This window comes from Streptomyces sp. GbtcB6 (assembly GCF_019091475.1).
In the GTDB taxonomy this organism is placed as follows: domain Bacteria; phylum Actinomycetota; class Actinomycetes; order Streptomycetales; family Streptomycetaceae; genus Streptomyces; species Streptomyces hyaluromycini.
In genome coordinates this window covers 468,013-525,683 of record NZ_JAGXJL010000003.1, presented here as the reverse complement: position 1 = coordinate 525,683, position 57,671 = coordinate 468,013, and the positions used below count along the sequence as shown (strand labels likewise).

Genomic DNA, 57,671 nt, shown 5'->3' with positions numbered 1-57,671 from the left:
CGCTGTGGCAGGGCGCCGTCGGCGTGCACCAGTACGTCACCGGGTCCGGTGCCTCCTACCAGGGCGAGGACATCCGGGCCGTGGGCACGTTCGGGCCGCAGGACGTGATGGGCATGGCGACGGTGGTCGCCGTGGGCATGGTGTGCGCGGTCGGTCTCTCGCTCGGGCACTCCTCCGTACGGCAGCGGGCCGGTGCCGCCGGGTGCGCGCTGGCGCTGCTGCTGCCGCTCGCACTGTCCTTCAGCCGGGGTGCGTGGATCGCGACGGCCGTGGCCTGCACGCTGCAGCTGGTGCTGGCCGGACTGCGGCGCGCGCTCAAGGTCGCCGCGGCCACGGCTGCGGCGTGCGTGGTCCTGGTGGGCGGCCTGGGGGTCGGCACCCAGATGCTGCAGGAACGGATCGACAGCATCACGCAGGTCGCCGACGCCCCCGACCAGTCCGTCGCCGACCGGTACGCGATGTGGTCGGCCTCGACCGCCATGTGGCGCGAACGTCCGGTGGCCGGCGTCGGGCTGAAGGGCTTCCCCGAGTACCGGGACGGCTACGCCTCGGTGGCGCTGTCGTCGGCCAGCGACACCGAGGGCGCGGGCTCCGCGTACCTGAGGCAGCCGCTGTTGTCACCGCACAACATGTATCTGCTGGTCCTCGGTGAGCAGGGTCTGATCGGGCTGCTCTGTCTCGTCGGAAGCTGGCTGGCCCTGCTGGTGTGCGCGCTGCGCCGCCTGCGGCGGACGCGGACCACGCCGCGACACGGCATGGACTGCGCGCTCGTCGCCTGCGGACTGCTGGTATGGCAGCTGACCGACTTCGCCTACAGCGACATCGGTGGACACTCCACGGTGGTGACCTCCGTGGTCTTCGGGCTGGTGGCGTGGTGCGCACTGGGCGGGACCGACGAGGAGGAGGCCGGGGCACCGGTCGCGATGCCGGGGACGGCGAAGGAGGCCGTCGGGCTATGGCGATGACGACTCCGCGCACCCTGCGTGCTGCCGACGCTCCCTGCGAGGGTACGGCCGGCCCCTCGGCGCCGGCCGCCGCGCGGGCCGGGGAACATACCGAACCCGCCGCGGTCACCGGGGACTTTCTCGCCAAGGCCACGCTCATCACCGCGTCACTCTCGATCCTCGGGGCACTGCTCGGACTGGTGCGCGACCAGGCGCTGGCCCGCCTGTTCGGGGCGGGCAGTGAGACAGACGCCTTCCTGATCGCGTGGACCGTGCCGGAGTTCGCCGCCACACTGCTCATCGAGGACGGACTGGCCTTCGCGCTGATCCCGGCATTCAGCATGGCGCTGGCACGGCGCACGCAAGGAGCTCCGGGGGATCCGGTCCGCAGCCTGGTCGCCACCACCCTGCCCCGCCTGTCCCTCGGCTTCGTCGCCGTGTCCGCGTTGATCGCCGGCGGAGCCCCCTACCTGGTCGAGGCGCTGGCCCCCGGCCTGCCCGACCCCCGCCTCGCCGTCGACTGCACCCGGCTGACGGCGACCTGCGCACTGACCTTCGGCCTGGCCGGGTACTGCAGCGCGGCCCTACGGGCGCACCGGCGCTTCCTGCCGCCCGCGACCATCTACGTCGTCTACAACGCCGGCATCATCGCCTCGATGCTGCTGCTCGGCCCGGGCTGGGGCGTGCGATCCGCGGCGGCCGGAGTCGCGGTGGGCGGCTGCCTGATGGCGATGGTGCAGCTTCCCTCCCTGTGGCGGCAGTTGCGCAGACGCACCCGCGCCGCCGTCGGTGCCCCGGCCGAGGTACGGCCGATGAGCCTCGCCCTCGTCGCCACGGTTCTCCTGTTCGCGCTGTGCCGTCAGTCCCAGGTCCTGATCGAACGTTTCCTCGCCTCCACGCTGCCCGCCGGGGCCATCTCGCACCTCAACTACGCGCAGAAGGTCGCCCAGATCCCCATGACGCTGTCCCTGATGCTGTGCACCGTCACCTTCCCGCTGGTGGCGCGGGCCATCGCCGACGGCGCCCTCGAACGGGCCCGGGACCGGGTGGAGCGGGACCTCGCCCTGGCCTCCTGCCTGGTACTCCTCGGCACGGCCGGAGTGATCGCCTGTGCCCCACAGATCATCCAACTCCTTTTCCAGCGGGGCGCGTTCACCGCGCATGACACGGCCGCTACGGCGGGCGTGCTGCGGGTGTACGCCCTCGGTCTGCTCGGCCAGACCCTGGTGGGAGTCCTGATCCGCTCCTATTTCTCGACCGGACGGGCCACCTGGTACCCGTTCTTCACCATGGCCGCGGGCGTCGTCACCACCACCTGGATCGGTGTGGGGACCGTGGGCTCCTGGGGCGTGTCGGGGATCGCCGCCGCCAACGCGGCCGGCATCACCGTCACGGCAGCGCTGCTGCTCGTCGGTTTCGCGGGTGAGCCGAACGCCTCAGCCGAGGTCCGAAACGCCGGGCCCTCCTGCGGTGCGGAGGACTCCGGAAGCGGTGAGCGGCCCCACGCCCCCGGCACGGTCGCGGTCCCGGCACCGGCCGCGGCACCCGGAGGAGGAGTCATGCCGCACACCGGCGCCCGCGGAGTCCCGATCCGTGTCCGGCAGGTACTGGCCGAGCTGAGCAGGCCCGCCCTGGCGGCCGCGGTCGCGACGCTGGCGGGAACGCTCGCCGCGCGCGGGCCGGGCTCCCCTGTGGCGGGTCTCGCGGCCGGGAGCCTGACCGTGACCGCCGTCTTCGTTCTGCTCGGCCGGGCCCTGGGCGCTCAGGGCTGCACGGCCGTGCTCCAGTCCGCACACACCGTCACACGAAGGCTGACTCATGGCCGCTCCAACTGACTCCGCCGGCATCAGCAGTCGACCGGCGGTGCGCGCCGGCACGGTGCCGTGGGTGGCGATGTACCACTCCGTCGGCGACTGCTCGGACGACCCGTACCGCATCACCGTCACCCCCGGGCGGCTGGAGCAGCAGCTGGCCTGGCTGCACCGGCGCGGACTGCGCGGCGTGACGCTGCGCGAGCTGTTCTCCGCCCGTGCCCGAGGCGAGGGGCGCGGCCTGGTCGCTCTCACTTTCGACGACGGATACGCCGACTTCCTCACCCACGCCCTTCCGGTGCTGCACCGTTGGAACTGCGGTGCCACCCTCTTCGTGCTGCCCGGGCGGTTCGGCGGCGTCAACTCCTGGGATCCGCTCGGCCCGCGCAAGGCGCTGCTCACCGCGGAAGGCGTCCGGCACGCGGCCGCCGCGGGGGTGGAGATCGGCTCGCACGGGCTGACACACGTCGATCTCACCCGGGTCGACGACATCACCCTCGGAGCCGAGGCCGCCCACAGCAGGGAGCTGCTGGAGGAGCTGACCGGCGCCCCGGTCGACGGCTTCTGCTACCCGTACGGCACGGTCGACCGGCGCGTGGTCTCCGCCGTACGCGACGCGGGCTACGCCTACGCCTGCGCCATCGATCCCGGTCCGCTGTCCGGCCGGCACGCCCTGCCCCGCCTGCACGTCGGCCAGAACGACACCTCCTGGCGGCTCCACCTCAAGTACCGGCTCCACCGGCTGCGTCGGCGTCCGGTGGGGGGTGTCTGACATGAGGGTGCTGCACATCATCACCGGCCTCGGCATCGGCGGCGCCGAACAGCAACTCCGCCTGCTGCTGCGGCATCTTCCCGTGGAGGGCGAAGTGGTGGCCCTCACCAATCCGGGTGCCGTCGCCACCGGGCTGGTCTCCGACGGTATCCGCGTGCACCACCTCGGCATGCGCGGCAACCGCGACCTCTCCGCGCTTCCGCGGCTGGTCCGCCTGATCCGCGCGGGCGGCTACGACCTGGTGCACACCCATCTGTACCGCGCCTGCGTCTACGGCCGGCCGGCCGCCCGGCTCGCCGGTGTCAGAGCCGTCGTGGCGACGGAACACTCCCTCGGCGACTCCCAGATGGAGGGCCGAAGGCTGACCGCGGGCGTCCGAGCGCTGTACCTGGCCGCCGAGCGGCTCGGCTCCACCACGGTCGCCGTCTCTCCCACGGTCGCCGACCGTCTCAGGCGCTGGGGAGTGCCCGCCCCACGCATCGAGGTCGTCCCGAACGGCATCGACCTGGCCCGCTTCCGCTTCGACCCGGTACGACGTCACCGCGCCCGCCGGTATCTGGGACTGCCGGATGAGGCGTACGTCGTCGGCTGTATCGGCCGACTCGCCGAGGGCAAGCACTTCGACGTCCTGGTCCGGGCGATCTCCCGGCTTCCCGACGATCACTGGCTGTTGCTGGTCGGTGGCGGTCCGCAGGAGAGCGTCCTGCACCGCACGGCCCACGAGGCCGGCGTGGCCGGCCGCGTCGTGTTCGCCGGCGAGCGCCCCTACCTGTCCGACGATTCCAGCGGCCTCGACCTGCCCGCCCTCACCTGCGCGATGGACCTGCTCGCGTCGCCGTCGCCGGAGGAGTCCTTCGGGCTGGCTGTCGTGGAAGCCCTGGCGTCCGGACTGCCCGTGCTCTACGCCTCCTGCCCGGCGATCGAGGACCTGCCCCCGCAGGCCGCCCCCGACGCCCGGCGCGTGCGCGGCGGACCCGAGGCGTACGCACGTGCCGTCGCCGAGGTCCGCGCAGCCGGCCCCGGCCCTCGAACGGCCCCGGACGCCGCCCGCCGCTACAGCATCGCCCGCAATGCCGCCCGGCTCATGGACGTGTACGCGGCGGCGGTGTCCAGTTCGTCGTCCCCCTCACCTCAGGGAGTCACTTCGCCATGACCGACAACCTCACGCGGCGCCGATGGCTGGGCCACTCGGCCCGTCGGGCCCTCCTGTCCTGGTCGATGCTCGCGGGCTGCACCCTCGTGGGCGGTGCGCTGGGCGGTGGCTACGCCGTGTACCGGGGCCCCGTGTACACGGCCACCAGCTACGTGGTCGTCGTCCCGACCGACCGCTCCGACCCGGGCACCGCGCTCGGCTTCGCCCAGGCATACGGCCGAGCCGCCACCCAGCTCGCGGTCCTCCTGGACGCCCAGGCAGAGGCGCGCGTGCCGGTCCGGACACTGCAGCGGAGTGTGCGGACGGCGGCCTCTCCGGACGCGCCGGTGGTCGCGGTCTCGGCGACCTCTTCGCGGCCCCGCCTCGCCTCCGGCATGGCCAACGGGGTCACCCGTGCGCTGGTCCGGCACGCGAACGGCACCAAGGACAGCACCCACATCCAGCTCCTCGAATTCTCCCCGGCGGTGCGGCCGACTCTGCCGACGTCCGCGTCGCCGGTGGTGACCGGTGCCGTCGGCGCGAGCGCGGGCGGGCTGCTCGGCGGCCTGTTCCTGCTCGCGCGGCCCCGGAGGTCCAAGGAGGATGCCGTGCCCACGGCGCTCGTTCCGGGGCCGGCCGTCGCCGCCGACGCCCACTGACACCGCTTGGGTCGATCGTGTATGCGACCGACACGCGCCGGGTTGGCACCAACCCGGATTCCTCGCAAAGGAGGTAACTGTGCAGGATCGGTTCCCACGCAGCACACACCGCCGGCATCCGGAGCGCGAACGGAGCACCCGGTGAGGCCCGCGTTCTCCACCGAACTCGTGACCGAAGGGTCCGCCTTCGCCGAACTGGCGACGGACTGGGAACGGCTGTACGCGCGGTGCGGTACGGCGACCCCGTTCCAGAGCCACGCCTGGCTGCACTCGTGGTGGCTGTCCTACGGCCGGGAAGGCCGGCTCCGGTTGCTCCTGGTACGGGAGGGCGGCGACCTGGTCGCCGCCGCTCCCCTGATGCTCCGGCGCCGCCCGCTGCCGGTGCTGATCCCGCTGGGCGGCAGCATCTCCGACCACTCGGACGTACTGATCGACGACGAGCGCGCCGACCGTGCGACCGCCGCCCTCGCGGACGGCCTGTCGGCCGCCGCCCGCACCGCGCTGATCGACTTCCGCGAAGTACGCCCAGGCAGCGCTGTCGAGCAGGTGTACGACCGTTGGGGCGGCCCCAGGCTGCGAATGCAGGATTCCCTGTGCCTGGAACTGCCCGCCCTGCCCATGGACGAACTGCTCTCCCGGCTGCCCTCGGGCAGGGCCCAGCGGGTCCGGGCCAAGCTCCGCAGGCTCCAGGCGCTCGGCGTGGAGCGGAACGTCGTACGGCCGGACGAGGTGGACGCGGCGCTGCGCAGACTGCTGGAGCTGCACCGGCTCCAGTGGCAGGAACGAAAGGTGACGCCGGAGCATCTGCGCAGCCGGTTCTGCGAACACCTGGTGCGGTCGGTGGGGCCGATGGTGCGCTCGGGAAGCGCGATGGTCACCGAGTTCCGGATCGACGACGACGTGGTGGCCGTGGATCTGACCCTGCTGTCGCGGCGGCTCGCCGGTGCCTATCTGTACGGCGCCCATCCGCGCCTGCGGGAACGCAAGGCGGACGTGGCGGTCATGCTGCTCGATGCGTGCACCCGGCACATGCGTGCGGACGGGCCGGCCACGCTGAGCCTCCTGCGTGGCGACGAGCCGTACAAGCACCACTGGCGGCCACGGGCGGTCCCCAACCATCGGCTGCTTCTGGCCCGGCGGCCCACCGCTCCGCTGATGTCGGCGGTCGCCTGGGACGTGGTCGCGCGCCGGCGCGGCAAGGAGGTGCTGCGCCGCCTGGCCGCGCGTGCCGGTGACGGCGGACCGGCTCCGGCGCCCGCCGCCGACGCGGACCGTCACCGGGCGCACAACCACGACTCGGGGCGCAGCCACGGCAGCACGCCGAGCGAGTGCCGGAGCCAGTCGCCGAGGGCCGACGGCGGGCAACCAATCGCGGCCGGCTGCGGGGCGGATGCCGTGGATGCGGCCGACGCGATGGGCCGACTCGCCGAAGAGAAGAGGAACGACCGGTAGACCAGAGACGAGAGGGAATGGGAGGTGCACTCCCAGACACCGTGAGGGCAGTAGTCGGTCAGCGTGTTGTACAGCGGCTTGTGCTGGTCCATCCACTCGAGCATGCGCCGCATGTACACGGGGTTATCGCCGTTTCGGAAGAGACCCCACTCGGGATAGGAAATGGGCTTGCCGTGAGCTTTCGCGAAATCCACCTGCGCCTGCAGTCCGTAGGGCTCCTTCACCTGCTCGTCGAAAGAAAGACCGCGCGGCTGGTCGTACGCGTCCATTCCGATGATGTCGACCGTGTCGTCCCCCGGATAACACCGGGTCCAGGCGACGGCGTCCAGACCGCGGCTCGGTGCGAAGTCGAACCGGAACCTCTGGCCCGGCACCGAACGCATGACGGTGACGATTCTTTTCCAGTACTTTTTCCAGGCCTCCGGATCCGGCCCGCAGCGGTGGGTGTACGTCGTGCCGTTCATCTCCCACCCCAGCACCAGGACCGTGTCCGGCACCTTCGCGGCGACCAGCCGCTCGGCGAGGACACGGAAGTGCTGATCGAACTCTCCGGCCGCGCCCTGCCGCAACAGCGCCCGGACGGTGGTGTCGGAGAGGCCCTCCTCGTTGCGTTCCTGCAGGGGCACGTTGAGGACGAGCATCCGGTCGTCCTTCTCCCTGCGCCAACGCGCCCACGTGTCGAGGAAGCGGGGATCGCCCTCGATGTCCTGCCAGTGGTCGCCCGGCAGATACGTGTGGCCGACGCGCACGTCTGCACCGCCCAGCCAGCGGCTGAAGGACTCGATGCGAGCCATCCCCAGAGAACCGGAACCGAGGAAGGCACCGTACGCGGGAGTCTCCTCCCGGGGCGTCGGCATCGTCGCGGTGGTCGGCTTCGTCGCGGTGGCGGGCCTGGACGGGACCGGCTTCTGCGGCTCGGGGACGGACGGGACCGGCGTGGTCGCGGGCACGGCCGGCGCCACCGATGCGGACGGCGCGGACGGCGCGGACGGTGCGGTCACCGCGGGCGGCGTCGTGACCGGGGTCGGAACGGGGCTGCCGGCCGGGCGCACCGTCCCCGCCGCGAGGCCGGTGCCGGACGCCAGCGCGACCGAGGCGACGACTGTCGCGGCCACGACTGCCAGCCGCCCCGTCCGGACCCGGCTCTGCTGTGGGGCCATTCCTGTTCCTCTCCACTGCCGCATTGTCTGCGCCTTGTCCATCCGCATTGCTGACGCCCTGTCATATGAAGTCAGTCACATGAAATGAAAAAACGCCACCGCCCCATGGCTTTCGAGTGCCTTGCTCGCCCGAACGGGTCAACCGACGCGAAGGAACAAAGCCCGTGTCATTTCTCGACATCCGCGTCCCCGCAGTTGTGCTGCGCGTGGACCGGAATCCCTTTCACCACGGAACGCTGGGGGCCGTGCGCTCACTCGGCAGAGCCGGTGTGGAGGTACATGTGGTCGCCGATTCCGCAGGAAGTCCCGTATCCCGATCGCGTTTCGTGCACCGGATGCATCCTCCGCCACCGTTCGGGGCCTCCCCCCGCGAGATCGCCGACGTGCTGCGTCGGGTGGCCGCCCGGATCGCGCATCCCGCCGTTCTGATCCCCATGGACGACGCGAGCGCGATCGCCGTGGGTCGCATGGGCGAGGCGCTGGCGCCCTTCTATCTGCTGCCGGCCGCTTCCGGTGTGCTGCCCGAACGCCTCGCCGACAAGGCGGAACTGGCCGCCCTGTGTGCGTCCGTGGGCGTTCCGCATCCGGTGACCCTGGTCCCGGACAGCCCGGCCCAGGCCGTCGGCGCCGTCCTTCGACTGGGTCTGCCGGCGGTCGCGAAATGGAGCCGGCCCTGGCTGCTGCCGGCCGGCGGCGGACTGCGCAGCACGACGGTGGTGACATCCACTCAGCAGGCGCGGGAGCTGTATGCACGCGCCGATGAGGCGGGCAGCCCGCTCCTGCTGCAGCAGCGTCTGCCACCGGGGCCGGGCCGCGACTGGTTCTTCCACGGGTACGCCGACCGCTTCGGCATCGTCCGCGCGGGCGGAGTCGGATGCAAACAGCAGGCCTGGCCGCGCGGGGCCGGGCTGACCGCGGTCGGTTACTGGGCCCCCAACGCGGAGGTACGGGCGCTGGCCGAGCGGTTCACTTCCGAACTGGGCTACCGCGGCGTCCTCGACATGGACTTCCGGCAGTGCGGCGCGACGGGACGCTACCACCTGCTGGACTTCAACCCACGTCCCGGTGCCCAGTTCCGGCTGTTCTCCGACACCGCCGGCCTGGACGTCGTACGAGCCCTGCACCTCGACCTGACACACCGTCCGCTGCCGGAGGGCGCACCGAGGGCGGGGCGGGTCTTCATGGTGGAGAACTACGCGCCGCTCGCCGCGCTGCAGCCGGCCCCGGGTGGGCGTGAACTGGCCTGGCACGCCCGGGACGACTCCGCACCCGGCCGCGCGATGTGGGCGCTGTGGTGCCGTCATGTGCCACGCAGACTGCATCAGCGACTGGGCGCTGCCGCGTCGGCGCCCGCTCCGGTGCGCCTGATCCCTCAGAGAGCCACATCGACTTCGACCGACGACGAGAAAGCGAGCAGCTCCTGATGTACGACCTTCTGGTGGTGGGCGCCGGCCCGTACGGCCTGTCCATCGCGTCCCACGCGGCGGCCGCCGGGCTGAACCTGCGCGTGCTGGGACGGCCGATGGCCTCCTGGCGGGACCACATGCCACCCGGTATGTTCCTGAAGTCCGAGCCGTGGGCCTCCAACCTCACGGATCCCGAGGGCCGCTGGCGGCTAGACGCGTACTGCGCCACACAGGGGATGACGGCCCGTCACGCCGAGCCGATCCCGGTGGCGACGTTCGCCGCATACGGTCTGTGGTTCGCGTCCAACGCCGTCCCCCCGGTGGACGAGCGCATGGTGAGCCGGGTGGCGACCCATCCGGCCGGGTTCGAGGCGGTCACCGAGGACGGAGAGGTGCTGCACGCGAGGACGGTGGCGCTGGCGGTCGGTGTCATGCCCTTCACACAGATGCCGGCTCCGCTGCGCCGTCTGCATCCCTCGCTCGTCTCGCACAGCAGCCATCACAGTGACCTCGAACAATTCCGTGGCAGGGACGTCACGGTGATCGGCGGCGGCCAGGCGGCCCTGGAGACCGCGGCGCTGCTCGCCCAACAGGGAACTCGGGTAAGGGTGATGGTCCGGGCCGACCGACTGCACTGGAACGATGTGCCACCTGCCTGGCAGCGTCCCTGGTGGCAGTCGGCCCGCTTGCCGCACAGCGGCCTGGGCTGCGGCTGGCGCAACTGGTTCTACGCCGAGCGCCCGGGCCTCTTCCGACACCTCCCCGAGTCGGTCCGCACCCGCGTCGCGGCCACCGCGCTGGGCCCGGCGGGAGCCTGGTGGGTGCGGGACCGGGTGGAGTCGGCGGTGGAGGTGCTGCTCGACCGGGACATCACCGCGGCTCGCGCGGTGCCGGGCGGGGTGCGGCTGGACACGGTCAGCCTGACCGGGGGGCCGCTGACACTGGAGACCGAACACGTCATCGCCGCAACGGGGTTCCGGGCGACCCTGGACCGGCTCGGCCTGCTCTCCGACGAGCTGCGCGGCGGCCTCGCGACGGCGGCCGACGGCTCCCCAGTCGCCGGGCGGGACCTGGAGTCCTCGCACCCGGGGCTTTTCCTGGCAGGCCTGCTGACCGCTTCATCGTTCGGCCCCGCCATGCGTTTCGTCCACGGAGCCACGTTCACGGCCACGGCACTGGTACGAGGGGTGCGCCGCCGCCTGCGCGGCACACCGCTCAGCGACGCGTCGCCCGTGCGGGTGGGATGGAGCACCGCGGAAGCACCGTCGCGGGCCCGCTGCTGACGGTAGGCCTCGGGGGTCGGACGTGCCAGGTCCGGCCCCCTGCCGCAAAGTACTACCGACGGGACGCGGCCCGGCCCCGTCGATAGAAGATGACCCCGCTCGCCATCAGGAACGCGGCAACGCCCGAGGCAGCCGTGGTCTCGCTGCCGACCCCGGTCTCTGCGAGGGACGGCGGCTGCTCGGGGCGTGCTGCGGGCGGCGCCGTCGACGGCCCGGAGGACGGGGTGTGCACGTGCGGAGCCGGCTTGGGCGGTGTCGCCACCCGGGGCGGCGAGGACGGCAGCGGTGCGGGGGGAGTCGTGGGCGGAGTTTCGTCGTCACCGTAGCCGCCGGTGACGTCGTCGCCCCGGCCGCTGTCGACACCGTGCCCGGTGATCCAGTCGGAGCCGCTCACATCGCCGAGTCCGGTGATCCAGTCGGAGCCGCCGGAGTCACCGTGTCCGGCGATCCCCCCGGAGCCGCCCGAATCACCGTGTCCGGCGATCCCCCCGGAGCCGCCCGAATCACCCTGCCCGACCACGCGGCCGGAGCCGCTGTCGTCGCCGTAACCGTCGACGTCGCGCTGACCACCGGTGCGACCGTGGTCACTCGTCCTGCCGGCGTCACCGCCTTCGGCTCCCCGGTCGGCACCCCGGTCGGCACCCTGCGCCCCGTAGGCCGGCACGTCGTCGGTCTTCGCTGGAGCGTCCACCGGGACGTCGGCGGCGCTGTGGCCGGACAGGGTGCCGAGTGTCTCGGCCGTGGCCGCGTCGGTCCGCGAGTCCGCGAGCGCCGGGATGCCCCACAGCGACAGGAGGGTCGTCGCGCAACCGGCCACGATCATTCCCTTGCTCAGGTTCTGTCGCATTCTGGTCGTCTTTCTGGTCGAAGAAGAAGCTGGAAGAGGAAATCGGGCGGCTGCGGCAGGTGAGTGGTCAGTTCTTCTTCCGCCGTCCGCTGTGGCGCCGGGAAGCAGCCTCACGTCTGCCGTAGTTTCGCTGCCATCCGATTTTCTGACTGGTCCAGTGATGGGACCCGGTGAAATGCCAATAGCGACATTCCGAGCAGAGGTAGATGCGGTCCGGGATTCTCTCCAGCAGCGGCTGCTTGATCAGCCAGCATCTCGCCTCGGATTCGGTGCGGAACGACGCTTTCCCCGTCTCCGGACAGCGCGGCATGATGATCGAATTACCCATGTCCCCTCCGAGGCGTGGACCGGCTCACACCCTCTTCAGCAGAAGGATGAACCCGATGGTGCCTCAGCGGGAAAACCCGTATCAAGCGGTAACCCCTCTTTCGGCCGAGCCGCGGCCGGTTTTCATCCGCATGGCGCCATAGGACGATTGAGGTTAATTGCGATTGACGGTCGGCGCTTTGATGTGAAAAAAGGTCAGCGGCCGCCGTGCGCGGCCGCTGACCCCATTGGTACATCTCTGCGAACAGCCCAGGCCCTCTTCCCCCACCAGCCGCCGGACCGTCAGCCGATCATTTTCCCGGCGCGATCGCGGTGCAGAAATTGCCGATGTTCTGGGTAAGGTCTCCGCCGACAGTGATCGGCGCGTTGATGGTGACAAGAGAGGACTGGAACGCCTGGTCACAGTCCAGAAGCTGGGCGTTCTTGACGGTGGTGCGGGGCGGCTCGTCGCCGCAGTCCGCCGCCTGGGCGGTACCGGCCGCCGCAAGGCCGACGCCACCGAGAACACTGGTCACCAGCATGACCTTCTTGAACCTGCGCACGTAAACCTCCGTGTATTGACTCTCGACCGCCGCGACGGCGGGATACGACTGACACGGCAAGGGGACGCCGAGTTCTCACTACCTCGACATCCCCTTGTTCCGCGTATGGGACCCGACTGCCGCCGGCGTCCCGAGATCAGTGCCCCAGGTTGACGTTCGAGCAGAAGTTGCCGATGTTCTGGTGCACGTCGCCGACGGTCGCACCGTTGGCAGGGGCGAAGGCGGCGCCCGCGTCGAAGTCCTGGTGGCAGCGCGCGACCTGCAGGTTGTCGACGAAGACCTCCGGACCGTCATTGGCGCTGGCGATACCACTGCCGGCGATGCCGATGCCGCTGACCATGAGTGCTACGGCAGCGGCCTTCTTGAGCTTCTGCATGATGTCTCCGATTTCTTCACACACACGACCCTCGTTACGGACCGTGCCTGACTCGTGACAGACGATAACACGCACTTCGCCTAACACCACATTCCAGACACACCCGATTGAGTGTCTTCAATGGATACATGAGTCCTATAACGGATATAACTCATCGGATAGGCAGGTCACGGAGGCGGTCACCGCGCGGGCCAGGAGCAGGCACGGTCGCCCCGTTTCACCGAGCTCCCGTTCGGCCCACAGCGCACCGGAGACCCGACACCCTCGGAACACAACGAGAAGCCGGCCTCGCGCAACAGCACGAGACCGGCTCCCCGTAGCGCCCTCGAATCAGTCGACGTCGACGACGTGGGCGTTGCTGTTCACGCAGGCGTTGCCGATGTTCTGGTTCAGGTCGCCGGTGGTCGCACCGTTGACAGGAGCGAAGGCAACGCCGCCATCGAACGACTGCCGGCAGTCCGCAAGCTGCAGGTTGTTGATGGCGACGCCATCGGGGCGCGGGTCGTTGCAGTGCGCCGCGCCGGCGTTGGCGACCCCTCCACCGACAAGCCCGATGCCGCCGGCCATGAGTGCTACGGCAGCGACCTTCTTGAGCTTCTGCATGATGTCTCCGCTTTCTTCACGCACACGATCCTCCTTACGGACCGTGCCCGACTCGCCACAGACGGTAACACGCGCTTCGCTTAACGCTGCATTCAAGACACACCCGATCGAGTGCATCTAATAGCGCCATAAAGCCCATAAATTATCAAAGTCACCGGGCCGGCAGACCACAGAGCCGGCCCACCACCCGGACCAGAAGCAGGCACGGCCGGCCCGTTCACCGACCCCGCCATTCGGCGCACCAGGCCACACACGACAAAGAGCCTCCGACGGGCACTTGAACGAGGGCCTCACGCACCCCACCCTCACCCACCGGAGGCACTCCCCGGCAGCGCACCGGAGACCCGACGCCCTCGGCACGCAACGAGAAGCCGGCCTCGCGCAACAGCACGAGACCGGCTCTCCGTAGCGCCCTTGAATCAGTGCTGGCCGAGGACGGCGAGGTTATTGCAGTTGTTGACGACGCTCTGGTTCAGGTCGCCGGTGGTCGCACCGTTGACAGGGGCGAAGGCGGCGCCCGCGTCGAAGTCCTGGTGGCATTGCGCAACCTGCAGGTTGCGGATGGCAACCTCCGGACCGTCATTGGCGCTGGCGATACCGCCACCGGCAACGCCGATGCCGCTGACCATGAGCGCTACGGCAGCGGCCTTCTTGAGCTTCTGCATGATGTCTCCGCTTTCTTCACGCACACGGCCCCTTACGGACCGTGCCTGACTCGTCACAGACGATAACACGCGCCTCACTTAACTCCATATTCCAGACACACCACATCGAGCACCTCGAATGGATCGATAAATCCCATAACGGATATAAATCATCGGGCGGGCAGGCCGCAAAGCCGGTCACCGCAACCCGACACCTCGGCACACAGCGAGGAGCCGACCTCGCGCAGCAGCACGAGACCGGCTCTCCACAGCGCCCTTGAAATCAGTGCCCCAGGTTGACGTTCGAGCAGAAGTTGCCGATGTTCTGGTTCAGGTCGCCGGTGACCGCACCGTTGACAGGGGCGAAGGCGGCGCCCGCGTCGAAGTCCTGGTGGCATTGCGCAACCTGCAGGTTGCGGATGGCAACCTCCGGACCGTCATTGGCGCTGGCGATACCGCCACCGGCAACGCCGATGCCGCTGACCATGAGCGCTACGGCAGCGGCCTTCTTGAGCTTCTGCATGATGTCTCCGCTTTCTTCACGCACACGATCCCTTACGGACCGTGCCTGACTCGTCACAGACGATAACACGCGCCTCACTTAACTCCATATTCCAGACACACCACATCGAGCACCTCGAATGGATCGATAAATCCCATAACGGATATAAATCATCGGGCGGGCAGGCCGCAAAGCCGGTCACCGCAACCCGACACCTCGGCACACAGCGAGGAGCCGACCTCGCGCAGCAGCACGAGACCGGCTCTCCACAGCGCCCTTGAAATCAGTGCCCCAGGTTGACGTTCGAGCAGAAGTTGCCGATGTTCTGGTTCAGGTCGCCGGTGACCGCGCCATTGGCAGGAGCGAAGGCGGCGCCGCCGTCGAACGACTGCTGGCAGTCCGCGAGCTGCAGGTTGTTGACGGCGAAGCCGCCAGGGTACGGGTCGCTGTAGTGCCCCTCACCGGCGCTGGCGACCCCTCCCCCGACAAGCCCGATGCCGCCGACCATGACCGCCACGGCAGCGGCCTTCTTGAGCTTCTGCATGATGTCTCCGATTTCTTCACGCACACGACCCTCTTCACGGACCGTGCCCGACTCGTCACAGACGATAACATGCACCTCACTTATCTCCACATTCCAGACACGGCCAACCGAGTGCAACTAATCGAACTATTAACTTTTTTCGGACAACCGACTGCCTTCGGGGGTGCACACCAAGGTGCTCACACCGCCGGTCCGCAGCGTGGCGCAGACCTGCGGAACCTTGGGCACGGTGAGGTTGACGGTCCGTTGGACGCCGGCCTGGACGGTCTCCTGAAGACTCGCGAGCTCGGCGCCGCCCGCCGCGATGCTCACGTCGACGGTCTGCGTCCGACCGCAGAAAAGGGTGAGGCTGACCCCGCTGGTCGTCGAGGAGCTGATCTTCTGGATGGCGACGGCGCAGGGAAAGTCCCCCGACGCGGCCCGCGCGTGCGCGGCAGTGAAGAGCGGTGCGGAAACCACCAGCACGGTGGCCGCGGAGCGGAGCATACGGCGGGGCAATGGTCCTCCCGGGAGTTCGCCGGGCCCGCCGCCGACGGCGATCGAGCCCTTGACCACGGCGCCTGAATGTCCTTCATGCGCCTTTCGGGGAGACATGACCACGAGCAGATCCAGCCCGCAAGGCGAGCACGGCCGATCGAGTGAGTGACCGCGGGGAATCCGGACGGCGCAACGGCAAATGCCGCGTCAGCCGCGATACAGCGCCTCGATCTCGTCGGCATAGCGGGCCGTCACCGCGCGCCGTTTGAGCTTGAGCGACGGGGTGAGCAGCCCGTTGTCCTCGCTGAACTCACCCTCGACCAGGGCGAAGGAACGGATCGACTCGGCGCGGGAGACGGCCTCGTTGGTGTAGTCGACCGCCTTCTGCACCTCGGCACGCATCCGCTCGTCGCGCACCAGCTCGGACAGCGGGGTGTCCGGGGGCAGCTTCCGTACGGACAGCCAGTGCGCGACCGCCTCGGGGTCCAGGGTGATCAGGGCGGCGACGAACGGCCGGTTGTCGCCGACGACCAGGCACTGGCCGACCGGCGACCGGCTGCGCAGCCGGTCCTCCAGGACGGCCGGGGAGACGTTCTTGCCGCCGGAGGTGACCAGGATGTCCTTCTTGCGGCCGGTGATGGTGAGATAGCCGTCCGCGTCGAGCGCGCCCAGGTCGCCGGTCTCGAACCAGCCGTCGTCCGGCAGCACTTCGGCGGTCGCGGCCGGGTTGTTCCAGTACGACCCGAACACCACCGGCCCCTTGACCAGCACCTCGCCGTCGTCGGCGATCCGGACCGCCGTCCCCGGAATGGGCTGCCCGACCGTGCCGGGGCGGGGCGCCAGCGGCGGCACGATGGTGGCGGCCGCGCTGGTCTCGGTCAGGCCGTAGCCCTCGTAGACGACGATCCCGGCCGCGTGGAAGAACAGGTTGAGGTCGCGGTCGAGCGGGGAGCCGCCGCTGATGGCGTACCGCATCCGGCCGCCGAGTTCCCTGCGGATACGGCGGTATACCAGTAGGTCGTACAACGCCCAGGCGGCGTACAGGCCCGGCCCGGGTCCCTTCCCCGTGCCGAGGAACTTGCTGAGATACGCCTCGGCGAACCGCACCCCAATCCGCTCGGCGCGGTCGAAGGAGGCGGCGCGCCCGATCCTCTCGGCCGTCGCCCGTCCGGTGTCGTGGATCTTCTCGAAGAGGTACGGCACCCCGACCAGGAACGTCGGCCGGAACTCCCGTAGCGCGGGCCGGAGTTCGTCCGGCTTCACGCTCGGGAAGTGGCCCATCTCGATCCGGCCCAGCAGACAGGCGATCTGGAGCGTACGGCCCAGGATGTGGGCGAGCGGCAGGAACAGCAGGGTCGAGGCGTTCTGACCGGTGACCGCCCGGAAGACGGGGTGCAGCAGCTCGACCGTGTTGGCGGCCTCGGCGTGCAGGTTGGCGTGGGTGAGGACACAGCCCTTGGGACGGCCGGTGGTGCCGGAGGTGTAGCAGACCGTGGCGGTGGTGTCGGGGGTGAGGGTGCCACGGCGCTTGGTGACCTCCTCGTCCGGGACGTCCTGGCCGAGGGTGGTGAGGTCGGTGAGTGCGCCTGCGTCCAGCTCCCAGACGCGTGGGGGTTCGGGGTGGCCGGCGGTGCCCGTGGCGACGGTCGCCGTGTTCTCCGGGGTCTCGGTGACGACGTGCCGGGCGCCGGAGTCCCTGACGATCCACTCCACCTGGTCGGCGGAGGAGGTGGGGTAGACCGGGACGGTCACACCGCCGGCCGCCCAGACGGCGAAGTCGAGGACCGTCCACTCGTAGCGGGTGCGGGACATCACGGCGACGCGGTCGCCTGCGGCGAGGCCGGCGCCGATCAACCCCTTGGCGACGGAGGTCACTTGGGCGGCGAACGCGGCCGCCGTGACGGTGCCCTCGCGGCGGCGGATCGCCGTGGCGTGGGGTTCCTCTGCCGCGTTCGTGTAGGGGAGGTCGGCGAGGGAGCCGGTGGTGAGCGGGGCGGCGAGTGGCGGCCGGTGCGCCTCCCGTACGACACCGTTCGCGTCCTTGATGACCTCGACCTTGCCCCGGTCGGCCAGATCGGTCCGCCGGCGTGCTCGTTTGAGGTCGCTGCGTACGCTCATGGGGCGTCAACTTACTCAGAAGTAAGGGTGGGTCAATGGGTCTCGCCGTAAGGGGTGCGGTTGTGTGCCAGGTACGGGTGCGTTGTGGCTGGTCGCGCAGTTCCCCGCGCCCCTGAAGGGGCGCGTCAGCCCTCGGTGTTGGAATGGACTGCCTCTCGAATGGCTGTCGCGAGGTCGGAGACGTCCTTGTCCTCAGTCGTCCTTGCCAACGTCGCAGCGCGGGCCTGGAGCTTGCCGAGGTCCGGACTTCCCGGGATGTTGTAGTCCCCGCCCGCCAGTGCGTCCGCGAAGTACGCCGCCACCGCCGTTACTTGGAAGCGCGGCGATGCCGTCCACACGGAGCTGTGCAGGGCGTCGGTCTCCATCGAGCCCGTGTTCTCGTGCGGGGAGCGGGTGTTGGGGTCGAGCCAGCGGACCGTGGCGGTGGCGAGGTGGCCGTCCGTGCCGGGGTTGGTGCGGACGGCGTAGAGGGCGGTGACCGTGTGGCCGGGGCCGATCTCGCCGCCGTCGACGCGGTCGTTGCGGAAGTCCTTGTCGGCGACCTTGCGGTCCCGGTAGCCGATCAGGCGGAACTCGGCGACCGTGTGCGGGTCGAAGGCCACCTGGGCCTTGGCGTCGCGGGCCACCAGGTCGATGTTCTGCGGGAGTTGGCGGCAGAAGACGTCGGCGGCGGTCGCGGTGTCGGAGACGTACACCGTGTGGCCGTCGCCCTTGTCCGCGAGGCGTTCCATGAGGGCGTCGCCGTAGTCGCTGCCCACTCCCACGCCGAACAGGGTGATGCCGTACTCGCGGCGGTCGCCGTCGATGCGCTTGAGGATGGCGTTCGGGTCGGTCTCGCCGTCGTTGGCGAGGCCGTCGGAGATGAGGACGACGCGGTTGGTGGCGTTCTTGCGCAGGCCCTCGACGGCGGTGGCGTAGCCGGTCTCGACGCCCTCGCCGAGGTTGGTGGAGGAGAGGGCGGCGAGGCCGTCGACCGCGTCGTGGATCTCGGCGCGGTGGCCGCCGAGGCGGGTCATCGGCAGGACCGTCTCGGCGTGTTCGCTGAAGGTGACGAGCGCGACCGAGTCGTCGTCGCGCAGCCGGTCGGTCATCGTGTCCAGGGACTTCTTGGCGAGGTCGAGGCGGCCCGGCTGGTCCATGGAGCCGGAGACGTCGACGACGAAGGTGAGGGCGGCCGGGGGGCGTTCGTCGGGGTCGTCGGCGGCTGGGCGGGTGGCGAGGCCCACGCGGACGAGGGACCAGTTCGGCTTGCTGGTGCGGGCGCCGTCGACGGTGACCGTGAAGCCGTTGTGCTAGGGGGTTCGGTAGTCCTGGCGGAAGCTGTTGACGAATTCCTCGGGCCGGATGGTCGAGGGATCGGGGCGGCCGCCGTCGGCGAGGGTGCGGCGGGCGTAGCCGTAGGAGGCGGTGTCGACGTCGAGGGCGAAGGTGGAGAGGTGGTCGGAGGGCGCGGCGGTCTCGTCGCCCTGGGCCTGGGAGGGGGCGGGAGCCCTGGTGGCGCTCGTGTAGTTCGGGCCGTTCACGTGGTTCTCGTCCGCGCTGCAGCCCGTCAGCAGCAGGGCGCCCGCGGTGGTGAGGGCGAGCAGCGCCCCGTACGTCTGCCGTCGTGTCCGGTGTCGGTCCATCGCGTGTGCCCCCTGTGCCGGTCGGAGTCGACTTCCTGACTTGTCGTCGACTCTGACGGCGCAGGGGGCCGGAACGTGCGCCCCGATGCGTTGCGGATGGATCTCGAAGAGGCCACGGACCAGGGGTGCCGAGGCCGGAGGGAGATCGTCCGGTGACCTAGGAGACCACGTCCTTGCGGGCGAAACCGCGGAAGGCCAGGGCGAACAGCACCAGGGCGTACGTTATCGAGACCGCGGTGCCCTGGATCATGCCGGACCACTCCAGGTTCGGTTGTACGGCGTCCGCCCAGGCGAACTGCCAGTGCGCGGGCAGGAAGTCGCGCCAGTGGCCGAGGGCGGTGACCGCGTCCAGGACGTTGCCGACGATGGTCAGGCCGACCGCGCCGCCGACCGCGCCGAGCGGGGCGTCGGTCTTCGTTGACAGCCAGAACGCCAGGCCCGCGGTGACCAACTGGGACAGGAAGACGTACGCGACGACGACCACGAGGCGCTGGGTGGCGGTGGCGGTGTCGAGTGCGCCGCCGGTCGGGATCTGGAGCGGACCCCAGCCGTAGGCGGCCGTGCCGACGGCCAGGGCGACCAGCGGCAGCAGGATCATCGCGGCCAGGCTGAGGCCGAGCGCGACGACCAGCTTGGACCACAGCAGGCGGGCCCTCGGCACGGGTGCGGCGAGCAGATAGCGCAGGGAGGACCAGCTGGCCTCCGAGGCGACCGTGTCCCCGCAGAACAGGGCGACCGGGATGACCAGCAGGAAGCCCGCCGACACGAACAGGTTGACCGCGGCGAAGTTGGCGCCGGACGCGGTGGCCGTGTCCAGGAGGGTGACCTGGCCGTTTCGCTCGCCCGGATCGCCGCCGATCGCGAACGCGATCAGCAGCACGAAGGGCAGTACGGCGAGGATGCCGCCCATCACCAGCGTGCGGCGCCGCTTGAGCTGGCGGACCAGCTCGACGCGGAGCGGCAGGGTGCGGCCCGCCCGGTAGCCGGAGGCCACCGCGGCTTTCTCGGTGAGCGTGCTCATGCGGAACCTCCGATCAGGGTCAGGAAGGCGTCTTCCAGACGGCGGTGCGGGCCGACCGACGCCACCGGAACGTCGAGCCGGACGAGTTCGGCGACCAGGCCCGGGGCGCCGGCGCCGGGCTCCAGGCGGACGAGCAGGCCGTCGTCCGTACTGGTCACGGATGCCACGCCGGGCAGCGCGGCCACCTTCTCCACGACCGGCTCCTCCACGGGGGTGCCGGTGCCGACGAGAAGGGTGTCGCCGGAGCCGACGATCTCGGCGACCGGACCGGCCTGGACGAGCCGGCCCCGGTCCATCACCACGAGGTGGGTGCAGGACTGCTCGACCTCGGCCAGGAGATGGCTGGAGACGATCACCGTGCGGCCGGCGGCCGCGTAGCGGATCATCACCTCGCGCATCTCGCGGATCTGCGGCGGGTCGAGGCCGTTGGTGGGTTCGTCGAGGATGAGCAGGTCCGGCAGGCCGAGCATGGCCTGGGCGATGGCGAGGCGCTGGCGCATGCCCTGCGAGTACGTGCGGACCGCGCGGGCCAGCGCGTCGCCGAGGCCGGCGATCTCCAGGGCCTCGTCGAGGTGGGCGTCCTCGGGCGGGCGGCCGGTGGCCTGCCAGTACAGCTCCAGGTTCTCCCGGCCGGACAGGTGCGGCAGGAAGCCGGCGCCCTCCACGAAGGCGCCGACCCGGGAGAGGACGGGCGCGCCCGGGCGGATGGCGTGGCCGAAGACCCGGACCTCGCCGCCGTCCGGCTTGATCAGGCCCATCAGCATGCGCAGGGTCGTGGTCTTGCCCGCGCCGTTGGGGCCGAGGAGGCCGAGGACCTGGCCCCTCTCCACACGGAAGGACAGCTCCCGGACCGCGTACCGGTCCGCGGAGCCCGCGTAGCGCTTGCTCAGGTCCGTTATCTGGAGCGGGACTTCGGCGAGCGCGGAGGCAGGGGCCGGGGTGGCGGTACGGCGGCGGCCGGTGAGCAGCAGGGCCAGGGCGGCCACCGCGCCGGCCAGCGGCAGCCACCACACCCAGGCGGGCAGCGGCGCGGCGGCCGTGTCCACCCGGGGTGCCGTCGGCACGCTCAGGGCGCCCTTGAGGGAGACGGTGTAGGTGGCCGGTGCGGTCGGGGAGGCGTAGCCGAGGTCGGTGGAGGCGAGGACCAGGCGCAGTCGGTGGCCCTTCTGCACCTCGTGGTCGATGGCCGGGAGGGTGAGGGTGACGTCCTTGCCGGCCTTGGCGCCCTCGACACGGATCGGGGCGACCAGCTGGGAGGGCAGCACCTGCTGGGTGCCGTCCGGGCCGACGTCGTACACCTTGCCGAAGAGCACGGCGTCGTCGCTGGTGGAGGTGATGTGGACGGTGGCCGTGGGGGTGCCGGTGATCTGGACGGTGTCGGTGACGGGCGCCGAGTCGAAGCGGGCGTACTGGCCCGGGAAGTCGAGGGAGATGCCGACGCCGAGGGAGGAGAGCTGGGCGAGGCCGCCGGCGCCGCCGAGGCCGGGCAGCGCGGAGACACCGGGCGGGCTGGCGCCGGCCGGGTTGTCGACGCGCTGGGTGCCGCCTCGCAGGGCGATGTTCTTCCGGTCGCTCTCCAGACCGGGGTAGCTGTCGGCGGTCGCGCCGCGCAGCTGGGCGGCGCCGTCGGTGGAGTCGACGCCTCCGGTGCGGGTGATCCGGAAGGCCGGGCCGGTGTCGGTGGCCTTGTCGCCCTTCAGGTACCGGTCGAACCACGACGTCACCCGGCCCTCGACACGGCTGGTCTCCAGGTCGCCGCCGTCGTGGCCGCCGGCGATCCAGTCGACGTCGACGGGGGCGCCGTTGGCCTTGATCGCCTTCGCCGCCGCGTCCGACTGGGAGAGCGTGAAGAGGGAGTCGGTCTGGCCCTGGAAGAGCAGGGTCGGCACCTTGATGCGGTCGCCGACCGCCGACGGTGACCGCTCCTCCAGGAGCTTGACCGCGGCCGCGTCCGGCTTGCCCGACTCGGCGACCCGGTTGTACATCGCGCACAGCTCGGGCTGGAAGTTGGCGCAGCCGCCGCCGGTGTTGACGAAGATCCCGGCCCAGAGCTTCTTGAAGACGCCGTCCGGGAACAGGGCGTCCGCGAGGTTCCAGTACGTGATGGAGGGGGCGATGGCGTCGACCCGGGGGTCGTAGGCGGCGGTGAGGAGGGAGATCGCGCCGCCGTAGGAGCCGCCCGCCATGCCGACGCGCGGGTCGCCGGCCTTGTCGAGCTGGACCTGGGGCTGCTTCGCGAGCCAGTCGATGAGCCGGGAGACGTCGGCGACCTCGTCCTTCGGGTCGTTGAGACCGATCTTCCCGGTGGATCTGCCGAAGCCGCGGGCGGACCAGGTGAGGACCGCGTAGCCGCCGCGGGCGAGGTCCTCGGCCTCGGCGCGCATGTCGTCCTTGCTGCCGCCGAAGCCGTGGGCGAGGAGGACCGCGGGGCGTCGGCCGGTGCCGGCCGTGGTGAAGAACGAGGTGTCGAGACGCACCCCGTCCACTGCCATGACCTTGTCGGTCTGCCGCACCGGGGGCGGGGCGTCGGAGGCGACGGCCGTCCACGTGCCGGCGCCGACGAGCACGACGACGGCGGCCGCGGCGGCCAGAAGCCGCCGCGGCCGCCGAAGCAGGGCTCGTAGGCCGGGGGGTCGAAGATCCATGCTTCAACGGTACGGGGCGGGACCGACATCCGATGCCGACGGTGGGGTGAACCCCCGGCCATCCCCGAGGAGTACGGGCACGTCGCCGTGTACTTCGGCCGCGGTACACCGGGTTGACGCCAGGTACGAGGCGCGGGGGGTTTGCGCAGTTCCCCGCGCCCCTGGGTCGGCTGCCCTCCCCGGCACCCACAACCCGCTGCCGCTCCACCGAACACCGCCGCCCCACCCCGATCCCGCTCCACCGATCCCGCCGTAACGGCGGACTCCGGCGGTGCCGGACCGAACGGTGAATCCCTGCGGGACGGTGGGGGCTGGGCGCGCAGTTCCCCGCGCCCCTGGGGTTGGCTGCCCTCCCCGGCGCCCACAAGCCACCGCCGCTCCCCCCGATCCCGCCGCAACGGCGATCAGCCACAGCGGCGGACTCCGGCGGTGCCGGACCGGACGGTGGATCCCTGCGGGCCGGTGGGGGCTGAGCGCGCAGTTCCCCGCGCCCCTGAGGTCGGCTGCCCTCCCCGGCACCCACAAGCCACCGCCGCTCCACCCCGTCCCACCGCTCCCCCGATCCCGCCGCAACGGCGATCAGCCACAGCGGCGGACTCCGGCGGTGCCGGACCGGACGGTGGATCCCTGCGGGCCGGTGGGGGCTGGGCGCGCAGTTCCCCGCGCCCCTGGGGTTGGCTGCCCTCCCCGGCACCCACAAGCCACCGCCGCTCCACCGAACACCGCCGTCCCACCCCGTCCCGCCGCTGCCCGGTGGCGGGGGGGGCTCAGGCTTGGGCGTCCTCCGGGATGGAGACCACCCAGTGGGTGTCCTTGCGGGGGCGGAGGTAGAAGGCCCAGTAGAGGGTGGCCACCGCTGTGATGCCGCCGGTCCAGAGGAGGTAGGTCGTCTCCTGCTGGGTGAGGATGTAGGCGAGGACGGCGATGAGGACGATCGGCATCGCCGGCCAGAGCGGCATCCGCCAGGCGGGGGTGTGCTTGTGGTGGCCTCGGCGGGAGAGGAGGGCGGCGATGGCGACGAGGAGGTACATGCCCGTCACCGAGACACCTGTGACGCCGTAGAGGGTGTCGAGGTTGACGAAGCAGAGCAGGGCGCCGGGGACGCCGACCGCGAGGGTGGCGACCCAGGGGGAGCCGAAGCGGCCCAGGCGGGAGAGGGCGCTGTTGACCGGGGCCGGCCACGCCTTGTCGCGGGCCGAGGCGAACAGCACGCGGGAGTTCTGGATGACCATGACGATGCCCGCGTTGATGATCGCGAGGGCCACGCAGAGGCTGACGAAGGTGCCGACCGCGGAGTTGGACCAGGCGGTGACCATGGCGCTGATGTCGCCGCCGGTGAGGGCCTTGAGGTCGGTCGCGCCCATGGTGATCGCGGCCACCGGGACCAGGATGATCACCGTGGAGATCGCGAGGGTGGCGAGGACCGTGCGGGCGACGTTGCGGCGCGGGTTCTCCAGTTCCTCGGAGAGGTAGACCGCCGTCGAGAAGCCCTGGGTGACGAAGAGGGCGATGGCCAGGCCGGAGACGACGAGCATGGCGGTGACCGTGGTGGTGTGGCCCCCCGTGTCCGCCACCTGCATGGAGGTCAGGCTGCCGACCCCACGGTGGCTGTGGGAGAAGCCCAGCACGGCCACCACACCCGCCGCGATGACCTCCAGGACCAGGAAGATGCCGGTGATCCAGGCGTTCGCCCGCAGGTCGAGGAGGCCCGCGAGGGTGGCGAGGAGCATCACGCCGGCGCCGGTCATGGCCGGGTCCAGGTGGACGATCGGGGACAGGTAGTCGGCCGTGCCCATCGCGATCACCGGGGGCACGATCATCACGACCAGGAGCGAGAGGACGAAGACCAGCCAGCCGGCGAGGCGGCCCGCCATCGTCGAGACCATGGCGTACTCGCCGCCCGCGCTGGGGATGAGCGTGCCCAGCTCCGAGTAACAGAAGGCCACGGCGATACAGAGGAGGGAGCCGATGGCGATCGTGAGGGCGGTGGCGGTCCCGAGGGAGCCGAACAGGTCGGGGACGACCACGAAGAGCGTGGAGGCCGGTGTGACGCAGGAGAGGGTGAGGAGGGTGCCGCCTACCACTCCGATGGAGCGCTTGAGCGTCTTGGGGCTGTCGGACGCCTCTGTGACGGCGTTCTCGACAGGGCGGAGCGTGTCGGTCATGCGGCGGTTCCGATCGACTCGTGCGGATGCCTCCGGCGGTTGGGCCGTGCTGCATGGAACCCCGACGAAAACCGTTGCGTCAATGGCCGTTTACCTTCGGATTCCGCACCCTTAAAGCGACGGCCATCACATCGCTTTCGTAGGGTCGAGCGACCAAGCGAGGCAATCATCAAGCCCCTGCTTCACATGACCTTGCTTTTGAAGGTCATGAACGCAAAGAACTTAAGTCACCCGTTTCATCCCGTCCAAACGAGAACCGCAGCTCGGCTTACAAAAAAAGTTGAGGCCGTCCGGTATCCGGACGGCCTCAGCGGGGTCAAACGGTCACGCTCGGTGGATCAGTGGTTGCGGGGGAAGCCCAGGTCGACGCCCGCGGGGGCCTCGGACGGGTCGGGCCAGCGGGTGGTGACGACCTTGCCGCGGGTGTAGAAGTGCGTGCCGTCGTTGCCGTAGATGTGGTGGTCGCCGAAGAGCGAGTCCTTCCAGCCACCGAAGGAGTGGTAGCCGACGGGGACCGGGATCGGGACGTTCACGCCGACCATGCCGGCCTCGATCTCCAGCTGGAAGCGGCGGGCCGCGCCGCCGTCCCGGGTGAAGATCGCGGTGCCGTTGCCGAAGGGGGAGGCGTTGATCAGCGCCACACCCTCCTCGTACGTCTCCACACGCAGGACGCACAGGACCGGGCCGAAGATCTCGTCCTGGTAGGCCTTCGCGGACGTGGGCACCTTGTCGAGGAGCGAGATGCCGATCCAGTGACCGTCCTCGAAGCCCTCGACCGTGTAGCCGGTGCCGTCGAGCACGACCTCGCAGCCCTCGGCGGCGGCACCGGTGACGTAGGAGGCGACCTTGTCGCGGTGGACGGCCGTGATCAGCGGGCCCATCTCGGAGGCCGGGTCGTTGCCGGGGCCGATCTTGATCTTCTCGGCGCGCTCGCGGATCTTCTCCACCAGCTCGTCGCCGATCGCGCCCACCGCCACGACCGCGGAGATGGCCATGCAGCGCTCGCCGGCCGAGCCGTAGGCGGCGGAGACGGCCGCGTCGGCCGCGGCGTCCAGGTCGGCGTCGGGGAGGACCAGCATGTGGTTCTTGGCACCGCCCAGCGCCTGCACCCGCTTGTGGTTGGCGGCGGCGGTGGTGTGGATGTAGCGGGCGATCGGGGTCGAGCCGACGAAGGAGACCGCCTTGACGTCCGGGTGGTCCAGGAGCCGGTCCACGGCCACCTTGTCACCGTGCACGACGTTGAAGACGCCGTCGGGCAGCCCGGCCTCGGCCAGCAGCTCGGCGATCTTGACCGACGCGGACGGGTCCTTCTCGGACGGCTTCAGGATGAAGGTGTTGCCGGTCGCGATGGCGATCGGGAACATCCACATCGGGACCATCGCCGGGAAGTTGAACGGCGTGATACCCGCGACGACACCGAGCGGCTGCCGGATCGAGGAGACGTCCACACGGCTGGCGACCTGCGTCGACAGCTCGCCCTTCAGCTGCACGTTGATACCGCACGCCAGGTCCACGATCTCCAGACCGCGCGCGACCTCGCCCAGGGCGTCGGAGTGCACCTTGCCGTGCTCGGCGGTGATCAGCTCCGCGATCGCGTCCCGGTTCGCGTCCAGCAGGGCGCGGAAACGGAACAGGATCTCCGTCCGCTTGGCCAGCGAGGACTGGCCCCAGGACAGGTACGCGTCCTTCGCGGCGGCGACCGCCGCGTCGACCTCGTCGACCGACGCGAACGCGACCTTCGTGGTGACCGCGCCGGTGGCCGGGTCGGTGACCGGCCCGTAGTTGCCCGACGTGCCTTCGACGGTCTTGCCGCCGATCCAGTGGTTGACGATCTTCGTCATGACCGGTTACTCCTTCACAGATGGCGGCGCCGGGTGGAGACGTGCCGTTCGTAGAGCTCACGTGCCTTGACCGCGGAGGATCGGGTCGCGGTCGCGGCCACAGGTACATCCCACCAGGCCTGCGCGGGAGGCGGGCCCGACACAGTGTCGGCCGTTTCGGTCTCCACGTAGACACATGTGGGAGTGTCGGCGGCCCGCGCCTCGGCGAGCGCCGTGCGCAGGTCCCGCACAGTCTTCGCGCGCAGCACCCGCATCCCGAGGCTGGCGGCGTTGGCGGCGAGGTCGACGGGCAGCGGGGCACCCGTGAAGGTGCCGTCGTCCGAAGGGAAGCGGTACGCGGTGCCGAACCGCTCGCCGCCCACCGACTCGGAGAGGCCGCCGATGGAGGCGTAGCCGTGGTTCTGCACCAGCAGCACCTTGATGGCTATCCCCTCCTGGACGGCGGTGACGATCTCGGTCGGCATCATCAGATACGTGCCGTCGCCGACCAGCGCCCACACGTTCCGCTCCGGCGCCGCGAGTTTCACCCCGATGGCGGCCGGTATCTCGTAGCCCATGCACGAGTAGCCGTACTCCAGGTGGTACTGGTCGTGCGAGCGCACCCGCCACATCCGGTGCAGGTCGCCGGGGAGCGAGCCGGCCGCGTTGATTACTACGTCCGTCTCGTCGACCAGCGCGTCGAGGGCGCCGAGGACCTGCGGCTGGGTCGGCCGGACGTCGGGCTCCTCGGCCTCGTAGCAGGCGTCGACGCGCTGCTCCCAGCGCTCCTTGTCCTCGGTGTACTCGGTGACGTACGAGTCGGCGGTGCGGTGTCCGTCCAGCGCCCGGCGCAGTTCCGCGAGGGCGCCGCGGGCGTCGGCGACCAGGGGCAGACCGGCGAGCTTGTGGCCGTCGTAAGGGGCGATGTTGAGGTTGACGAAGCGGACGTCCGGGTTCTCGAAGAGGGTGCCGGAGGCCGTGGTGAAGTCGGTGTAGCGGGTGCCGACGCCGATCACCAGGTCGGCGGTGCGGGCGAGCTCGTCGGCGGTGGCGGTGCCGGTGTGGCCGACGCCGCCGACGTCCTGCGGGTGGTCCCAGCGGAGGGAGCCCTTGCCCGCCTGGGTCGAGGCGACCGGGATGCGGGTGGCCTCGGCGAACTCGGCGAGGACGGCCTCGGCGCGGCTGTGGTGGACCCCGCCGCCGGCGATGACGAGGGGCCTGCGGGCATTCCTGATCGCCCGTGCCGCGGCGGCGAGTTCGACGGGGTCGGCGCCGGGCCGTCGTACGGTCCACACCCGCTCGGCGAAGAACTCCTCCGGCCAGTCGTACGCCTCGGCCTGCACGTCCTGCGGGAGGGCGAGGGTGACGGCGCCGGTCTCGACGGGGTCGGTGAGCACCCGCATGGCGGCCAGGGCGGAGGGGATCAGCTGCTCGGGGCGGTTGATCCGGTCGAAGAACCTCGACACCGGGCGCAGGCAGTCGTTGACGGACACGTCGGCCGCGTGCGGGACCTCGAGCTGCTGGAGGACCGGGTCGGCGGGGCGGGTGGCGAAGACGTCGCCGGGCAGGAGCAGGACCGGGAGGTGGTTGACGGTGGCGAGGGCGGCGCCGGTGACGAGGTTGGTGGCGCCGGGGCCGATGGAGGTGGTGACCGCGTGCGTGGCGAGACGGTTCGATTGACGCGCGTAGCCCACGGCCGCGTGCACCATGGCCTGCTCGTTGCGGCCCTGGTGGTAGGGCATGTCGTCCGCGTACTCGACGAGCGCCTGGCCGAGGCCGGCCACGTTGCCGTGGCCGAAGATGCCCCAGGTGGCGCCGATCAGCCGGCGGCGCTCGCCGTCCCGCTCGGTGAACTGGGCGGCGAGGAAGCGGACAAGCGCTTGCGCGACGGTCAACCGAATCGTCATCGGTAACCCTCCGTATGGTCCGGGTGGAAGCAGATCCGCCACTCCCGCGTCGCACCCGGCCCCGCCATGACGTTCAGGTAGTACATGTCGTGCCCGGGCTGCGCGATCGACGGGCCGTGCCATCCGTCGGGGACCAGCACGACGTCGCCGGAGCGGACCTCGGCGAGGACGTCCGTACCGCCCTCACGGGAGGGGAATACGCGCTGATACCCGAAACCGTTCGGTCCGTCGATCTCGAAGTAGTAGACCTCCTCCAGCTCCGACTCCTCGCCGGGCCGGTACTCGTCGTGCTTGTGGGCCGGGTACGAGGACCAGTTGCCGCCGGGGGTGATGACTTCCACGGCGATGAGCTTGTCGCAGTCGAAGGAGTCCGCGGAGGCGAAGTTGCGCACCTGGCGGGCGCTGGTGCCGCTGCCGCGGTCTTCGACGGGGACCTCCGGCGCGGGGCCGTAGCGGGCGGGGAGTTGTCGCTCGCACTTCGCTCCTGCCAGGGCGAAGCGGCCTCCCGCGCCGGAGGCGATCTGGACCTGGGCGTCCCGGGGCACGTACACGAAGTCCGAGACTCCGCTGAACACGCTCTCCCGGCCCAGGATCTGGAACTCGTTTCCCTCTGTTTGCACCGTACAACCGCCCTGCAGCGGAAGCACGATCCATTCGCTGTCCCCGGTGGTGAACAAGTGGGTACCACCAGGCGGCAGTTCGACGATCCGGAGGCTGCTGTGCGCCCAACCGGCCCGCTTGGGGTCGATGTCGAGCACGTACTGGGCGTTCGCGGTCGAACCCTTGCTCAGGTGCAGCTCGTTCGTCGTCATCAGGGCCTCACAGCAGTCCTACGGCGGTGTCCACGGCGGCGGCCACGTCACCGTCCGCCGGGTACAGCAGCGAGCGGCCGACCACCAGGCCGCGCACGGTGGGGAGTTGCAGGGCGCTGCGCCACTTCTCGTAGGCGCCGTCCTGGTCGTCGCCCACTTCGCCGCCGAGCAGCACGGCGGGCAGCGTGGACGTCTCCATGACCTGGGCCATGTCGTCGGGGTTGTCGGTGACCGGCACCTTCAGCCAGGTGTAGGCCGAACTCCCGCCGAGGCCCGAGGCGATGGCGATGGACCTGGTGACCGCCTCGGGGGACAGGTCGTTCTTGACCTTGCCCTCCGGCGTACGGCGGCTGATGAACGGCTCGACGAAGACCGGCAGCCGGCGCGCGGCCATGTCGTCGATGGCGCGGGCGGTGGACTCCAGGGTGGTCAGCGAGCCCGGGTCGTCGTAGTCGATGCGCAGCAGCAGCTTGCCGGCGTCGAACCCGAGACGCTGTATGTCCTCGGCACGGTGGCCGGTGAAGCGGTCGTCGAGCTCGAAGGAGGCGCCCTGCAGTCCGCCCCGGTTCATCGAGCCCATGACGACCTTGCCGTCGAGCGCGCCGAGGAGGAGCAGGTCGTCCAGGATGTCGGCGGTGGCGAGGACGCCGTCGACGCCGGGCCGGGACAGTGCCAGGCAGAGCCGCTCCAGCAGCTCCGCCCGGTTGGCCATGGCGAGCTTGTCGCCGCCCACGCCGAGCGCACCGCGGGCCGGGTGGTCGGCGGCGACGATCATCAGCTTGCCGTCCTCGTTGAGGAGCGGACGGCGGGCTCTTCTCGTGGCCGCCTCGGCGATCGCCTCGGGGTGGTGCGTGCGGGTGTGGACGAGGGCGGAGATGTCCACGGACGTCTGCCTGGCGGGGGCGCCGGAGCCGCCCTCGTGATGTGCGCCCGCGACGCGGCCGGCCCTCACAGCACCGCTCCGGCGGCGAGCGCGGCGTCGATCTCTTCCGTCGTCGGCATCGCCGAGGAGCACTCCAGGCGGGAGGCGACGATGGCACCGGCCGCGTTGGCGTGCCGCATGATCTTCTCCAGGTCCCAGCCTTCGAGGAGGCCGTGGCAGAGGGAACCGCCGAAGGCGTCACCGGCGCCGAGACCGTTCAGGACGTTGACGGGCAGCGGCGGGACCTCGGCGGAGTCGCCGTCGCGGCTGACCGCGAGGACGCCCTTGGGTCCCTGCTTGACGACAGCGATCTCGACACCGGCGTCGAGGAGGGCCTGGGCGGCGGCCTGCGGCTCCCGTACGCCGGTCGCGACCTCCACCTCGTCGAGGTTGCCGACGGCGACGGTGGTGTGCCTGAGCGCCTCGGCGTAGAAGGGGCGGGCCGACTCCGGGTCCTTCCAGAACATCGGCCGCCAGTCGAGGTCGAAGACGGTGGTCCCGGCCTTGGCCCGGTGGGCGAGGGCCGCGAGGGTCGCCGTACGGCTGGGCTCCTCGCTCAGGCCGGTGCCGGTGATCCAGAAGATCCGGGTGTCACGGACGGCGTCGAGGTCCAGCTCGTGGGCGTCGATCTCCAGGTCCGGGGCCTTGGGCTGCCGGTAGAAGTACAGCGGGAAGTCGTCCGGCGGGAAGATCTCGCAGAACGTGACGGGGGTGTTCAGGCCGGGGACCGAGGTGACCCAGCGGTCGTCCACGCCGAAGCCCTGGAGGGCCTCGTGCAGGTAGGCGCCGAAGGCGTCCTCGCCGGTGCGGGTGATGACGGCGGTGTTCCGGCCGAGGCGGGCGGCCGCCACGGCCACGTTCGTCGCCGACCCGCCGAGGAACTTGCCGAAGGACGACACCTGGGCGAGCGGGACACCGGTCTGGAGCGGATAGAGGTCCACCCCGATCCGCCCCATGGTGATCAGGTCGTACGCCATCGACTTCCCTTCGTCACGTCTCTCCCGTGGTTTGTAGTCCGGGACAGGAGGTCGTGTCAATGGTTTGTCCGGACATTCGGACGAGAGAGTGGGGTCCAGGGCGCCTATGGGGGTGGTGGGATCGGGGGGTGCGCGGGTGCGGGCCACGTGTGGCTGGTCGCGCAGTTCCTCGCGCCCCTTTCGGGGCGCTTCCCCTTCCGCCTGCTGGAATGAGACAGCACGATGAGGCGATGGGCAGGTGGGAGATCGTCGCCGGAAGACCGCACCCGGCATTGCGGCCGGGAATCCTGAGCTACCGGGGGATCCGGATCGCGCTCGACCGGCCCCGGCGGCGCCTGGAGACGCCCATCGGGGCCGCCACCCTTCTCCTGGGGTTCGGGGAGCCGATACGGATCCTGCGGGACGGGCGGCCGCCCGCCACCCTCGTCTGCGTCTGCAACGGGCTCACCACCACTCCCGCCATCGGTGAGCACGGTGGCCGGATCTCGGGGATCGAGGTGCTGCTGATGCCCTGGGCTGCCTTCTCCCTCTTCGGTACTCCGCAGTACGAGTTGGCCAACAGGTCGGTGAATCCCGACGAGTTGCCGCACACGCTGGGCCACGGGGTGGGGGAACTCGCCGCCGCGCTCGGCGCCCTGCCGCGCTGGGCGGATCGATTCCGGCTGCTGGACGACGTGTTGCTGCGGTGGAGCCGGGCCGGTGTTCCGGGGTCACCCCAGGTGGAGCGCGCGTGGGCGCTGCTGCGGCGCGACTGGGGCGCCGTACCCGTGCCCCGGCTGGCCGACGAAGTGGGCTGGAGCGTACGGCACTTGGAGAACCGCTTCCGGGAGCGGATCGGGCTCGGGCCGAAGGCGGCCGCGCGGGTGCTGCGGTTGCAGCGGGCGCGGCGGATGCTGGCCGCGGGACGGGGGCAGGCGGAGACGGCGGCGGTGTGCGGGTTCTACGACCAGGCGCATCTCAGCGGGGAGTTCAAGGCGATGACCGGTTGCACGCCCGGGGAGTTCGCGGCGGCGCGGGCGGCCGCCGCCTCGGCGTCGGTGGACCGGATGTCGGGGCAGGCGACGAGCCTGGTGCTGGGGCCCGGCGAAGGGAGTGCGGTTTTCTCCAAGACCCGCGCGGGCCGAAGTGGGCACGCTGATCACCAGAGCCTTTGAGTGGGGGGAAGCCGACGGGCCGGACCTGGCGCAGCGGGTCCGGCCCGTCCTGCTTGCCCCCCGGTCGCGCATCGCCGTTCGCACGGATGTCAACACGCCCCGCTGACGAGCCGGTGTGCATCTGTGCCCCGACTGTGTCACAAAAACCCCACTTGTGTCACACATGTCGCGCATACGCGGGTTCTCGGTCACACCAGGTCGACAGCCGCTTGCCCGTAGTCACTCTCCGTCGTTCACCGGGCACAGGCTTTGTGATCGCCAGCGCAGCGCCCGGCTCCCCCGACGACCGCCTCCGGTCGCCCCCGCGGTGCGCGCAGGGAGGTGCATCTCATGACCGACCGACGGCTCTGGTCATACAAGGAGATCGCGGCGCACATCCGGGTGCAGCCGGACACCGTCCGCTCCTACCGCAAGCACGGACTGCTTCCCCCGCCGGACCATGTCGAGGGCGGCAAGCCCTACTGGTACGCCGACACGGTCCGTGCCTGGGTCGCCTCCCGGCCGGGCAACCGGGGGCGCAGAGACCTCTGAGTCCTGTCGCGGGATGCCCCGCCCGCCGAGGGCGGGGCGCGCACGCGTCAGGCCCACGGTTCGATGACGGTCACCCCCGCCGCCGGTGCCCCGCCCATCGCCGCCAGGGCTGCCGGGGCCGCGTCCAGGGTGATCGTCGAGGTGACCAGGAGGTCGGGGCGGAGGGTGCCCGCGCGGACCAGTTCGAGCATGGCGGGGTAGGTGTGGGCCGCCATGCCGTGGCTGCCGAGGAGTTCCAGCTCCAGGGCGATCGCGCGGGCCAGTGGCACGGGGGTGTTGCCGTCCGGGGACGGCAGCAGGCCCACCTGGACGTGCCGGCCGCGGCGGCGCAGGGAGTTGACCGAGGCGGCCGAGGTGGCGGGGGAGCCGAGGGCGTCCAGGGAGAGGTGGGCGCCGCCGGAGGTCAGATCGCGGACCGCCGCTGCCGGGTCGTCGGTGTCCGTGGCGTCCACGCCGTGGGCCGCGCCGAACTTGCGCGCCAGGTCCAGGGCTTGGGGCGACACGTCGACCGCCACCACCCGCGCTCCCGACGCCGCCGCGATCATCACCGCCGACAGGCCCACGCCTCCGCAGCCGTACACCGACACCCACTCCCCCGCCCTGACCCTGCCCTGCTGCACCACCGCGCGGAACGCGGTGGCGAAGCGGCAGCCGAGGGAGGCCGCCGTCGCGTACGACATGTCGTCCGGGATCGCCACCAGGTTCACGTCGGCGTGGTCCAGCGCCACGTACTGGGCGAAGGAGCCCCAGTGTGTGAAGCCGGGCTGGGTCTGGCGTTCGCAGACCTGCTGGTCGCCGGCCGCGCAGGACGGGCAGCCGCCGCAGGCGCAGACGAAGGGGACGGTGACCCGGTCGCCGGGGTGCCAGGCGGTCACCCCGGCGCCGGCCGACTCCACGACACCGGCCAGCTCGTGGCCGGGGACGTGCGGGAGCGTGATGTCCGGGTCATGGCCCCTCCAGCCGTGCCAGTCGCTTCGGCAGAGGCCGGTGGCTTCTACGCGGACGACCACTCCGTGCGGGGCCGGGCGGGGGTCGGGGACGTCCCGGACCTCGGCGGGGGTGGCGTAGTGGTCGAAGACGACGGCTCGCATCGCGGGTGCTCCTTTCGGGGGCTGCGCGCAGGCTAAGCGCCGTGGGGGTCCGGTTGCAGCGCCAGTTCCGGCTCGTCGTGGCTGGTCGCGCCGTTCCCCGCGCCCCTTTGGGGCGCGTCCGGCTGGGGCGCGTCCGGCTCGGGTGCCGCTTGCTCGCCCTCGCTCAGGCCGAAGCGGTCGTGGAAGCGGCGCAGCGGGCCCGGTGCCCACCAGGTCGCCCTGCCCGTCAGGCGCATGATGGCCGGGACCAGGAGGCTGCGGACGACCATCGCGTCCATCAGGACCGCCAGGGCGATACCGAGGCCGAGCATCTTGGTGTTGGTGACCCGGGACGTGCCGATCGCCACCATCACCACCGCCAGGATGATCGCCGCCGCGGTGATCAGGCCCCCGGTGCGCTGCAGGCCGAGGCGGACCGCCCGCTCGTGGTCGCCCGTCCTGTCGTACTCCTCCTTGATGCGCGAGAGCAGGAACACCCCGTAGTCCATCGAGAGGCCGAAGGCCACGCAGAACATCAGGACCGGGAGTGTGGTCTCGATCGAACCGGAGCTGGTGAAGCCCAGCAGGTTCGAGAGGTGGCCGTCCTGGAAGACCCAGACCACCGCGCCGAACATCGCCGTGAGGCTGAGCGCGTTGAGCAGGACCGCCTGGACCGGTATCAGGACGCTGCCCGTCAGGAGGAAGACCAGCAGCAGGGTGACGATCGCGATGATCGCCGCCGCCCAGGGCAGGCGTTCCGCGATGGCGTGCTTGGAGTCGACCAGGACCGCCGCCGTGCCCGTCACCTTCGTGTCGAAGGGGGTGTTCAGTGCGCGCAGTTCGCCCACCAGGCGCTGGGCGCCGACGTCCACCGACTCGCCCTTCGGCTGGACCGTGAAGTACGCCGCGTCGCCCTTGACCAGGGGGCCGGCCACCCCGGCCACCTCCGGCAGGGCCGCCACCCGCTCCTTGTACGCGGTGTACTGCGCCCGGGTCGCCCCGCCCTCGGCCAGGACTTCGAGGTCGCCGCCGGGGTTGCCCGGGAAGCCGTCCCGGATGTGCTGCTGGACGACGTGGGACTCGGCGCCGGCGGGGAGCTGGCGGTCGTCCGCGGTGCCGAACTTCACGCCCAGGAACGGCAGTCCGAGGACGATCAGGAAGGCCGTGGTGGCGACGGCGAAGAGCGGGGCCCTGCGCATCACCAGGGTCGCGGCGCGGGCCCAGGCCGTGCCCTCCGCGCCGGACGGCCTGGACTGCCTGCCCCTGCGGAACACCCGGCGCAGGTCCAGCGAGTTGACCCGGTTGCCCAGCAGGACCAGCGCCGCCGGCAGCAGGATCAGGGCGGCCGCCGCGGCCAGCAGGACCACCGCTATGCCGGCGTAGGCGAACGAGCGGAGGAAGTACTGCGGGAAGACGAGCATCGCCGCCAGGGAGACGGCCACCGTCAGGGCCGAGAACAGCACCGTGCGGCCGGCGGTGCGCAGCGTCGTGGCCACCGCGGTCAGCGGGTCGGCGCCGGTGGCCAGCTCCTCGCGGAAGCGGCGGACGATGAAGAGCGCGTAGTCGATGGCCAGGCCGAGGCCGAGGGCCGTGGTGAGGTTCATCGCGAAGACCGAGACGTCCGTGAAGGACGTGATGCCGCGCAGCACCGCGTTCGTGCCGAGGATGGCGACGATGCCGATGCCCAGCGGGAGCAGGGCCGCGATCGCGCTGCCGAACACCATCACCAGCAGGACCAGCGTGATGGGCAGGGCGATCAGCTCGGCGCGGGCCAGGTCCTCCTTGATGATCGTCTGCATGTCGCTGCGGACCGCCACCATGCCGCCGACCTTGACGGTCACCGGTCCGTGCGTGCCCCGGTAGTGCGGGGCGATGCGGTCCAGGGTGTCGGCCGCCGTCTTCTCGTCACCCGTGATGCGGGCCGCGATCAGGGCCTCGTGGCCGTCCTCGGCGCGCAGGGACGGCGACTTGGCCTGCCAGTACGAGCCGACCCCTGTGACGCCCTTCTCGCCGGACAGGCGGGTGACGAGGGTCTTCGCCTCCGCCGCCACCGCCGGGGTGTCCACCGAGCCGCCCCGCGCGTCCACCAGGAGGAGCAGGTTCGGCTGGGAGTCCGGGAACTCGCGCTCCAGCGCCTTCGTCGCGTACGTCGACTCGGCTGCCGGGTCCTCCCAGCCGCCGCTGCCCAGCCGGTCGGCGACCCCGCTGCCGGCCAGCACGGCGAGCGCGGTGATCACCAGGGCGAGCAGCAGGGAGAGCCGGGGCCGGGCGGTCACGAACCGGGTCCAGCCCCCTGGGCGGGCCCCGCCTCCGGCCTGCGACGGCTTGTTGACTTCGGTCATCCTGCGGTGTCCCCTTCAGCGTGACCACTGCCTGCCGGTGCGCATCCGCTTCGTGCGCAGGGCAGCATGGGTCGGCCATTGCCACTTAGACTGGCAAACACGAGAGATCGCTCGCGTTCCATCAGAATGCGAGCGACCGCTCGCGTTTGTCAATCGCGTTCGAAGAGCTGGGGATAACGCGTGTCCGACAAGCCCGAGAGGCCAGAGCAGCCCGAGCAGCCCGAGGACACGGCCACGGGCAAGGAGCAGCCGCGCCGGCGGCAGGCTCGCGGCGAGCGGCGCATCCAGCAGCTGCTCGAAGCCGCCGCCTCGGTCTTCTGCACCACGGGCTACACGGCCGCCAGCACCAACGCCATCGCCCGCGAGGCGGGCGTCTCCCCCGGCACGCTGTACCAGTTCTTCCCGAACAAGGAGGCGATCGCGATCGAGCTGGGCGACCGGCTCATGCACGATCTGCGGGAAACCTACGGCGAGGCGCTCGCGCCGGTCGCCCCCGCCACCTCGCTGGCGGACGCGGTCGCCGCCGTCGTGGACCGCCTCACCGCGTTCAACACCGAGCACCCCGTGTTCTTCGCGCTGATGCACGGCCCCGACATGCCCGGCGGCATCACCGAGGCCCACGACGCCCTGCACACCAACCTGCTCGGCCGCGTCGAGACCCTGCTCGCCTCGCTCCTCCCGCCGGGCACCGACAAGGCCGACGTCACACGGACGGCACACGTCAGCCTCGGCATCTACAAGGCGGGACTGGAGCTGGTGCTCAGCCACGAGGGCACCGAGCGCCAGGCATACATCCAGGAGATCAAGAACGCACTCACCCGCTACCTGGAGCCCCTGGTGTGCGACCGCTTCGGCCAACCCGCCGGCTGACCGACGACCACTCCCCCGAGCTCCCCGGACTGCGATATACGGCACATCTGCCTAAGGTGCGGATAAATCATCCCGATCCCGAGCCGACGAGCGCCACCCGCACCCGCAGGCGCACAAGGGGAGCCGCCGTGACCCACTCTCCGCCGCCCCGCCGGCCGCAGGCCCGTATCCCCGGTCCGCTACAGCCGCCACCGCCGTACCCCCGTATCCGCACCGGCCTGTGGAAGCGCTGCCTCGGCGGTGGGCTCGCCCTGTGGGGGCTGACCGCGGCGGTCACCTACGCGACGAAGAACACCACCCTGCTGCCGACGCTGATCCTGCTCGGCAGCTTTCTCGTGCCGGTCGCCTTCGTGCTGTGGGCCTACGAGCGGCACGGCCGTGACCTCGGGGTCAGCGCGATCCTCGGCTGCTTCCTGACCGGCGGCACGCTCGGCGTGCTGGGCGCCTCGGTGATGGAGTCCTACCTCGTCCGCCCCTCCTGGGGGATGTTCGTCGCCGTCGGTCTGATCGAGGAGACCGCGAAGCTCGGCGCGCTGGTGTTCGCGCTGCGCCGGATGCCCGGGATCCGGGGCATGCGGGCCGGGCTGGTGCTCGGCGCCGCGGTCGGCTTCGGTTTCGCGGCCCTGGAGAGCGCCGGGTACGCGTTCGACGCGGCCGTCTCCACCGAGGGCATCGACCTGCGCGCGCTGATCGAGACGGAGATCCTGCGCGGCGTACTGGCCCCCTTCGGACACGGCCTGTGGACGGCCGTCGCCGGTGGCGTCCTGCTCTCCTTCCGCCGCCCGAACGGCCGCTTCCGCCTCACCACCCAGGTTCTCGCCGCCTGCCTCGGGGTCACCCTGCTGCACGCCCTGTGGGACTCCACGCACGGCATCGCGATCTGGCTGGTGGCACGCCTGGCGGGTACCGGGCTGGACCGGCAGCTGTTCGCCGAGGGGTACATCCCGCGCCCCGGCGCGGCACAGGAGCACCTCTTCACGGTGTTCTCGGTCGGCCTGCTGGTACTGGTGTCGCTGCTCGGCGTCGCCTGGGTGCAGTCGCTGGCGCGCCGGGGCCCCTCTTGGAGAAATACCCCCTAGGGGTATAGTGTGACGAAAGTGGGGTTCCCTCGTGGGCCCCATCGGCCCCACACACCTCGACGAGGAGAACGACATGACCGCCCAGACCGACACCCCGGGCTCCGTGACCGCCGTCTACAAGGTGACCGGCATGAGCTGCGGACACTGTGAGGGTTCCGTCTCCGCCGAGCTCTCCGGGCTCCCCGGCGTCAGCTCGGTGCAGGCCGTCGCGGCCAGCGGCGAGGTCACGGTCGTCTCCGCGGCCCCGCTCGACGAGGAGGCGGTCCGCGCCGCCGTCGACGAGGCGGGCTTCGAGCTCGCCGGCCGCGCCTGACGCCTCAGAAGCAGGCAGGAACAAGCGAGAACCAGCGCCACGAGCCGTACGTACGACGGAAACGTATCTCTCCGCCGGGCCGTGCCGACCAGCTGATACTGGCTCCGTACGGTCCGGTCCGTTGTCTGGAGTCCGGACATGACCAGCACCACCACCGCACAGACACCGATAGCCCCGCCGCGCCCGGCCGGTGATTCCGAGGTCGAGCTGCTCATCGGGGGCATGACCTGCGCCTCCTGCGCCGCCCGGGTCGAGAAGAAGCTCAACCGGATGGACGGCGTCACCGCCACCGTGAACTACGCGACCGAGAAGGCGAAGGTCACATACCCCCAGGGGGTTCAGGTCGCCGACCTGATCGCCACGGTCGTGAAGACCGGGTACACGGCCGAGGAGCCCGCACCCCCGGAACCGGAGCCGGAACAAGAGGCCGGGGCCGCGCGGGATCCCGAGCTCGCCGCCCTCCGCCACCGCCTCCTGGTCTCCGTCCTGCTGGCCGCACCGGTCGTGCTGCTCGCGATGGTTCCGGCACTGCAGTTCGACAACTGGCAGTGGCTGTCGCTGACGCTCGCCGCTCCGGTGGTCGTCTGGGGCGGCTCGCAGTTCCACCGGGCCGCCTGGACCAACGCCCGGCACGGCGCCGCCACCATGGACACCCTGGTCTCGGTCGGCACGCTGGCCGCGTTCGGCTGGTCGCTGTGGGCGCTGTTCTTCGGCGACGCGGGCATGCCGGGGATGCACGACGAGTTCCGGTTCACCGTCTCCCGCATGGACAGCGCGTCCACGATCTACCTGGAGGTCGCCTCCGGGGTCGTCGCGCTGATCCTGCTCGGCCGCTACCTGGAGGCACGTTCCAAGCGGCGCGCGGGCGCGGCCCTGCGGGCGCTGCTGGAGCTGGGCGCCAGGGACGTGGCGGTGCTGCGGGGCGGCCGTGAGGTGCGGGTTCCGGTGGCGTCGCTGGCGGTCGGTGACCGGTTCGTCGTACGGCCCGGGGAGAAGGTCGCCACCGACGGGACCGTGGTCGAAGGGGCGTCCGCGGTGGACGCGTCGATGCTGACCGGCGAGTCCGTGCCGGTGGACGTGACCGTCGGCGACGCCGTCACGGGCGCGACCGTGAACGCGGGCGGACGGCTGGTCGTCGAGGCGACCCGGGTCGGCGCCGACACCCAGCTCGCGCGGATGGCGAAGCTGGTGGAGGACGCGCAGAACGGCAAGGCCGAGGTGCAGCGCCTCGCCGACCGGATCTCCGCCGTCTTCGTCCCGGCCGTCATCGTCATCGCGCTCGCCACCTTCGGGGTCTGGCTCGGCGTCACCGGGGACCCGGCCGCCGCGTTCACGGCCGCCGTCGCCGTCCTGATCATCGCCTGCCCGTGCGCCCTGGGCCTGGCCACGCCGACCGCGCTGATGGTCGGCACCGGGCGTGGCGCCCAGCTGGGCATCCTCATCAAGGGTCCCGAGGTGCTGGAGTCCACGCGCCGGGTCGACACCGTCGTCCTCGACAAGACCGGGACGGTGACCACCGGGCGGATGCGCCTCCAGGAGGTGTACGTCGCCGAGGGCACCGACGAGGACGAGATGCTGCGGCTCGCGGGCGCCCTCGAACACGCCTCCGAGCATCCGGTCGCCAGGGCGATCGCCACGGCGGCGCGGGAGCGGGTCGGGACGCTGCCCGCGGTCGAGCACTTCGAGAACGTCCCCGGGCGGGGCGTGCGCGGGCGCGTGGACGGCCGCCAGGTGGCCGTGGGACGCCTCTTCGACGCGGTGCCGGAGGAGTTGGCCTTGGCGCGCTCGCGGGCCGAGCAGGAGGGGCGTACGGCCGTCCTGGCCGGGTGGGACGGGCAGGCCCGGGGCGTCCTCGCCGTCGCCGACGCGGTCAAGGACACCAGCGCCGAGGCGGTCCGCGAGCTGCGCGCGCTCGGGCTGACGCCGGTGCTGCTGACCGGGGACAACCGGGCGGTGGCCGAATCGGTCGCCCGGGCGGTCGGCATCACCGAGGTCGTCGCCGAGGTGCTGCCCGAGGACAAGGTGGACGTCGTACGACGGCTGCAGCGCGAGGGGCGGACGGTCGCCATGGTCGGCGACGGTGTCAACGACGCGGCCGCGCTGGCCACCGCGGACCTGGGCCTTGCGATGGGCACGGGGACGGACGCGGCGATCGAGGCCGGCGATCTGACCCTGGTGCGCGGGGACCTGCGGGTGGCGGCGGACGCGATCCGGCTGTCCCGGCGGACCCTCGCCACCATCAAGGGCAACCTCGTGTGGGCCTTCGGCTACAACGTGGCCGCGCTCCCGCTGGCCGCCGCCGGACTCCTGAACCCGATGATCGCGGGCGCCGCGATGGCCTTCTCCTCGGTGTTCGTGGTGACCAACAGTCTGCGGCTGCGCACCTTCCGCTGAAAGTTACCGGCGGTTCGGCACAGTGGATGTAGGAGTCCCCCTAGAGTCCAACGCGCACCTCACATAAGCTCTTCACAAGGCTCGCGCATCATCCTTACGCTTGAGCTCCGATCACCGTATCGGGGCTCTTGCGCATCTATCGGACGGATGCAAGAGACGCAGATCACAGTGGTGTGAACGTAACCATCGAAGGGCTTCGACGGTCTAAGTTGGCGATGTCAGAGAGGCGTCTTGGGGGGCGCTGACCTGGCATCTGGGGATGTCTTGGGGGACTTCCTCAGAGATGCGTTGCCGGGGCACGTACGACGGGAAGCTTTGAGCGGCCCTCCCGTGCCGTACGGGTCCCGGCAGATCGCACCGCATCACTGGATCAAGTACGGCGAGTTCTGCTCGTTGTGCTCAACGCAGCGATTCAGGCGCTGCCGTACCGAGCGCCCGGCCGGATCCCGTGGGGGGAATCCGCACCGGGACACGGGAAGGCGCCCTGGTCGCCGGCCCGTGGGGGGACCGGCGCTCCAGGGCGCCTTCTGCTGTGCTTTTCAGGGCTCGGTTCGCCTCCGGGGCGCCACAGCCGGTGTCGAGAGGACGACCGTGCTCGACCCTTCGGGCCTCCGCGCGCTCGTCCTCTCGACACCGACGCGCCCCTTCGGCTCACTCGCCACAAGCCTGCCGCAGTGGCCGGGGAAGTCGGCGGCGTCGGAAAGTCAGCGCTCTTCGACCGGCACGAAGTCGCGCTCGACGACGCCCGTGTAGATCTGGCGCGGGCGGCCGATGCGGGAACCCGGCTCCTTGATCATTTCCTGCCACTGGGCGATCCAGCCGGGCAGCCGGCCGAGGGCGAACAGGACCGTGAACATCTCGGTCGGGAAGCCCATGGCGCGGTAGATCAGGCCGGTGTAGAAGTCGACGTTCGGGTAGAGGTTGCGCGAGACGAAGTAGTCGTCGGAGAGCGCGTGCTCCTCCAGCTTCAGCGCGATGTCCAGCAGCTCGTCGGACTTGCCGAGGGCCGAGAGCACGTCGTGCGCGGCAGACTTGATGATCTTCGCGCGCGGGTCGAAGGACTTGTACACCCGGTGGCCGAAGCCCATCAGGCGGACGCCGTCCTCCTTGTTCTTCACCTTGCGGATGAAGGAGTCGACGTCACCGCCGTTGGCCTGGATGCCCTCCAGCATCTCCAGGACGGACTGGTTGGCGCCGCCGTGCAGCGGGCCCCAGAGGGCGGAGATGCCCGCGGAGATCGACGCGAACATGTTCGCCTGCGACGAGCCGACCAGGCGGACCGTCGAGGTCGAACAGTTCTGCTCGTGGTCCGCGTGCAGGATCAGCAGCTTGTCCAGGGCCGCGACGACGACCGGGTCGAGCTCGTAGTCCTGCGCCGGCACCGAGAACGTCATGCGCAGGAAGTTCTCCACGTAGGAGAGGTCGTTGCGCGGGTATACGAACGGGTGGCCGACCGACTTCTTGTACGCGTACGCGGCGATGGTCGGAAGCTTGGCGAGCAGCCGGATGGTGGAGAGGTCGCGCTGCTTCGCGTCGAACGGGTTGTGGCTGTCCTGGTAGAAGGTGGACAGCGCGGAGACGACCGACGACAGCATCGCCATCGGGTGGGCGTCACGCGGGAAGCCCCGGTAGAAGTTCTTGACGTCCTCGTGCAGCAGCGTGTGCCGCGTGATCTCGTTCTTGAACGTGGTGAGCTCGTCCACGGTCGGCAGCTCACCGTTGATCAGCAGGTAGGCCACCTCCAGGAAGGTGGAGCGCTCCGCCAGCTGCTCGATCGGGTAACCGCGGTAGCGGAGGATGCCCGCCTCGCCGTCGAGGTAGGTGATGGCGGATTTGTACGCAGCGGTGTTGCCGTAGCCGCTGTCCAAAGTCACGAGACCGGTCTGGGTGCGGAGCTTCCCGATGTCGAAGCCCTTGTCGCCGACGGTGCTGTCGACCACCGGGTAGGTGTACTCGCCGTCGCCGTACCGCAGTACTACAGAGTTGTCGCTCACGTCTTCCCTCACCGACGTAGTGCCTCATCTTCGAGGTGCCCTGACTGTCTCTACCATCCCCCATTTGGCTCAGGAGAGTGCACTCGGGGTCGACCATTGGGCCCATCGGCGGCACTCAGTGCCGCCAACCTGCTCATCCTGCCCCCTTGTTTCCCAATCGGAAAGGGCTCTGTGACCTTCACGACTCATTTGATCGATCATTTTTCGAAAGATCGCCCCGGCCGAGCCGGAAGTCCAGTGCCGTACAGCGCCGGCCTGCCGAGACCGTGCGCACCGCCTGGCCGATCGCCTTGCGCGAACCGACGAGGACGACCAGCTTCCGGGCCCGGGTGACCGCCGTGTAGAGCAGGTTCCGCTGGAGCATCATCCACGCTCCGGTGGTGACCGGGATCACCACGGCGGGATATTCACTCCCCTGTGAACGGTGGATGGTCACCGCGTAGGCATGGGCCAGTTCGTCCAGTTCGTCGAATTCGTACGGCACCTCCTCGTCCTCGTCCGTCAGCACGGTGAGGCGCTGGTCGACCGGGTCGAGCGCGGTGACCACGCCCACGGTGCCGTTGAAGACGCCGTTCTCGCCCTTCTCGTAGTTGTTGCGGATCTGGGTGACCTTGTCGCCGACCCGGAACACCCGTCCGCCGAACCGCTTCTCGGGCAGGTCGGGGCGGGCCGGGGTGATGGCCTGCTGCAGCAGGCCGTTGAGCACACCGGCGCCGGCGGGTCCCCGGTGCATCGGCGCCAGCACCTGCACGTCGCGCCGCGGGTCCAGCCCGAACTTGGCCGGAACGCGCCGGGCGGCGACGTCCACGGCGAGTCTGCCCGCCTCCTCCGTCTCGTCCTCCACGAAGAGGAAGAAGTCCTTCATGCCGTCGGTGACGGGCTGCTGCCCGGCGTTGATCCGGTGCGCGTTGGTCACCACCCCCGACTGCTGGGCCTGCCGGAAGACCTGGGTGAGCCGGACGGCGGGGACGGGACTGCCGTCGGCGAGCAGGTCCCGGAGCACCTCCCCCGCCCCGACGCTGGGCAGTTGGTCCACATCCCCCACGAAGAGCAGATGCGCACCGGGCGGCACGGCTTTCACCAGCTTGTTGGCGAGGAGGAGATCGAGCATCGACGCCTCGTCGACCACCACCAGGTCGGCGTCGAGCGGGCGGTCCCGGTCGTAGGCGGCGTCCCCGCCCGGCTTCAGCTCCAGCAGACGGTGCACGGTCGAGGCCTCCGCGCCGGTCAGCTCGGCGAGCCGCTTGGCCGCACGGCCGGTGGGGGCGGCGAGCACCACCTTCGCCCGCTTCGCCCGCGCCAGCTCCACGATGGACCTGACGGTGAACGACTTTCCGCAGCCGGGCCCGCCGGTCAGCACGGCCACCTTCTCGGTCAGCGCCAGCTTGACGGCGGCCTCCTGCTCGGGGGCGAGGTCGGCGCCGGTGCGGTCCTTCAGCCAGACGAGCGCCTTGTCCCAGGCGACGTCCCGGAACGACGGCATCCGGTCGTCACCGGTGCGCAGCAGCCGCAACAGCTGGGAGGCGAGGGCGACTTCGGCGCGATGGAAGGGGACGAGGTAGACGGCGGTGACCGGTTCGGCATCCGGGGCGGGACCAGGCAGCTTCTCCCGTACGACCCCCGGGTCCTCCCCGTCCTCGGGCGGCGCCGCCAACTCGGCGAGGCAGTCGATGACAAGGCCGGTGTCCACCTGGAGCAGTTTCACCGCGTCCGCGATGAGCCGCTCCTCCGGGAGATAGCAGTGGCCCTGGTCGGCGGACTGGGAGAGGGCGTACTGCAGCCCCGCCTTCACCCGCTCGGGACTGTCATGGGGAATCCCGACGGACTGGGCGATCTTGTCGGCGGTCAGGAACCCGATGCCCCAGACGTCGGCCGCGAGCCGGTACGGCTGGTTCTTCACGACGGAGATCGACGCGTCCCCGTACTTTTTGTAGATCCGCACGGCGATCGACGTGGACACCTCGACGGTCTGGAGGAAGAGCATGACCTCCTTGATCGCCTTCTGCTCCTCCCAGGCGTCGGCGATCTTCTTCGTCCGCTTCGGCCCGAGCCCCGGCACCTCGATCAGCCGCTTCGGCTCCTCCTCGATGATCCGGAGGGTGTCCACCCCGAAGTGCTGGGTGATCCGGTCGGCGAACACCGGCCCGATGCCCTTGACGAGGCCCGAGCCGAGATAACGCCGTATCCCCTGCACAGTGGCCGGCAGCACGGTCGTGTAGTTCTCGACGGTGAACTGCTTGCCGTACTGGGGATGCGACCCCCAGCGCCCCTCCAACCGCAGCGACTCCCCCACCTGGGCGCCGAGCAGCGCACCGACGACCGTGAGCAGATCGCCGGCGCCTCTGCCGGTGTCGACCCGCGCAACCGTGTAGCCGTTCTCCTCGTTGGCGTACGTGATGCGTTCGAGCACGCCTTCGACGGTGGCGAGTCGCTGTTCGCCGGTGGAGGTCCCCGTCTGCTGAGCCATGAACCGAAGGTACCGGTGGGGTCTGACAGCGATCACGCCCCTGTGGACGAACCTGCTGACGAACCTGCTACCGACAAGGAGTCCCGATGCCCGTACCCGCCGACCCGACGGTCCTCCACCCGATGCCCGGACAGCCCCGGGTGGTCCAGCTCAGACCGCTGGTGAAGTCCCCGCTGATCGAGGTCGGGGAGTACTCCTACTACGACGACCCCGACGACCCGACCGCGTTCGAGACGCGCAACGTGCTCTACCACTACGGGCCGGAGAAGCTGGTCATCGGCAGGTTCTGCGCGCTGGGCACGGGTGTGCGATTCATCATGAACGGCGCCAACCACCGCATGGACGGCCCCTCGACGTTCCCCTTCCCCACCATGGGCGGCTCCTGGGCCGACCACTTCGACCTGCTCACCGGCCTGCCCGGCCGAGGGGACACCATCGTCGGCAACGACGTCTGGTTCGGCCACGGTACGACGGTCATGCCGGGCGTACGGATCGGTCACGGCGCGATCATCGCCACGGGTGCGGTGGTCGCCGGTGACGTGCCCGACTACGGCATCGTCGGCGGCAACCCGGCCCGCCTCATCCGCACCCGCTACGACGAGCAGGACATCGCCCGCCTGTTGGCGGTGGCCTGGTGGGACTGGCCCGCCGCCCACATCACCGAGCACGTACGGACGATCATGTCCGGCACGATCGCCGAACTGGAGGCCGCCGCGCCGAAGGAGAGGTGACCGGGGCGGCTCGGGCGGGGGTTTTGGAGTCGCGGACGGAGGTGCGGGTGGGGACCGACAGTCAGCGGGGAAGCTGTGGATTCCAGAGCGCCGCACATCACGATGCCGAGAGGTGCTTCATGCGATGGTTCCGATCCGGTGAGACGGCTGTTCGACGTGACGTGTTCCGCCGGAAGGTGTGGAGCGCCCACGCGCTCCATGTCGTCGACGACAGCGCCGAGGCGCTTGTCGTGGGGTGCCCGCCCGGGGCGGACGTGCTGGCTCCGACGACCTGGATCGAGTGGCTGCTGACCGGAGACGAGGAAGTCAGGATCAGGGCCCTGCCGGCCCTGGCCGACGGCAACTGGCAGCTCGGCCGCTGGTCGTGGCGCGACACGGCACATCTGCAGTGGGTCCCGCCGGACACCTGGTTCAGTGTGAACGCGTTCTACGACGTCTCGGCCGGTCACCGGCTGACGAACTGGTACGTCAACTTCCAGCGGCCGATGCGCCGCACGGACCTGGGCTTCGACACCTTCGACCTGCTCCTGGACCTGGTGGTGGCGCCCGACCTGTCGCGGTGGGACTGGAAGGACGAGGGCGAGTACGCCCACGGCCGCCGGCTCGGGGTGGTGAGCGAGGCGGATCACCGGGCGGTCGAGCAGGCGCGCGCTCAGGCGGTGGCCATGATCGAGGAGCGCGGCGGACCGTTCGCGACGGAGGCGAACCGGCGGGCCTGGCGGCCCGAGCCCGACCGGCCGGCTCCGTCCTTGCCCGACGACGTCCTGACTTTCGGCCTCGACCAGACCCTATGATCACTCCGCCCCGGCGTCCGCTGCAGCGGCGCGCACCTCCGAGACAGGCCGAAGACGATGACGACTGCCGCCCGCACGGCTCCCCGGCTCCTTGCCCGTTCCGCGCAGGCGGTGATCGCGGTGGCGGCCGTGGCGGACGTGTTCCGCACGGTGGCGCTCCGGGACCACTACCTGCACCCCACGGACGCGTCCCTGAACAGGTCCGGGTTCATCTCCATGGTCTTCGTGTACCTGATGACCCTCGCGACCGTGCTGTTCCTCGTGTGGCTCGCCCGGTCCCGGCGCAACGCCCAGGAGTTGTCCCCCGGGGCCGCCCTCCCGAGTCCGGGCTGGACGGTCGGCGCGTGGTTCATACCGGTGGTCAACCTCGTCGCCCCTCGCCGGCTCGTCCTCGACATCGGGCGCGCCGGCTCCGCGTCGTGGGAGAAGCGGGACACGACGCTGGTGAATCTGTGGTGGGCCGCCTGGGTCGCACACGCGCTGGGTCTCACGGCGGCAAGCATGGCGGCCCCCGGCTCGCTGGCCTTCCTCGTGGTGACGGAGGCACTCATGATTGCGGCGGCCGTGCTGGTGGGGCTGGTCATCGAGCGGGTCACCGCGCGGTAGGGCGCCGCCCGGGCAAGCCGGCAGCCGTGATCCCCTCGACGAAGGCGGCGAAGGCTCCCGCCGGGAAGGTGAGGGTGCGAGCGGCGGGGGCTTTGGAGTCGCGGATGGAGGTGTGGGTGGGGGTGGTGGCTATCTCGACGCATTCGTTGCCGTCGCCGCCGCCGGAGTATGACGACTTCCGCCAGTTGTCGGGAGTGGTCATCGCTGCCTCACAGCTCCTTGGCCAACCTGTTGATGAAGTCACGCGAGCGCCCGGGGTCGAGTGACACGGCCTCCAGTTTATGGAAGCGCGTTCGGAAGGCGCTCAGTTGAGCCTCGGAGTCGATGAAGACGGTGCCGTGAGGAGCGTCACGAACGACCGTGTCCAGCTTTGAGACGGAACCACCGACGTAGGTCATCGCGCTACCAGCCTGGGAGAAGCCGTCCAGGTCGAGGGGGATCACTCTCACCGAGATGTGATCCACATCCGAGAGTTCCAGGATACGGTCGAGTTGGGCTCGTGACACCGCGCGATCGCCGACCCTGATACGTAGGGCTGCTTCGTGGATCACGACCTGAAGGGGGATGGGTGCGGGGACCTCGATGATCACACGACGCGCCATGCGGTGGCGCACACGCAACTCAAGTTCGTCTTCGGCGAGTTCCGGGATTCGGTCGGAGAACACGGCGCGGGCGTAGCCCTCCGTCTGCAATAGACCCGGCACATAGGTGATGGCCACGTGCCGCTGAAACCGGGAGTGGTGGTCCAGCTCAGCCAGATCGAGGAATGACGTGGGCAGCAACCCCCGATACTCCTCCCACCAACCCCGTGTCCGATCGGTCGCCATCGCAACCAGTGCGTCGATGAACCCCTCGTCCGTGCAGGCGTAATGGGACGCGAGGCGACGCAGTCGCTGCTCGCTCACGCCGGACAGGCCCGCCTCGATCTGGCTGATCTGGACGTTGCTCACGCCGAGCAGCTTGGCTGCCTCGCGGGCCGTGAGGCCGGCCGCGTCGCGAAGCCTGCGCAGCTCCGCCGCAAGGCGCAACTGCCGGGCCGTTGGTTCGCGCCTGGTACCCATCGACCGCTCCTTGTTCCAACGCGCCTGTCCACGCGACTCGTTCGGGGGTCAGATTACGCGACCGGCTTGCCCTGCCGAAACTTTCAGGTCTACCGTCGGTGACGCAACGCTCACGCAGCGGAAGTGCACCGCCCCGCCCTGCCACGGCGGCCGCGGCAACGCCACCGCGCGTGAAACTCCCCCACAACCACCGGAGTTGATGACGCATGTCCGAAGCCTGGGAGTACACGCTCACCATCCCCAACGACCTCCGTGCCGTCACCGTGAGCCGACACGCGCTCAGACTCATCCTCACCGCGCACGGACTCGTCCCCTTCCTCGATGTCGCCGAGCTGCTCGCGACCGAGCTGGTCTCCAACGCCGTACGGCATACGAAGGGCCCCGCCGCCCTGCGCATCCGCTGGTCGCCGCCCGGGACGCTGCGGATCGGGGCGTGGGACGCGGACCCGGAACCGCCCGAGCCGCCCGTGCCGTTGGAGCGGATCGCGGAGGCGGAGGAGGGGCGGGGGCTGGCGCTGGTGCGGGCTTGTTCGGATCTGTGGGGCTGGCAGCCGCTGTCGAGGTTCGGCAACCGGGGGAAGTACGTGTGGTGCGAGTTGACCGCGGCGTAGGTCACGCGAATCTCCGGCGCGGCCCAGTCCACTTTGTTGTGACTGGCCATGTCCCGACCGCACGGGCGTCCGTTGTGATGGGGCTGATTCCTTCACCGAGAGGCCCGTAATGACCATGCCGCCGCGCACCCGTTCCTTCGTCCAGGTCGACGTGTTCTCGACGAGCCCCTATCGCGGCAACCCGGTCGCGGTCGTCCTCGACGGGGCGGACCTGACGGACGAGGCGATGCAGCTCGTGGCGCGGTGGACGAACCTGTCCGAGACCACGTTCGTGGTGGCCCCCACCGTCCCGGAGGCGGACTACCGGCTGCGGATCTTCACGCCCGACGGCGAGCTGCCGTTCGCCGGGCACCCCACCCTCGGCTCCGCACACGCCTGGCTGGACGGCGGCGGTGTGCCGCGCCACGCCGACCGTATCGTGCAGGAGTGCGGCGCCGGCCTGGTCACCGTGCGCCGCGGTGACGGCGTGCTGTCCTTCGCCGCCCCGCCCCTGGTCCGCGACGGCGCGCTCGACGACGCGTACCTGGAGCGGATCGTGGCCGCGTTCGGCATCGGCCGTGACCGGGTCCTCGCCCACCAGTGGGTCGACAACGGGCCGGGCTGGGCCGTGCTCCGGCTGGCCACGGCCGAGGAGGTGCTCGCCCTCGAACCCGACCTCTCCCGCATCCCGGACGCGATGGTCGGCGCGATCGGCGCCTACCCCGACGGTTCCCCGTACGACTTCGAGATGCGCACCTTCGCGCCTCGCGTCGGAGTGCCCGAGGATCCCGCCTGCGGCAGCATGAACGCCGGCGTCGGGCAGTGGCTCACCGCCACCGGCGCGGCACCCGGCGCCTACCGGGTCTCCCAGGGCTCGCGGGTGGGACGGGCCGCGGCCATCGAGGTCTCCGCCGACCCGGACGGCACGGTCTGGGTGAGCGGCGCCACGACCGTCTGCATCCGCGGCACCATCACCGTGTGAGCACGAAATTGCGCGAATCCACGCCCTAGCACAATCCTGCACCCCGTTCGCGGCGCAATATGCTGCCAATATTGCCGGGATTCGCTCACTTCCGCATATCCGTCGGTCACGCTTGACGGCGTCACACCGACGGACCACGGAAGGGCAGGCAACCATGCCGGGCAGCAGCACAGTCACCGTCCACGCCGATCGAGAGGTCCTTCCCCACCGGGCCGTGGCCCCGCCCATCTACCAGACGGCGGCCTTCTCGGCCCCGGACGGCGAGACGTTCGCGCGGGGCGCCGTCGAACCGCGGGGCAAGGACTTCTACACCCGCTTCGGCAACCCGAACCACGCCCAGGTCGCGGCCGTCGTCGCGGAACTGGAGGGCACCGAGGCGGCCATGGTCACCGCGTCCGGGATGGCCGCGCTGACCACGGCCGTGCTGGCCCTGGTGTCCGCCGGTGACCACGTCATCGGGCAGCGGTCCACCTACGGCGGTACGGCGTCGGTCCTGCTGAACCTGCTGCCCCGGTTCGGCGTGGCGACCACCTTGGTGGACCAGACCGACCCGGAGGCGTTCGCGCGGGCGCTGACCCCGCGGACCCGCCTGATCCTGGTGGAGACCCCGAGCAACCCGCTGCTCCAGATCACCGACCTGCGCGCCGTCGCGGACCTGGCCCGCGCGCACGACGTCCTGACCATGGCCGACAACACCTTCGCCACCCCGCTGAACCAGCGCCCGGCGGACTTCGGCATCGATCTGGTCTGGCACAGCGCGACCAAGTACCTCAACGGCCACACCGACGTGTCCGCCGGAGTGCTGGCCGGTCCGGCGGAACTCCTGGACAAGGTCTGGGACACCGGTCTGCTCACCGGTGCCGTGCTCGGCCCGTTCGACGCGTGGCTGCTGCTGCGCGGTATGCGTACCCTGCCGCTGCGCGTACCCCGGCACAACGCCAACGGTCAGGCGCTCGCGGAGGCGCTGGCCGCCCACCCCGCCGTGAGCCGGGTGCACTATCCCGGCCTGGCCTCCCATCCGCAGCACAAGCTGGCCGCCGACCAGATGAGCGGGTTCGGCGGAGTGCTGAGCGTCGAGTTCACCGACGGCTACGAGGCGGCCGACGCGTTCCTCGGGCGACTGCGCTACGCCCGCCGGTCGGCCAGCCTCGGCGGCGTGGAGTCGCTGGCCGTGCACCCGGCGTCCATGTGGCGGGGCATGCTCGACGACGACCAGATCGCCGCCTCGGTTCCGCCGGGCCTGGTCCGGCTGGCCGCGGGCACGGAGGACACGGCCGACCTGGTCGCCGACGTGGTCGCGGCGGCCGACGCGAGCGTGAGTGACTGAACTGCCCGTACCTCAGGGGGCGGAGAGCGTCTTCATGGTGACGTAGCTGCTGACCGTGGCGACGCCGGGCAGGTCGGCCAGCCGGTTGGCGTGGAAGTCCTCGTAGGCCGGCAGGTCGGCGACCTCGACCTGGAGCAGGTAGTCGTAGTTGCCGGTGACGTGGTGGACGTGGACCACCTCGGACAGCTGGACGACCGCGCGTTCGAACGCGGCCACGTCACCGCGGTTGTGCCGCATCAGCCGGACGCCCGCGAACACGCGCAGGCTGCGGCCGACGGCCGCGGGGTCGATCTCCGCCCGGTAGCCGCGGATCACCCCGGTCTCCTCCAGCCGGTGCACGCGCCGCAGGCAGGGCGAGGGCGACAGGCCGACCCGCGCGGCGAGCTCGGCGTTGCTGATCCGCCCGTGCTTCTCGAGCACGGCGAGGATGGACCGATCCACATCATCCATGGGGGCAGATTATTGCCCGCCAGCCTCGTCTACCACCATCCGATGCCCCGCTGCGGCGCAATTTCCTGCCGCCGTTGCCGGAATCGGCTTACACCGACGCGCCGCCCGGGAAGACTTGTCCGCGTCATCAATGCGGACAAACAACCACTTTTCGCTGAGTCTCGCTGAGTTACGTAGAGGAGTTTTCTGATGAGGATCCTGCTTACCGGCGGCACCGTGGTCAGCATGGACCCGGCCGTCGGCGACCTCGAACACGGTGACGTGCTGATCGAGGACGGTGTGATCGTCGAGGTGGCCGAGGCGATCGACGCCCCGGACGCCGAGGTGATCGACGCGACCGACCGGATCGTCATGCCCGGCTTCGTCGACACCCACCGCCACACCTGGCAGACCGCGTTCCGCGGTATCGGCGCGGACTGGACGTTCCCCGAGTGGGCGCAGGCGATGCACCGGACGCTGAAGCCCCGGTACCGGCCCGAGGACGTCTACCTGGGCACCCTGCTCGGCCGCCTGGAGGCCCTGCACTCCGGTGTGACCACGATGCTCGACTGGTTCCACTGCGCGCAGAGCCCCGAGCACGCGGACGCGGGTGTCGCGGCGCTGCGGGACGCGCCCGGGCGGTCCGTCTTCTGCCACGGCGCGGGGTGGGGCACCGCCGACCCGGTCGAGGCCGAGATCCGCCGGGTACGGTCCGCGCTGCCCGGCGACCACGGCCTGGTCACCATGTCGTTCGGGCTGCGCGGTGCGGAGGACACCTCCTTCGACACCGTCGCCGAGGAGCTGAAGCTCGCGGCCGAGCTCGGCCTGCGGAGCAGCCTGCACGTGGAGTCCGAAGGGATCCGGCGCCCGGTCGCCGACCTGCACGAGCACGGCCTGCTGCGGGACACCACGACGTTCGTGCACGCCAACGGGATCGGCGACGACGAGCTGCGGATGCTCGCCGACGCCGGCGCCTCGGTGTCCATCAGCCCGGACGTCGAGCTGAAGATGGGGTTCGGCCGGCCGATGACCGGCCGGATGCTGGCCGCCGGCCTGCGCCCGACCCTCTCCATCGACGACGTCCCCTCGGTCGGCGGCGACATGTTCTCCACCATGCGCACCACCTATGTGGTGCAGCGCGGCCTGGACGGCAGCCTCGACTCCCGTGACCTGCTGGAGTTCGCCACCGTCGACGGCGCCCACGCCCTGGGCCTCGCTGCCCGCACGGGCAGCCTCACGCCCGGCAAGGACGCCGACGTGATCCTGCTGCGCACCGACGACATCACCGTCTTCCCGGTCACCGACCCCGCCGGCACCGTCGTCGCCGCCGGTCACCCCGGCCTGGTCGACACGGTCCTCGTCGCGGGCCGCGTCGTGAAGCGGGACGGCGTACTGGTCGACGTGGACCTGCGCGCACTGCGAACCCGTCTGCTGGAGTCCCGCGACCGGGTCGCGGCGGCCGCCGGGGTCCCGCTGGACGGCACCTGGCGCCCGCAGCCGAAGACGGCGTGACCGCACGCGCCGAAGCTGGAGCAGCCGGCCGGGACGGGTACCGCTCCACCGGCGAGGACGCCCCGCAGGAACCCCCGGTGACCGTCGCCACCAGCCCCCCTCCCGCACACCGGCACCGGATGCAACCGGAACGTCCAGAGCTGCCGTCAGGACCCTCAACTGGACGTTTCTATAAGGGCAGTTGGTGTGCGCTTTACTTGCGACACACTTCCTCCACAAGGTGGGACGGACCAAGGGGTGTGACGCATGGCCGGGTGGAGACCAGTCCTGGCTGCCGCGGCGGGGACGCTGCTGCTGGCGGGGTGTACGAGCGAGTCGCACAGCGGGGACGGGGCGGCGGGGAAGGCGAGTCCCAGCGGCTCCTTGTCGGCGTCACCGTCAGCCTCCGCTTCCGTCGCCGACGAGCCCTACACGCTCTCGGAGGAACAGGCCCCGAAGACCCGCGCCGATGCCGTCGCGTTCGTCCGGGAACTCGACGTCCGGCCCGACTACTTCGGCGTCGGCTACCGCAAACGCGAGCCCTACGAGAGTGATCCGGCCACCTGGGCCGTACTCCAGGACGACTGCCTGTGGCAGCGGGTGGCGCTGCCGAAGACCGTGCTGGCCAGCCTCACGCGAACGTTCGAGTTACCGGAGAAGGCAGGCAAGGGGGCGGTGTACGTGTCGTTGACCGTCACCGTGCACACGGACACCGTGGCGGCGCGGCGCGACATGGCCAGGTCGATGGAGTCGGCGCTGCGCTGCCCGGAGCAGCGGTTGAACGCCACGGACGTGGTGCGCGGCCTGTACTCCCAGGTCGAGGCCGCCGACGAGGGGCGCGCCCCGATCTCCGACGACGACCTGACGGAGGTCGGGGAGTGGATCGTCGACGGTGCGAGCGAGGCGCACACCTTCGACTGGTACAAGTACCGGCTCGGCCCGGTCACCGTGGCCGCGACGGCACGGCACGGCGCGGGGCGCAGTGACGACGAGGACTCCGCCGTCTCTTCCGACCTGATGAGCGGTGTCATCCTCGTCGCCAACGAGATCGATCAGACCGGCGCAGGCGATACCGCGAGTGGTACGCCCGCCGAGGCCCAGGGGGCCGGGCGATGAGCGAGAGTCCGCGGTCCTCCGACCCGTCCCGGATCGCGGAGTTCCGGCTGCTGCGGCGGCTCGGGGCCGGCGGCATGGGCGTCGTCTATCTCGGGCGCACCGACGCGGGCGCGCTCGCGGCGATCAAGGTGATCCGCGGGGAGGGCGCCGGTGACGACGGCTTCCGTGCCCGCTTCGCGCGGGAGGCGGAGCTGGCGCGACGGGTGGACAGCCCGTGGGTGGTACCCGTCCTGGACGCCGACGCCGAGGCGCGCGAGCCGTGGCTGGCCACCGCGTTCGTCCCCGGGCCCTCCATCGCCGAGGCGGTCGGCGCGCACGGCCCGCTGCCGTCGGGTGCCGTACGGGTCCTCGGCAGGTCGTTGGCCGAGGCGCTGGACGCCGTGCACACGGCCGGACTTGTGCACCGGGACGTCAAGCCGGGGAACGTACTGCTCGCCCTGGACGGGCCGCGTCTGATCGACTTCGGCATCGCGCGGGCGGCGGACGACACGGCGCTCACCGCGTCCGGGGTCGTCGTCGGCACGCCCGGGTTCCTCGCCCCGGAGCAGGCCGAGGGGCGGCCCGCGACGGCCGCGAGCGATGTCTTCGCGCTGGGCTGCGTCCTGGCGTACGCGTCGGGCGGCATCCCGCCCTTCGGCACCGGGACCCCGGACGCCCTGCTGTACCGCACCGTCCACGACGAGCCCGAACTCCGTGGCATGGAAGGGGAGTTGCTGGCTCTGGTGGAGCGCTGTCTGGCCAAGGAGCCCGACGTACGCCCCACCGTCGAGGAGATACGTGGTCTGCTCACCGAGGACGCCCCGGACTCCTCGGGCGACTGGCTTCCCGCCCCCGTCGCCCGGCTGGTCGCCACGAGGGCCGCCGAGAGCCTCGCCCTGCCCGGCATCGAGCCCACCGTGGTGGACGGAGCGGACGACGGCACGACGGACGGCGAAGCCCCGTCGGACGCCCCGGACACCCCCGTCCGGCACCCCGGACGGCGCCGTCTGCTGCTCCTCGGCGGTGCGCTGCTGCTCGCGGGCGGCGGCACCGGCGCGGCGGTGTGGGCGTCCGGGGACGAGAAGAAACCGTCCGCGAGCACCGGGCGCCCGGTGTACGTCCTCGGCGTGCACGCGGACAGCAGCGCGGCCGGCACCGCCCTCAGCCGGGCCTGCGAACGCGCGGCCCGGCTCGCCGTCGCCCAGCACAACGCCACGCCCAAACGCTCCTACGACCTGAAGGTGAAGGACCTCGCCGACCGGGGCGACGTGGACACCGCCCGCGAGGTCGCCCGCACGTTCACCGCCGACCGGGACGTCGTCGCCGTACTGGGACCGGTCGGCGAGACCTCGATGCGCGCGGCGTCGGCCGTCTACGGCGAGGCGGAACTGACCCATGTGTCCAGCACCACCGGCCGGCAGGACTACTTCCTGACGTCGCCGAGGACCTCGTTCCAGACCGGCGCCCCCCATCTCGCACTCGGCAGCTGGATCGCGCTCGACGCGCTGATCACCGGCCAGGTGGCGCCGGCCGGCATCGTGATCGACCGGGCCGGGGGCGCGGTCGTCCAGGACCAGGGCACCTCGCTGATCTCCGGCTGGCGCGACACCCTCGGTGCGCAGGTCGTACCGAAGGTCGTCGCGGAGGGGACGGACGACGGCCCGAAGGCGGTCCGTGACGTGCTCGCCGCCGATGTCGGCGCCGTCGCGTACCTGGGCCCCCTGGACAACACCGTCCGCGCGGCCCAGGTCCTGGCCGCGGCCGGTTTCACCGGACCGTGCTGGATGCAGCACCAGCTGTACGGCTCGGACTTCCCGAGCCGGGCGGGTGCCGCGGGCGAGGGCTGGTACGTGGTCACGTCGGCCGTGGACCCCTCCGTACTGACGACGAAGCGGGCCAAGGACTTCACCGCGGCATGGCGGAAGCGGTACGGCTCCACTCCGGAGCCGTACGCCACCGAGGCGTACGACAGTGTGCGGATGCTGCTCGCCGAGTTCGCGCACACGGTTCCGGCCGGGGCGCGCCGGCGGCCCGTGCGGGCCGATCTCGCGGTGCGGCTGGCGAAGGCGAAGTACACCGGCGTCGCCAGGACGTACGCCTTCGGCGAGTACCACCAGTACGACGCCAGCACGGACGCCTGGAAGAACGAGACCTTCGTCCACGTGGTCCGCGACGGGCGGTTCCAGCAGCTGGGCGCGTTGGGCGAGTTGACGCCCGCGACCAAGAGTCAGAGCTGAGGTACCGGGGAACGGAGGGCGGTTGGCGTGGTGGAACGGCTGCTGCCCTCCGATCCGTCGCTGATCGGGGGCCACCGGCTGGCCGGACGGCTCGGCGCGGGCGGCATGGGCGTCGTCTATCTGGCGCGCTCGCCGCTCGGCGTCTGGTGCGCGCTGAAGGTGATCCGCGCCGAGTACGCCGACGACCACGGCTTCCGCGCCCGTTTCCGCCGCGAGGCCGAGCTCGCCTCGCGCCTCACCAGCCGGTGGACCGTGCCGGTCGTCGCGGCCGACGCCGAGGCCCGCTCTCCGTGGCTGGCCACGGCCTACGTGCCCGGCCCGTCCCTCGCCGAGGCCCTCGCGCTGCACGGGCCGTGGCCCGAGGCGCAGTTGCGCGGTCTGGGATCCGCGCTGGCCGAGGCGCTGGACGGCGTGCACGCGGCCGGACTGGTCCATCGGGACGTCAAGCCCGCGAACGTGCTGCTGGCCGTGGACGGGCCGCGGCTGATCGACTTCGGGATCGCGCGGGCCGTCGGCGCGACCGCGCTCACCACCGACGGCTCCGTCGTCGGTTCCCCCGGCTACCTCTCCCCCGAGCAGGCCCGCGGCCGCACCGTGGGCCCGTCCAGCGACGTCTTCTCA

At 70.9% G+C, this 57,671-nt stretch carries 48 protein-coding genes and 2 pseudogenes (2 of these 50 only partly in view); 24 read left to right on the top strand and 26 right to left on the bottom strand.

All coding sequences use genetic code 11. From position 1 onward, the window contains the following. The 6 genes and pseudogenes from KVT45_RS07805 to KVT45_RS07780 all read left to right on the top strand — a co-directional run. Positions 1-965: the 3' portion of an O-antigen ligase gene (locus KVT45_RS07805; protein WP_217545749.1), read on the top strand. Its footprint begins 397 nt before the window's first position; the window shows 965 of its 1,362 coding nt (coding positions 398-1,362); the start codon falls outside the window, past its left edge; its stop codon occupies positions 963-965. Further along, a complete protein-coding gene (locus KVT45_RS07800; RefSeq protein ID WP_217545748.1) occupies positions 956-2,779 on the top strand; it encodes a lipid II flippase MurJ in 1,824 nt (607 codons plus the stop codon). The genes KVT45_RS07805 and KVT45_RS07800 overlap by 10 nt, the downstream gene beginning before the upstream one ends. Next, positions 2,763-3,527, top strand: coding sequence for a polysaccharide deacetylase family protein (locus KVT45_RS07795; protein WP_217545747.1), 765 nt, complete (start codon positions 2,763-2,765; stop codon positions 3,525-3,527). The genes KVT45_RS07800 and KVT45_RS07795 overlap by 17 nt, the downstream gene beginning before the upstream one ends. Position 3,528: 1 nt before the next feature. Continuing rightward, complete coding sequence (locus tag KVT45_RS07790; RefSeq protein WP_217545746.1) at positions 3,529-4,680, top strand: glycosyltransferase; 1,152 nt, start codon at positions 3,529-3,531, stop codon at positions 4,678-4,680. Beyond that, a complete protein-coding gene (locus tag KVT45_RS07785; protein WP_089105298.1) occupies positions 4,677-5,318 on the top strand; it encodes a lipopolysaccharide biosynthesis protein in 642 nt (213 codons plus the stop codon). Before KVT45_RS07790 ends, KVT45_RS07785 begins: the two co-directional genes overlap by 4 nt. Before the next feature lie 141 nt (positions 5,319-5,459). Beyond that, positions 5,460-6,551, top strand: a pseudogene (locus KVT45_RS07780) (GNAT family N-acetyltransferase); the annotation flags it as partial. A gap of 41 nt (positions 6,552-6,592) precedes the next feature. On the opposite strand, the gene KVT45_RS56160 reads toward KVT45_RS07780, so the two are convergent. Next, entirely contained in the window at positions 6,593-7,930 is a 1,338-nt protein-coding gene (locus KVT45_RS56160) for a glycoside hydrolase family 26 protein (protein ID WP_254646402.1), read from the bottom strand. A gap of 164 nt (positions 7,931-8,094) precedes the next feature. Between KVT45_RS56160 and KVT45_RS07775 the strand changes: the two genes are divergently transcribed. Both KVT45_RS07775 and KVT45_RS07770 read left to right on the top strand, forming a co-directional pair. Continuing rightward, on the top strand, positions 8,095-9,354 hold the full coding sequence (locus KVT45_RS07775; RefSeq protein ID WP_217545744.1) for an ATP-grasp domain-containing protein: 1,260 nt from the start codon (positions 8,095-8,097) through the stop codon (positions 9,352-9,354). Then, positions 9,354-10,619 carry an NAD(P)-binding domain-containing protein gene (locus tag KVT45_RS07770; RefSeq protein ID WP_217545743.1) on the top strand — a complete coding sequence of 422 codons (1,266 nt, stop codon included), beginning with the start codon at positions 9,354-9,356 and terminating at the stop codon, positions 10,617-10,619. Before KVT45_RS07775 ends, KVT45_RS07770 begins: the two co-directional genes overlap by 1 nt. 52 nt (positions 10,620-10,671) lie before the next feature. Here KVT45_RS07770 and KVT45_RS07765 read toward each other — a convergent pair whose 3' ends face one another. The 18 genes and pseudogenes from KVT45_RS07765 to iolC all read right to left on the bottom strand — a co-directional run bounded on the left by KVT45_RS07765 (position 10,672) and on the right by iolC (position 31,493). After that, positions 10,672-11,466, bottom strand: a complete 795-nt coding sequence (locus KVT45_RS07765) for a hypothetical protein (RefSeq protein WP_217545742.1) — start codon at positions 11,464-11,466, stop codon at positions 10,672-10,674. Between the two features lie 617 nt (positions 11,467-12,083). Then, complete coding sequence (locus KVT45_RS07760) at positions 12,084-12,335, bottom strand: hypothetical protein (protein ID WP_217545741.1); 252 nt, start codon at positions 12,333-12,335, stop codon at positions 12,084-12,086. Between the two features lie 136 nt (positions 12,336-12,471). Further along, positions 12,472-12,711, bottom strand: coding sequence for a hypothetical protein (locus KVT45_RS07755; protein WP_254646401.1), 240 nt, complete (start codon positions 12,709-12,711; stop codon positions 12,472-12,474). A 330-nt stretch (positions 12,712-13,041) separates the two neighbouring features. Next, a complete protein-coding gene (locus KVT45_RS07750; RefSeq protein ID WP_308310672.1) occupies positions 13,042-13,338 on the bottom strand; it encodes a hypothetical protein in 297 nt (98 codons plus the stop codon). A gap of 395 nt (positions 13,339-13,733) precedes the next feature. Continuing rightward, entirely contained in the window at positions 13,734-13,979 is a 246-nt protein-coding gene (locus tag KVT45_RS07745) for a hypothetical protein (protein WP_217545739.1), read from the bottom strand. Positions 13,980-14,241: 262 nt separating this feature from the next. Continuing rightward, positions 14,242-14,481, bottom strand: coding sequence for a hypothetical protein (locus KVT45_RS07740; protein ID WP_217545738.1), 240 nt, complete (start codon positions 14,479-14,481; stop codon positions 14,242-14,244). Between the two features lie 262 nt (positions 14,482-14,743). Continuing rightward, positions 14,744-15,004 carry a hypothetical protein gene (locus tag KVT45_RS07735; protein WP_217545736.1) on the bottom strand — a complete coding sequence of 87 codons (261 nt, stop codon included), beginning with the start codon at positions 15,002-15,004 and terminating at the stop codon, positions 14,744-14,746. A gap of 129 nt (positions 15,005-15,133) precedes the next feature. Further along, positions 15,134-15,490, bottom strand: a complete 357-nt coding sequence (locus tag KVT45_RS07730) for a hypothetical protein (RefSeq protein ID WP_217545735.1) — start codon at positions 15,488-15,490, stop codon at positions 15,134-15,136. A gap of 198 nt (positions 15,491-15,688) precedes the next feature. After that, a complete protein-coding gene (locus KVT45_RS07725; RefSeq protein WP_217545734.1) occupies positions 15,689-17,599 on the bottom strand; it encodes a long-chain fatty acid--CoA ligase in 1,911 nt (636 codons plus the stop codon). 125 nt (positions 17,600-17,724) lie between these two features. Then, positions 17,725-19,224 (bottom strand): annotated as a pseudogene (locus tag KVT45_RS07720) (von Willebrand factor type A domain-containing protein). A 157-nt stretch (positions 19,225-19,381) separates the two neighbouring features. Continuing rightward, positions 19,382-20,245: an ABC transporter permease gene (locus KVT45_RS07715; protein ID WP_217545732.1), complete on the bottom strand. Its 864-nt coding sequence runs from the start codon at positions 20,243-20,245 to the stop codon at positions 19,382-19,384. After that, the gene (locus tag KVT45_RS07710; protein WP_217545731.1) at positions 20,242-22,890 is read right to left on the bottom strand and encodes a CocE/NonD family hydrolase; all 2,649 of its coding nucleotides are present in this window, start codon (positions 22,888-22,890) and stop codon (positions 20,242-20,244) included. The genes KVT45_RS07715 and KVT45_RS07710 overlap by 4 nt, the downstream gene beginning before the upstream one ends. Positions 22,891-23,657: 767 nt before the next feature. Beyond that, entirely contained in the window at positions 23,658-25,055 is a 1,398-nt protein-coding gene (locus tag KVT45_RS07705; protein WP_217545730.1) for an APC family permease, read from the bottom strand. 338 nt (positions 25,056-25,393) lie between these two features. Then, complete coding sequence (mmsA, locus tag KVT45_RS07700; RefSeq protein ID WP_217545728.1) at positions 25,394-26,896, bottom strand: CoA-acylating methylmalonate-semialdehyde dehydrogenase; 1,503 nt, start codon at positions 26,894-26,896, stop codon at positions 25,394-25,396. 14 nt (positions 26,897-26,910) lie between these two features. Then, positions 26,911-28,782: a 3D-(3,5/4)-trihydroxycyclohexane-1,2-dione acylhydrolase (decyclizing) gene (iolD, locus tag KVT45_RS07695; RefSeq protein WP_217545727.1), complete on the bottom strand. Its 1,872-nt coding sequence runs from the start codon at positions 28,780-28,782 to the stop codon at positions 26,911-26,913. After that, entirely contained in the window at positions 28,779-29,594 is an 816-nt protein-coding gene (iolB, locus tag KVT45_RS07690; RefSeq protein ID WP_089105279.1) for a 5-deoxy-glucuronate isomerase, read from the bottom strand. Before iolB ends, iolD begins: the two co-directional genes overlap by 4 nt. Before the next feature lie 7 nt (positions 29,595-29,601). Next, entirely contained in the window at positions 29,602-30,477 is an 876-nt protein-coding gene (locus KVT45_RS07685) for a deoxyribose-phosphate aldolase (RefSeq protein WP_217545801.1), read from the bottom strand. Between the two features lie 65 nt (positions 30,478-30,542). After that, on the bottom strand, positions 30,543-31,493 hold the full coding sequence (gene iolC, locus KVT45_RS07680) for a 5-dehydro-2-deoxygluconokinase (protein WP_217545726.1): 951 nt from the start codon (positions 31,491-31,493) through the stop codon (positions 30,543-30,545). 209 nt (positions 31,494-31,702) lie between these two features. On the opposite strand from iolC, the gene KVT45_RS07675 reads away from it, so the two are divergent. Beyond that, a complete protein-coding gene (locus KVT45_RS07675; protein ID WP_254646400.1) occupies positions 31,703-32,647 on the top strand; it encodes an AraC family transcriptional regulator in 945 nt (314 codons plus the stop codon). A gap of 330 nt (positions 32,648-32,977) precedes the next feature. Further along, positions 32,978-33,178 carry an AlpA family transcriptional regulator gene (locus KVT45_RS07670; RefSeq protein ID WP_037649824.1) on the top strand — a complete coding sequence of 67 codons (201 nt, stop codon included), beginning with the start codon at positions 32,978-32,980 and terminating at the stop codon, positions 33,176-33,178. 47 nt (positions 33,179-33,225) lie between these two features. Here the strand turns inward: KVT45_RS07670 and KVT45_RS07665 are convergent, their stop codons facing one another. Beyond that, on the bottom strand, positions 33,226-34,269 hold the full coding sequence (locus tag KVT45_RS07665) for a zinc-dependent alcohol dehydrogenase family protein (RefSeq protein WP_217545724.1): 1,044 nt from the start codon (positions 34,267-34,269) through the stop codon (positions 33,226-33,228). A 32-nt stretch (positions 34,270-34,301) separates the two neighbouring features. Further along, on the bottom strand, positions 34,302-36,590 hold the full coding sequence (locus KVT45_RS07660) for an MMPL family transporter (protein ID WP_217545723.1): 2,289 nt from the start codon (positions 36,588-36,590) through the stop codon (positions 34,302-34,304). A gap of 180 nt (positions 36,591-36,770) precedes the next feature. On the opposite strand from KVT45_RS07660, the gene KVT45_RS07655 reads away from it, so the two are divergent. The 4 genes from KVT45_RS07655 (at position 36,771) to KVT45_RS07640 (ending at position 41,246) form a co-directional block, all read left to right on the top strand. After that, a complete protein-coding gene (locus KVT45_RS07655) occupies positions 36,771-37,460 on the top strand; it encodes a TetR/AcrR family transcriptional regulator (RefSeq protein WP_217545722.1) in 690 nt (229 codons plus the stop codon). 128 nt (positions 37,461-37,588) lie between these two features. Continuing rightward, entirely contained in the window at positions 37,589-38,539 is a 951-nt protein-coding gene (locus KVT45_RS07650) for a PrsW family intramembrane metalloprotease (RefSeq protein WP_217545721.1), read from the top strand. A 73-nt stretch (positions 38,540-38,612) separates the two neighbouring features. Continuing rightward, positions 38,613-38,852, top strand: coding sequence for a heavy-metal-associated domain-containing protein (locus KVT45_RS07645; RefSeq protein WP_217545720.1), 240 nt, complete (start codon positions 38,613-38,615; stop codon positions 38,850-38,852). A 138-nt stretch (positions 38,853-38,990) separates the two neighbouring features. Further along, positions 38,991-41,246 (top strand): cation-translocating P-type ATPase, encoded by a 2,256-nt coding sequence (locus tag KVT45_RS07640; protein WP_217545719.1) that lies wholly within the window; start codon positions 38,991-38,993, stop codon positions 41,244-41,246. A 704-nt stretch (positions 41,247-41,950) separates the two neighbouring features. On the opposite strand, the gene KVT45_RS07635 is transcribed toward KVT45_RS07640, so the two are convergent. Further along, positions 41,951-43,240, bottom strand: a complete 1,290-nt coding sequence (locus tag KVT45_RS07635; RefSeq protein ID WP_217545718.1) for a citrate synthase — start codon at positions 43,238-43,240, stop codon at positions 41,951-41,953. Positions 43,241-43,418: 178 nt separating this feature from the next. Further along, entirely contained in the window at positions 43,419-45,707 is a 2,289-nt protein-coding gene (locus KVT45_RS07630) for an ATP-dependent RecD-like DNA helicase (protein WP_217545717.1), read from the bottom strand. An 86-nt stretch (positions 45,708-45,793) separates the two neighbouring features. On the opposite strand from KVT45_RS07630, the gene KVT45_RS07625 reads away from it, so the two are divergent. The 3 genes from KVT45_RS07625 to KVT45_RS07615 all read left to right on the top strand — a co-directional run bounded on the left by KVT45_RS07625 (position 45,794) and on the right by KVT45_RS07615 (position 47,838). Beyond that, positions 45,794-46,438 (top strand): CatB-related O-acetyltransferase, encoded by a 645-nt coding sequence (locus KVT45_RS07625; protein ID WP_217545716.1) that lies wholly within the window; start codon positions 45,794-45,796, stop codon positions 46,436-46,438. Positions 46,439-46,557: 119 nt separating this feature from the next. Then, entirely contained in the window at positions 46,558-47,232 is a 675-nt protein-coding gene (locus KVT45_RS07620) for a DUF402 domain-containing protein (protein WP_217545715.1), read from the top strand. Between the two features lie 57 nt (positions 47,233-47,289). After that, on the top strand, positions 47,290-47,838 hold the full coding sequence (locus tag KVT45_RS07615; RefSeq protein WP_217545714.1) for a DUF4328 domain-containing protein: 549 nt from the start codon (positions 47,290-47,292) through the stop codon (positions 47,836-47,838). Here KVT45_RS07615 and KVT45_RS07610 read toward each other — a convergent pair. Beyond that, positions 47,825-48,040, bottom strand: coding sequence for a DUF397 domain-containing protein (locus KVT45_RS07610; protein ID WP_217545713.1), 216 nt, complete (start codon positions 48,038-48,040; stop codon positions 47,825-47,827). The genes KVT45_RS07615 and KVT45_RS07610 overlap by 14 nt on opposite strands. A gap of 7 nt (positions 48,041-48,047) precedes the next feature. After that, positions 48,048-48,899: a helix-turn-helix transcriptional regulator gene (locus KVT45_RS07605; protein ID WP_217545712.1), complete on the bottom strand. Its 852-nt coding sequence runs from the start codon at positions 48,897-48,899 to the stop codon at positions 48,048-48,050. Between the two features lie 206 nt (positions 48,900-49,105). On the opposite strand from KVT45_RS07605, the gene KVT45_RS07600 reads away from it, so the two are divergent. From KVT45_RS07600 to KVT45_RS07590, 3 genes are all read left to right on the top strand, one after another. Continuing rightward, on the top strand, positions 49,106-49,510 hold the full coding sequence (locus KVT45_RS07600; RefSeq protein WP_217545711.1) for an ATP-binding protein: 405 nt from the start codon (positions 49,106-49,108) through the stop codon (positions 49,508-49,510). Positions 49,511-49,619: 109 nt separating this feature from the next. After that, positions 49,620-50,471 (top strand): PhzF family phenazine biosynthesis protein, encoded by an 852-nt coding sequence (locus KVT45_RS07595; protein WP_217545710.1) that lies wholly within the window; start codon positions 49,620-49,622, stop codon positions 50,469-50,471. Between the two features lie 154 nt (positions 50,472-50,625). After that, entirely contained in the window at positions 50,626-51,798 is a 1,173-nt protein-coding gene (locus KVT45_RS07590; RefSeq protein ID WP_217545709.1) for a PLP-dependent aspartate aminotransferase family protein, read from the top strand. 12 nt (positions 51,799-51,810) lie between these two features. Here KVT45_RS07590 and KVT45_RS07585 read toward each other — a convergent pair whose 3' ends face one another. Further along, positions 51,811-52,248 (bottom strand): Lrp/AsnC family transcriptional regulator, encoded by a 438-nt coding sequence (locus KVT45_RS07585; RefSeq protein WP_217545708.1) that lies wholly within the window; start codon positions 52,246-52,248, stop codon positions 51,811-51,813. Positions 52,249-52,437: 189 nt separating this feature from the next. Here KVT45_RS07585 and KVT45_RS07580 point away from each other — a divergent pair, with 189 nt between their 5' ends. From KVT45_RS07580 to KVT45_RS07565, 4 genes are all read left to right on the top strand, one after another. Then, a complete protein-coding gene (locus KVT45_RS07580) occupies positions 52,438-53,739 on the top strand; it encodes an amidohydrolase family protein (protein ID WP_217545707.1) in 1,302 nt (433 codons plus the stop codon). A 246-nt stretch (positions 53,740-53,985) separates the two neighbouring features. Beyond that, complete coding sequence (locus KVT45_RS07575; RefSeq protein WP_254646399.1) at positions 53,986-54,834, top strand: hypothetical protein; 849 nt, start codon at positions 53,986-53,988, stop codon at positions 54,832-54,834. Then, positions 54,831-57,050, top strand: a complete 2,220-nt coding sequence (locus KVT45_RS07570) for a bifunctional serine/threonine-protein kinase/ABC transporter substrate-binding protein (protein ID WP_217545706.1) — start codon at positions 54,831-54,833, stop codon at positions 57,048-57,050. Before KVT45_RS07575 ends, KVT45_RS07570 begins: the two co-directional genes overlap by 4 nt. 27 nt (positions 57,051-57,077) lie before the next feature. Further along, on the top strand, positions 57,078-57,671 hold the beginning of the coding sequence (locus KVT45_RS07565; RefSeq protein ID WP_308310671.1) for a bifunctional serine/threonine-protein kinase/ABC transporter substrate-binding protein. The gene runs 1,527 nt beyond the window's last position; only the first 594 of its 2,121 coding nucleotides appear in the window; the start codon lies at positions 57,078-57,080; the stop codon falls past the right edge of the window.

Excerpts from the sequence above, each read along its gene's own strand:
- KVT45_RS07605 (WP_217545712.1), bottom strand. The coding sequence starts at position 48,899 with ATGGGTACCAGGCGCGAACCAACGGCCCGGCAGTTGCGCCTTGCGGCG.
- KVT45_RS07725 (WP_217545734.1), bottom strand. The coding sequence starts at position 17,599 with ATGAGCGTACGCAGCGACCTCAAACGAGCACGCCGGCGGACCGATCTG.
- mmsA (WP_217545728.1), bottom strand. The coding sequence starts at position 26,896 with ATGACGAAGATCGTCAACCACTGGATCGGCGGCAAGACCGTCGAAGGC.
- KVT45_RS07745 (WP_217545739.1), bottom strand. The coding sequence starts at position 13,979 with ATGCAGAAGCTCAAGAAGGCCGCTGCCGTAGCGCTCATGGTCAGCGGC.
- KVT45_RS07580 (WP_217545707.1), top strand. The coding sequence starts at position 52,438 with ATGAGGATCCTGCTTACCGGCGGCACCGTGGTCAGCATGGACCCGGCC.
- iolB (WP_089105279.1), bottom strand. The coding sequence starts at position 29,594 with ATGACGACGAACGAGCTGCACCTGAGCAAGGGTTCGACCGCGAACGCC.
- KVT45_RS07755 (WP_254646401.1), bottom strand. The coding sequence starts at position 12,711 with ATGCAGAAGCTCAAGAAGGCCGCTGCCGTAGCACTCATGGTCAGCGGC.
- KVT45_RS07770 (WP_217545743.1), top strand. The coding sequence starts at position 9,354 with ATGTACGACCTTCTGGTGGTGGGCGCCGGCCCGTACGGCCTGTCCATC.
- KVT45_RS07740 (WP_217545738.1), bottom strand. The coding sequence starts at position 14,481 with ATGCAGAAGCTCAAGAAGGCCGCTGCCGTAGCGCTCATGGTCAGCGGC.
- KVT45_RS07765 (WP_217545742.1), bottom strand. The coding sequence starts at position 11,466 with ATGCGACAGAACCTGAGCAAGGGAATGATCGTGGCCGGTTGCGCGACG.
- KVT45_RS07615 (WP_217545714.1), top strand. The coding sequence starts at position 47,290 with ATGACGACTGCCGCCCGCACGGCTCCCCGGCTCCTTGCCCGTTCCGCG.
- KVT45_RS07620 (WP_217545715.1), top strand. The coding sequence starts at position 46,558 with ATGCGATGGTTCCGATCCGGTGAGACGGCTGTTCGACGTGACGTGTTC.
- KVT45_RS07710 (WP_217545731.1), bottom strand. The coding sequence starts at position 22,890 with ATGGATCTTCGACCCCCCGGCCTACGAGCCCTGCTTCGGCGGCCGCGG.
- KVT45_RS56160 (WP_254646402.1), bottom strand. The coding sequence starts at position 7,930 with ATGGCCCCACAGCAGAGCCGGGTCCGGACGGGGCGGCTGGCAGTCGTG.
- KVT45_RS07600 (WP_217545711.1), top strand. The coding sequence starts at position 49,106 with ATGTCCGAAGCCTGGGAGTACACGCTCACCATCCCCAACGACCTCCGT.
- KVT45_RS07795 (WP_217545747.1), top strand. The coding sequence starts at position 2,763 with ATGGCCGCTCCAACTGACTCCGCCGGCATCAGCAGTCGACCGGCGGTG.
- iolC (WP_217545726.1), bottom strand. The coding sequence starts at position 31,493 with ATGGCGTACGACCTGATCACCATGGGGCGGATCGGGGTGGACCTCTAT.
- KVT45_RS07590 (WP_217545709.1), top strand. The coding sequence starts at position 50,626 with ATGCCGGGCAGCAGCACAGTCACCGTCCACGCCGATCGAGAGGTCCTT.
- KVT45_RS07675 (WP_254646400.1), top strand. The coding sequence starts at position 31,703 with ATGAGACAGCACGATGAGGCGATGGGCAGGTGGGAGATCGTCGCCGGA.
- KVT45_RS07715 (WP_217545732.1), bottom strand. The coding sequence starts at position 20,245 with ATGAGCACGCTCACCGAGAAAGCCGCGGTGGCCTCCGGCTACCGGGCG.
- KVT45_RS07705 (WP_217545730.1), bottom strand. The coding sequence starts at position 25,055 with ATGACCGACACGCTCCGCCCTGTCGAGAACGCCGTCACAGAGGCGTCC.
- KVT45_RS07785 (WP_089105298.1), top strand. The coding sequence starts at position 4,677 with ATGACCGACAACCTCACGCGGCGCCGATGGCTGGGCCACTCGGCCCGT.
- KVT45_RS07645 (WP_217545720.1), top strand. The coding sequence starts at position 38,613 with ATGACCGCCCAGACCGACACCCCGGGCTCCGTGACCGCCGTCTACAAG.
- iolD (WP_217545727.1), bottom strand. The coding sequence starts at position 28,782 with ATGACGATTCGGTTGACCGTCGCGCAAGCGCTTGTCCGCTTCCTCGCC.
- KVT45_RS07670 (WP_037649824.1), top strand. The coding sequence starts at position 32,978 with ATGACCGACCGACGGCTCTGGTCATACAAGGAGATCGCGGCGCACATC.
- KVT45_RS07610 (WP_217545713.1), bottom strand. The coding sequence starts at position 48,040 with ATGACCACTCCCGACAACTGGCGGAAGTCGTCATACTCCGGCGGCGGC.
- KVT45_RS07630 (WP_217545717.1), bottom strand. The coding sequence starts at position 45,707 with ATGGCTCAGCAGACGGGGACCTCCACCGGCGAACAGCGACTCGCCACC.
- KVT45_RS07585 (WP_217545708.1), bottom strand. The coding sequence starts at position 52,248 with ATGGATGATGTGGATCGGTCCATCCTCGCCGTGCTCGAGAAGCACGGG.
- KVT45_RS07800 (WP_217545748.1), top strand. The coding sequence starts at position 956 with ATGGCGATGACGACTCCGCGCACCCTGCGTGCTGCCGACGCTCCCTGC.
- KVT45_RS07575 (WP_254646399.1), top strand. The coding sequence starts at position 53,986 with ATGGCCGGGTGGAGACCAGTCCTGGCTGCCGCGGCGGGGACGCTGCTG.
- KVT45_RS07665 (WP_217545724.1), bottom strand. The coding sequence starts at position 34,269 with ATGCGAGCCGTCGTCTTCGACCACTACGCCACCCCCGCCGAGGTCCGG.
- KVT45_RS07730 (WP_217545735.1), bottom strand. The coding sequence starts at position 15,490 with ATGCTCCGCTCCGCGGCCACCGTGCTGGTGGTTTCCGCACCGCTCTTC.
- KVT45_RS07735 (WP_217545736.1), bottom strand. The coding sequence starts at position 15,004 with ATGCAGAAGCTCAAGAAGGCCGCTGCCGTGGCGGTCATGGTCGGCGGC.
- KVT45_RS07640 (WP_217545719.1), top strand. The coding sequence starts at position 38,991 with ATGACCAGCACCACCACCGCACAGACACCGATAGCCCCGCCGCGCCCG.
- KVT45_RS07625 (WP_217545716.1), top strand. The coding sequence starts at position 45,794 with ATGCCCGTACCCGCCGACCCGACGGTCCTCCACCCGATGCCCGGACAG.
- KVT45_RS07595 (WP_217545710.1), top strand. The coding sequence starts at position 49,620 with ATGACCATGCCGCCGCGCACCCGTTCCTTCGTCCAGGTCGACGTGTTC.
- KVT45_RS07660 (WP_217545723.1), bottom strand. The coding sequence starts at position 36,590 with ATGACCGAAGTCAACAAGCCGTCGCAGGCCGGAGGCGGGGCCCGCCCA.
- KVT45_RS07570 (WP_217545706.1), top strand. The coding sequence starts at position 54,831 with ATGAGCGAGAGTCCGCGGTCCTCCGACCCGTCCCGGATCGCGGAGTTC.
- KVT45_RS07790 (WP_217545746.1), top strand. The coding sequence starts at position 3,529 with ATGAGGGTGCTGCACATCATCACCGGCCTCGGCATCGGCGGCGCCGAA.